Origin of the sequence: Amycolatopsis roodepoortensis, from assembly GCF_024628825.1 — a bacterium.
GTDB lineage: Bacteria > Actinomycetota > Actinomycetes > Mycobacteriales > Pseudonocardiaceae > Amycolatopsis > Amycolatopsis roodepoortensis.
The window spans coordinates 5,937,901-5,993,450 of sequence record NZ_CP102415.1 but is presented as its reverse complement, the minus strand read 5'-3'; the positions used below and the strand labels follow the sequence as shown (position 1 = coordinate 5,993,450).

The 55,550-nt window shown below is 67.5% G+C and carries 60 protein-coding genes and 3 pseudogenes (2 of these 63 only partly in view); 26 read left to right on the top strand and 37 right to left on the bottom strand.

Going from position 1 to position 55,550, the window contains the following annotated elements; genetic code table 11:
• Positions 1-653 carry the 3' portion of a maleylpyruvate isomerase family mycothiol-dependent enzyme gene (locus tag NQK81_RS28650; RefSeq protein ID WP_257483996.1) on the top strand. Its footprint begins 199 nt before the window's first position, so the window shows 653 of its 852 coding nt (coding positions 200-852); its start codon lies beyond the left edge, outside the window; it ends in the stop codon at positions 651-653.
• On the opposite strand, the gene NQK81_RS28645 is transcribed toward NQK81_RS28650, so the two are convergent.
• On the bottom strand, positions 634-1,032 hold the full coding sequence (locus tag NQK81_RS28645; RefSeq protein WP_257483995.1) for a pyridoxamine 5'-phosphate oxidase family protein: 399 nt from the start codon (positions 1,030-1,032) through the stop codon (positions 634-636). The two genes, NQK81_RS28650 and NQK81_RS28645, sit on opposite strands and share 20 nt — an antisense overlap.
• An 82-nt stretch (positions 1,033-1,114) precedes the next feature.
• On the opposite strand from NQK81_RS28645, the gene NQK81_RS28640 reads away from it, so the two are divergent.
• Positions 1,115-2,044, top strand: coding sequence for an AraC family transcriptional regulator (locus NQK81_RS28640; protein WP_257483994.1), 930 nt, complete (start codon positions 1,115-1,117; stop codon positions 2,042-2,044).
• Here the strand turns inward: NQK81_RS28640 and NQK81_RS28635 are convergent.
• From NQK81_RS28635 to NQK81_RS28620, 4 genes are read right to left on the bottom strand one after another with little or no spacing between them, the layout of a single operon-like run.
• Entirely contained in the window at positions 2,032-2,388 is a 357-nt protein-coding gene (locus tag NQK81_RS28635; protein WP_126730297.1) for a LapA family protein, read from the bottom strand. The genes NQK81_RS28640 and NQK81_RS28635 overlap by 13 nt on opposite strands.
• 38 nt (positions 2,389-2,426) lie before the next feature.
• Positions 2,427-3,575 carry a dipeptidase gene (locus tag NQK81_RS28630; RefSeq protein ID WP_257483993.1) on the bottom strand — a complete coding sequence of 383 codons (1,149 nt, stop codon included), beginning with the start codon at positions 3,573-3,575 and terminating at the stop codon, positions 2,427-2,429.
• Positions 3,576-3,584: 9 nt separating this feature from the next.
• On the bottom strand, positions 3,585-4,217 hold the full coding sequence (locus NQK81_RS28625) for an alpha/beta hydrolase (protein WP_126730294.1): 633 nt from the start codon (positions 4,215-4,217) through the stop codon (positions 3,585-3,587).
• Positions 4,214-5,173: a ring-cleaving dioxygenase gene (locus NQK81_RS28620; protein ID WP_257483992.1), complete on the bottom strand. Its 960-nt coding sequence runs from the start codon at positions 5,171-5,173 to the stop codon at positions 4,214-4,216. Before NQK81_RS28620 ends, NQK81_RS28625 begins: the two co-directional genes overlap by 4 nt.
• Before the next feature lie 99 nt (positions 5,174-5,272).
• Here NQK81_RS28620 and NQK81_RS28615 point away from each other — a divergent pair, with 99 nt between their 5' ends.
• The gene (locus NQK81_RS28615; protein WP_185926966.1) at positions 5,273-5,734 is read left to right on the top strand and encodes a MarR family winged helix-turn-helix transcriptional regulator; all 462 of its coding nucleotides are present in this window, start codon (positions 5,273-5,275) and stop codon (positions 5,732-5,734) included.
• Between the two features lie 12 nt (positions 5,735-5,746).
• Here the strand turns inward: NQK81_RS28615 and NQK81_RS28610 are convergent, their stop codons facing one another.
• The 4 genes from NQK81_RS28610 to NQK81_RS28595 are packed head-to-tail and all read right to left on the bottom strand — an operon-like array spanning position 5,747 to position 10,854.
• Positions 5,747-7,345 carry a benzoate-CoA ligase family protein gene (locus tag NQK81_RS28610; RefSeq protein ID WP_257483991.1) on the bottom strand — a complete coding sequence of 533 codons (1,599 nt, stop codon included), beginning with the start codon at positions 7,343-7,345 and terminating at the stop codon, positions 5,747-5,749.
• A gap of 17 nt (positions 7,346-7,362) precedes the next feature.
• Positions 7,363-8,784: a benzoyl-CoA 2,3-epoxidase subunit BoxB gene (gene boxB / locus NQK81_RS28605; RefSeq protein ID WP_257483990.1), complete on the bottom strand. Its 1,422-nt coding sequence runs from the start codon at positions 8,782-8,784 to the stop codon at positions 7,363-7,365.
• Between the two features lie 7 nt (positions 8,785-8,791).
• The gene (gene boxC / locus NQK81_RS28600; protein WP_257483989.1) at positions 8,792-10,384 is read right to left on the bottom strand and encodes a 2,3-epoxybenzoyl-CoA dihydrolase; all 1,593 of its coding nucleotides are present in this window, start codon (positions 10,382-10,384) and stop codon (positions 8,792-8,794) included.
• Positions 10,385-10,416: 32 nt separating this feature from the next.
• Positions 10,417-10,854 carry a hypothetical protein gene (locus NQK81_RS28595; protein WP_257483988.1) on the bottom strand — a complete coding sequence of 146 codons (438 nt, stop codon included), beginning with the start codon at positions 10,852-10,854 and terminating at the stop codon, positions 10,417-10,419.
• 497 nt (positions 10,855-11,351) lie between these two features.
• Between NQK81_RS28595 and NQK81_RS28590 the strand changes: the two genes are divergently transcribed.
• From NQK81_RS28590 to NQK81_RS28580, 3 genes are read left to right on the top strand one after another with little or no spacing between them, the layout of a single operon-like run.
• Positions 11,352-13,253, top strand: a complete 1,902-nt coding sequence (locus NQK81_RS28590) for an ABC transporter ATP-binding protein (protein WP_257483987.1) — start codon at positions 11,352-11,354, stop codon at positions 13,251-13,253.
• Between the two features lie 47 nt (positions 13,254-13,300).
• On the top strand, positions 13,301-13,492 hold the full coding sequence (locus NQK81_RS28585; protein WP_257483986.1) for a hypothetical protein: 192 nt from the start codon (positions 13,301-13,303) through the stop codon (positions 13,490-13,492).
• A 32-nt stretch (positions 13,493-13,524) separates the two neighbouring features.
• A complete protein-coding gene (locus NQK81_RS28580; RefSeq protein ID WP_257483985.1) occupies positions 13,525-14,409 on the top strand; it encodes an alpha/beta fold hydrolase in 885 nt (294 codons plus the stop codon).
• On the opposite strand, the gene NQK81_RS28575 is transcribed toward NQK81_RS28580, so the two are convergent.
• The 3 genes from NQK81_RS28575 to NQK81_RS28565 all read right to left on the bottom strand — a co-directional run bounded on the left by NQK81_RS28575 (position 14,390) and on the right by NQK81_RS28565 (position 17,100).
• A complete protein-coding gene (locus NQK81_RS28575; RefSeq protein ID WP_257483984.1) occupies positions 14,390-15,151 on the bottom strand; it encodes a 2-keto-4-pentenoate hydratase in 762 nt (253 codons plus the stop codon). The two genes, NQK81_RS28580 and NQK81_RS28575, sit on opposite strands and share 20 nt — an antisense overlap.
• Positions 15,148-15,945, bottom strand: a complete 798-nt coding sequence (locus NQK81_RS28570; RefSeq protein ID WP_257483983.1) for a 2-keto-4-pentenoate hydratase — start codon at positions 15,943-15,945, stop codon at positions 15,148-15,150. The genes NQK81_RS28575 and NQK81_RS28570 overlap by 4 nt, the downstream gene beginning before the upstream one ends.
• Before the next feature lie 126 nt (positions 15,946-16,071).
• A complete protein-coding gene (locus NQK81_RS28565) occupies positions 16,072-17,100 on the bottom strand; it encodes an IS30 family transposase (RefSeq protein ID WP_443092901.1) in 1,029 nt (342 codons plus the stop codon).
• A gap of 210 nt (positions 17,101-17,310) precedes the next feature.
• On the opposite strand from NQK81_RS28565, the gene NQK81_RS28560 reads away from it, so the two are divergent.
• The 4 genes from NQK81_RS28560 to NQK81_RS28545 all read left to right on the top strand — a co-directional run bounded on the left by NQK81_RS28560 (position 17,311) and on the right by NQK81_RS28545 (position 21,082).
• Entirely contained in the window at positions 17,311-17,883 is a 573-nt protein-coding gene (locus NQK81_RS28560; RefSeq protein ID WP_257483981.1) for a hypothetical protein, read from the top strand.
• 34 nt (positions 17,884-17,917) lie between these two features.
• Positions 17,918-18,325, top strand: a complete 408-nt coding sequence (locus NQK81_RS28555; protein WP_126730277.1) for a CoA-binding protein — start codon at positions 17,918-17,920, stop codon at positions 18,323-18,325.
• A gap of 281 nt (positions 18,326-18,606) precedes the next feature.
• Entirely contained in the window at positions 18,607-19,389 is a 783-nt protein-coding gene (locus NQK81_RS28550) for an IclR family transcriptional regulator (protein WP_005165190.1), read from the top strand.
• Between the two features lies 1 nt (position 19,390).
• Positions 19,391-21,082 (top strand): L-lactate permease, encoded by a 1,692-nt coding sequence (locus NQK81_RS28545; RefSeq protein ID WP_257483980.1) that lies wholly within the window; start codon positions 19,391-19,393, stop codon positions 21,080-21,082.
• Here NQK81_RS28545 and NQK81_RS28540 read toward each other — a convergent pair.
• The gene (locus tag NQK81_RS28540; RefSeq protein WP_257483979.1) at positions 21,063-21,305 is read right to left on the bottom strand and encodes a hypothetical protein; all 243 of its coding nucleotides are present in this window, start codon (positions 21,303-21,305) and stop codon (positions 21,063-21,065) included. The genes NQK81_RS28545 and NQK81_RS28540 overlap by 20 nt on opposite strands.
• A gap of 170 nt (positions 21,306-21,475) precedes the next feature.
• Here NQK81_RS28540 and NQK81_RS28535 point away from each other — a divergent pair, with 170 nt between their 5' ends.
• Together NQK81_RS28535 and NQK81_RS28530 are read left to right on the top strand one after the other, a co-directional pair.
• The gene (locus NQK81_RS28535) at positions 21,476-22,348 is read left to right on the top strand and encodes a nuclease (RefSeq protein WP_257483978.1); all 873 of its coding nucleotides are present in this window, start codon (positions 21,476-21,478) and stop codon (positions 22,346-22,348) included.
• A 121-nt stretch (positions 22,349-22,469) separates the two neighbouring features.
• A complete protein-coding gene (locus tag NQK81_RS28530) occupies positions 22,470-22,865 on the top strand; it encodes a sigma factor-like helix-turn-helix DNA-binding protein (protein WP_257483977.1) in 396 nt (131 codons plus the stop codon).
• 165 nt (positions 22,866-23,030) lie between these two features.
• On the opposite strand, the gene NQK81_RS28525 is transcribed toward NQK81_RS28530, so the two are convergent.
• Complete coding sequence (locus tag NQK81_RS28525; RefSeq protein ID WP_126730270.1) at positions 23,031-24,305, bottom strand: RNA polymerase sigma factor; 1,275 nt, start codon at positions 24,303-24,305, stop codon at positions 23,031-23,033.
• A gap of 132 nt (positions 24,306-24,437) precedes the next feature.
• On the bottom strand, positions 24,438-24,854 hold the full coding sequence (locus NQK81_RS28520; RefSeq protein ID WP_257483976.1) for a YciI family protein: 417 nt from the start codon (positions 24,852-24,854) through the stop codon (positions 24,438-24,440).
• Between the two features lie 132 nt (positions 24,855-24,986).
• On the opposite strand from NQK81_RS28520, the gene NQK81_RS28515 reads away from it, so the two are divergent.
• On the top strand, positions 24,987-25,994 hold the full coding sequence (locus NQK81_RS28515) for a small ribosomal subunit Rsm22 family protein (RefSeq protein ID WP_257483975.1): 1,008 nt from the start codon (positions 24,987-24,989) through the stop codon (positions 25,992-25,994).
• Here the strand turns inward: NQK81_RS28515 and NQK81_RS28510 are convergent.
• The 4 genes from NQK81_RS28510 to NQK81_RS28495 all read right to left on the bottom strand — a co-directional run bounded on the left by NQK81_RS28510 (position 25,976) and on the right by NQK81_RS28495 (position 29,332).
• Positions 25,976-26,890, bottom strand: a complete 915-nt coding sequence (locus NQK81_RS28510) for a LysR family transcriptional regulator (protein WP_257483974.1) — start codon at positions 26,888-26,890, stop codon at positions 25,976-25,978. The two genes, NQK81_RS28515 and NQK81_RS28510, sit on opposite strands and share 19 nt — an antisense overlap.
• Before the next feature lie 52 nt (positions 26,891-26,942).
• Complete coding sequence (locus NQK81_RS28505; RefSeq protein ID WP_257483973.1) at positions 26,943-27,656, bottom strand: GAF and ANTAR domain-containing protein; 714 nt, start codon at positions 27,654-27,656, stop codon at positions 26,943-26,945.
• 30 nt (positions 27,657-27,686) lie between these two features.
• A complete protein-coding gene (locus NQK81_RS28500) occupies positions 27,687-28,532 on the bottom strand; it encodes a GAF and ANTAR domain-containing protein (RefSeq protein ID WP_257483972.1) in 846 nt (281 codons plus the stop codon).
• A gap of 179 nt (positions 28,533-28,711) precedes the next feature.
• Entirely contained in the window at positions 28,712-29,332 is a 621-nt protein-coding gene (locus NQK81_RS28495; RefSeq protein ID WP_257483971.1) for a sigma-70 family RNA polymerase sigma factor, read from the bottom strand.
• A gap of 305 nt (positions 29,333-29,637) precedes the next feature.
• Here NQK81_RS28495 and NQK81_RS28490 point away from each other — a divergent pair, with 305 nt between their 5' ends.
• Positions 29,638-30,825: a beta-1,3-glucanase family protein gene (locus tag NQK81_RS28490; RefSeq protein WP_257483970.1), complete on the top strand. Its 1,188-nt coding sequence runs from the start codon at positions 29,638-29,640 to the stop codon at positions 30,823-30,825.
• Positions 30,826-31,102: 277 nt separating this feature from the next.
• On the opposite strand, the gene NQK81_RS28485 is transcribed toward NQK81_RS28490, so the two are convergent.
• The 3 genes from NQK81_RS28485 to NQK81_RS28475 all read right to left on the bottom strand — a co-directional run bounded on the left by NQK81_RS28485 (position 31,103) and on the right by NQK81_RS28475 (position 34,959).
• The gene (locus NQK81_RS28485) at positions 31,103-33,250 is read right to left on the bottom strand and encodes a terpene synthase family protein (RefSeq protein WP_257483969.1); all 2,148 of its coding nucleotides are present in this window, start codon (positions 33,248-33,250) and stop codon (positions 31,103-31,105) included.
• Positions 33,251-33,355: 105 nt separating this feature from the next.
• Positions 33,356-34,135: a DUF3800 domain-containing protein gene (locus NQK81_RS28480; protein WP_257483968.1), complete on the bottom strand. Its 780-nt coding sequence runs from the start codon at positions 34,133-34,135 to the stop codon at positions 33,356-33,358.
• Positions 34,136-34,167: 32 nt separating this feature from the next.
• On the bottom strand, positions 34,168-34,959 hold the full coding sequence (locus NQK81_RS28475) for an ArsR/SmtB family transcription factor (RefSeq protein WP_257483967.1): 792 nt from the start codon (positions 34,957-34,959) through the stop codon (positions 34,168-34,170).
• Positions 34,960-35,090: 131 nt separating this feature from the next.
• Here NQK81_RS28475 and NQK81_RS28470 point away from each other — a divergent pair, with 131 nt between their 5' ends.
• Both NQK81_RS28470 and tcmP read left to right on the top strand, forming a co-directional pair.
• Positions 35,091-35,462, top strand: a complete 372-nt coding sequence (locus tag NQK81_RS28470; protein ID WP_257483966.1) for a hypothetical protein — start codon at positions 35,091-35,093, stop codon at positions 35,460-35,462.
• A gap of 994 nt (positions 35,463-36,456) precedes the next feature.
• Entirely contained in the window at positions 36,457-37,701 is a 1,245-nt protein-coding gene (gene tcmP / locus NQK81_RS28465) for a three-Cys-motif partner protein TcmP (RefSeq protein ID WP_257483965.1), read from the top strand.
• A gap of 4 nt (positions 37,702-37,705) precedes the next feature.
• Here tcmP and NQK81_RS28460 read toward each other — a convergent pair whose 3' ends face one another.
• A complete protein-coding gene (locus tag NQK81_RS28460) occupies positions 37,706-38,452 on the bottom strand; it encodes a DUF5131 family protein (RefSeq protein ID WP_257483964.1) in 747 nt (248 codons plus the stop codon).
• A gap of 73 nt (positions 38,453-38,525) precedes the next feature.
• Here NQK81_RS28460 and NQK81_RS28455 point away from each other — a divergent pair, with 73 nt between their 5' ends.
• Positions 38,526-38,873: a helix-turn-helix domain-containing protein gene (locus NQK81_RS28455; protein WP_257483963.1), complete on the top strand. Its 348-nt coding sequence runs from the start codon at positions 38,526-38,528 to the stop codon at positions 38,871-38,873.
• 255 nt (positions 38,874-39,128) lie between these two features.
• Here the strand turns inward: NQK81_RS28455 and NQK81_RS45545 are convergent, their stop codons facing one another.
• Entirely contained in the window at positions 39,129-39,521 is a 393-nt protein-coding gene (locus NQK81_RS45545; RefSeq protein ID WP_443092887.1) for a hypothetical protein, read from the bottom strand.
• A gap of 105 nt (positions 39,522-39,626) precedes the next feature.
• On the opposite strand from NQK81_RS45545, the pseudogene NQK81_RS45540 reads away from it, so the two are divergent.
• From NQK81_RS45540 to NQK81_RS28425, 7 genes and pseudogenes are all read left to right on the top strand, one after another.
• A pseudogene (locus NQK81_RS45540) lies at positions 39,627-39,761 on the top strand (DUF4396 domain-containing protein); the annotation flags it as partial.
• A 55-nt stretch (positions 39,762-39,816) separates the two neighbouring features.
• Complete coding sequence (locus tag NQK81_RS45460; RefSeq protein ID WP_371878918.1) at positions 39,817-40,260, top strand: alpha/beta fold hydrolase; 444 nt, start codon at positions 39,817-39,819, stop codon at positions 40,258-40,260.
• A complete protein-coding gene (locus NQK81_RS28445) occupies positions 40,257-40,607 on the top strand; it encodes a hypothetical protein (RefSeq protein WP_257483962.1) in 351 nt (116 codons plus the stop codon). Before NQK81_RS45460 ends, NQK81_RS28445 begins: the two co-directional genes overlap by 4 nt.
• Before the next feature lie 51 nt (positions 40,608-40,658).
• Positions 40,659-41,420: a class I SAM-dependent methyltransferase gene (locus NQK81_RS28440; protein ID WP_257483961.1), complete on the top strand. Its 762-nt coding sequence runs from the start codon at positions 40,659-40,661 to the stop codon at positions 41,418-41,420.
• Between the two features lie 723 nt (positions 41,421-42,143).
• Positions 42,144-43,202 (top strand): C40 family peptidase, encoded by a 1,059-nt coding sequence (locus NQK81_RS28435; RefSeq protein WP_257483960.1) that lies wholly within the window; start codon positions 42,144-42,146, stop codon positions 43,200-43,202.
• 36 nt (positions 43,203-43,238) lie between these two features.
• Complete coding sequence (locus NQK81_RS28430) at positions 43,239-43,601, top strand: BlaI/MecI/CopY family transcriptional regulator (protein WP_257483959.1); 363 nt, start codon at positions 43,239-43,241, stop codon at positions 43,599-43,601.
• Complete coding sequence (locus NQK81_RS28425; protein ID WP_257483958.1) at positions 43,598-44,539, top strand: M56 family metallopeptidase; 942 nt, start codon at positions 43,598-43,600, stop codon at positions 44,537-44,539. Before NQK81_RS28430 ends, NQK81_RS28425 begins: the two co-directional genes overlap by 4 nt.
• Before the next feature lie 12 nt (positions 44,540-44,551).
• On the opposite strand, the gene NQK81_RS28420 is transcribed toward NQK81_RS28425, so the two are convergent.
• Positions 44,552-45,004 carry a cation transporter gene (locus NQK81_RS28420; protein WP_257489871.1) on the bottom strand — a complete coding sequence of 151 codons (453 nt, stop codon included), beginning with the start codon at positions 45,002-45,004 and terminating at the stop codon, positions 44,552-44,554.
• Between the two features lie 198 nt (positions 45,005-45,202).
• Between NQK81_RS28420 and NQK81_RS28415 the strand changes: the two genes are divergently transcribed.
• Positions 45,203-45,547: a WD40/YVTN/BNR-like repeat-containing protein gene (locus tag NQK81_RS28415; protein ID WP_257483957.1), complete on the top strand. Its 345-nt coding sequence runs from the start codon at positions 45,203-45,205 to the stop codon at positions 45,545-45,547.
• Between the two features lie 12 nt (positions 45,548-45,559).
• On the opposite strand, the gene NQK81_RS28410 is transcribed toward NQK81_RS28415, so the two are convergent.
• Positions 45,560-46,072, bottom strand: a complete 513-nt coding sequence (locus tag NQK81_RS28410; protein WP_257483956.1) for a DUF2269 domain-containing protein — start codon at positions 46,070-46,072, stop codon at positions 45,560-45,562.
• Complete coding sequence (locus tag NQK81_RS28405) at positions 46,069-46,296, bottom strand: hypothetical protein (RefSeq protein ID WP_257483955.1); 228 nt, start codon at positions 46,294-46,296, stop codon at positions 46,069-46,071. The genes NQK81_RS28410 and NQK81_RS28405 overlap by 4 nt, the downstream gene beginning before the upstream one ends.
• A gap of 77 nt (positions 46,297-46,373) precedes the next feature.
• Between NQK81_RS28405 and NQK81_RS28400 the strand changes: the two genes are divergently transcribed.
• Positions 46,374-46,943 (top strand): TetR/AcrR family transcriptional regulator, encoded by a 570-nt coding sequence (locus NQK81_RS28400; protein WP_257483954.1) that lies wholly within the window; start codon positions 46,374-46,376, stop codon positions 46,941-46,943.
• 321 nt (positions 46,944-47,264) lie between these two features.
• On the opposite strand, the pseudogene NQK81_RS28395 reads toward NQK81_RS28400, so the two are convergent.
• The 10 genes and pseudogenes from NQK81_RS28395 to NQK81_RS28350 all read right to left on the bottom strand — a co-directional run.
• A pseudogene (locus NQK81_RS28395) lies at positions 47,265-47,761 on the bottom strand (MFS transporter); the annotation flags it as partial.
• A 468-nt stretch (positions 47,762-48,229) separates the two neighbouring features.
• A complete protein-coding gene (locus tag NQK81_RS28390) occupies positions 48,230-49,480 on the bottom strand; it encodes an MDR family MFS transporter (RefSeq protein ID WP_257483953.1) in 1,251 nt (416 codons plus the stop codon).
• Entirely contained in the window at positions 49,477-50,628 is a 1,152-nt protein-coding gene (locus tag NQK81_RS28385) for a PLP-dependent cysteine synthase family protein (RefSeq protein ID WP_257483952.1), read from the bottom strand. Before NQK81_RS28385 ends, NQK81_RS28390 begins: the two co-directional genes overlap by 4 nt.
• 137 nt (positions 50,629-50,765) lie before the next feature.
• Positions 50,766-51,194 (bottom strand): hypothetical protein, encoded by a 429-nt coding sequence (locus tag NQK81_RS28380; RefSeq protein ID WP_257483951.1) that lies wholly within the window; start codon positions 51,192-51,194, stop codon positions 50,766-50,768.
• 236 nt (positions 51,195-51,430) lie between these two features.
• A complete protein-coding gene (locus NQK81_RS28375; protein ID WP_257483950.1) occupies positions 51,431-51,565 on the bottom strand; it encodes a DUF305 domain-containing protein in 135 nt (44 codons plus the stop codon).
• Between the two features lie 184 nt (positions 51,566-51,749).
• Positions 51,750-52,373, bottom strand: a complete 624-nt coding sequence (locus NQK81_RS28370) for a methyltransferase family protein (RefSeq protein WP_257483949.1) — start codon at positions 52,371-52,373, stop codon at positions 51,750-51,752.
• A gap of 50 nt (positions 52,374-52,423) precedes the next feature.
• Positions 52,424-54,213 (bottom strand): annotated as a pseudogene (locus tag NQK81_RS28365) (heavy metal translocating P-type ATPase).
• 263 nt (positions 54,214-54,476) lie between these two features.
• Entirely contained in the window at positions 54,477-54,839 is a 363-nt protein-coding gene (locus NQK81_RS28360) for an ArsR/SmtB family transcription factor (RefSeq protein WP_257483948.1), read from the bottom strand.
• 76 nt (positions 54,840-54,915) lie between these two features.
• Positions 54,916-55,545 (bottom strand): vitamin K epoxide reductase family protein, encoded by a 630-nt coding sequence (locus NQK81_RS28355; RefSeq protein ID WP_257483947.1) that lies wholly within the window; start codon positions 55,543-55,545, stop codon positions 54,916-54,918.
• A protein-coding gene (locus NQK81_RS28350; protein WP_257483946.1) for a DsbA family protein crosses the window boundary here: on the bottom strand, positions 55,542-55,550 show its 3' portion. It continues 669 nt past the right edge of the window; 9 of the gene's 678 nt are visible here — the last part of the coding sequence; its start codon lies off the right edge, out of view; its stop codon occupies positions 55,542-55,544. The genes NQK81_RS28355 and NQK81_RS28350 overlap by 4 nt, the downstream gene beginning before the upstream one ends.

Here is a 55,550-nt window from a genome sequence, read left to right as displayed (position 1 = left end):
ACCGTGACGACTACCGGACGACGGCACCGCGCGAGGGCGAACGCTTCGGCGACTTCATCGACCGGATCAACGACGAATGGGTCGTCGCGTGCCGCCGGCTGTCCCCCGAGGTGCTGTTCGCGATGCTGGTGGACAGCACCTCGCAGATCGCCCAGATGTTCGGTCGCGCCGACCTCGACGCCCTCGGCGAACCGGTGAGCTGGGCCGGGGACGAACCCGCGCCGGTCTGGCTCGACGTCGCCCGCGAGTACACCGAGTTCTGGGTGCACCAGCAGCAGATCCGCGAGGCCGTGGGCGCGCGGATGCTGGACGAGGCGGAGTTCCGCGGCCCGGTGGTCGACACCTTCATGCGGGCGATGCCGCACACCCTGCGTGACATCGACGCCCGGGTCGGCAGGCAGGTCGCCTACACCGTCACCGGTCAGGGTGGCGGGAAGTGGACGGCGCGGCGGAGCGCCGACGGCTGGGAACTCGACCGGGCCGCGCCGACGTCACGCGCGCCGCTGGCCTCGGTGACGACGGACGCGGACACCTTCTGGCGGCTGTGCACCCGGAATCCGGCGGACCGCGGCCGGGTCACCGCCGAGGGTGACGAAAACGTTTGCGCCGCCCTGCTCGGGATGACGTCGATCATCACATCGAGTAACGGCTGACCTTCTCCGGCCGGATGACGAGCCGCACGAGATCGAGGCTCTGGATCCCGGCGAGCTCGCCCGCGTGGGCGGGGTCGTCGAGGTCCCAGTAACGCGCGCCGAGTCGTGCGGCCAGTTCGTGCGCCCCGTCGGGCTCGACCGTGGCGCCGCCGGAGACGGAGACCCAGCGCTCGCGTTCGCCCACCGGCGCGGCCACGATGATCGACGCGCGGGGGTCGTCCTTCAGCCGCCGCACTTTGGGTGACTCGCGAGGCGTGAAGAGCTGGATCGTGCCGTCGTCGGCGGCCTCGAACCACACCGGCCGGACCGGGCCGTCGGCCACGGCCAGGAACCCGTGCAGCGGCCTGCGGAGGAATTCGAGGTCGTCAGAAGTCAGCATGAGCTCGATTCAACACGGTGGATTCGGACGATCCCATAGGTGAAAGACCGGATCGCCTGTGTATTCGTCTAACCTCGGCCGGGTGGACGTGTTCAGTGACCTGATCCGCGGGGTGCGCTCCCACGGTTCGTTGTTCGGCAGTTCGACCCTGTCCCCGCCATGGAATCTGCACTTCGTGGACGGCGCGCCGCTGACCCTGTGCGCGGTGCTCACCGGCGCGGGCTGGATCGTCCCGGAGGACGGCCCGCCCGAGCCGCTTCGCGCGGGCGAGTCGGTCATCGTGCGCGGCCCCGCGACGTTCGCCTTCGTCGACGCGGTCGGCACCCCGGCCGAGCCGATCGCGTGCGGCGAGGACTGCGCGACGCCCGAGCAGGGCGGGACCCGGCACCGGCTGGGCTGGGTCGACGACCCGGGCGGCGAGACGACTCTGATCGTCGGCGCGTACCCGGTGCGCGGCGAGATCGGCCGCCCGCTGCTGGACGCGCTGCCCGTCGTGCTGCGCGTGGACTCCGGGGGCGCTGGCGACCCCGTGCTGGAGCACCTCGCCGCGGAGGTCGCCGTCGACGCGCCGGGGCAGCAGGTGGTTCTCGACCGGCTGCTGGACTGGCTGCTGGTCTGCTCCCTGCGCGAGTGGTTCGAGCGGCCGGGCGGCGAGCCCCCGGCTTGGTGGGCGGCGCAGCGGGATCCCGTGGTCGGCGACGCCCTGCGTTTGCTGCACGCGGAACCGGCGGCACCGTGGACCGTCGGCACGCTGGCCGGGCGGACCGGGGTGTCGCGGTCGACGCTGGCCAAACGGTTCGCCGACCTGGTCGGCGAACCGCCGCTGACCTACCTCACCCGCTGGCGGATGACCCTCGCGGCGGATCTACTCGCCGGTCCGGAGCCCGCGACCATCTCCGACATCGCCCGCACCGTCGGCTATTCCGACGCGTTCGGGTTCAGCGCTGCGTTCAAACGCGTGCGGGGCGTCAACCCGAGCGAGTTCCGGCGCGGGGTCCCTCAGCGCAGCTGATGCCGCGACTTCTTGGCCTGCTTGCGCAACTGCAGGATCCGGGCCCCGCCGACGAGCGCGACCAGCGCGCCACCGGCGATCACGGAGAACAGCATCGCGACCGCCAGCGGCATGCTTCCGGACATGCCCAGGAAGTGCACGGTGGCCGTGTCCTGGTTCTGCAGGATGAACACGAGCAGGAACACCAGCACGATCAACGCCACGATGACGGCGATCCAGGTGCCGCTCACCCGCGTCCGTTTGAGCTTCGGGCCGGCCTCGAATTTACCGCTGTGGCGTGCGCCGCCCGCGGTGTCGGACGGCGTGACGGGAACCTGGGCGGCGCCCTCCTCCGGCTGCGTCATGCTGGACAGTGTCCGCCGAAGCGGGCTTGATCGCGCTCTCAAGCGTCCGAACGGGTGACCTCGTCCGCCGCGCGCAGCACGCGCAAGGTGTTCTTCCCTGCCAGCTTCGCGCAGTCCTCTTCGCTCCAGCCGCGTTCCAGAAGGGCCGCGAAGAGCACCGGGTACTTGGAGACGTCTTCGAGGCCTTCGGGCAGCGTCGCGACTCCGTCGTAGTCGCCGCCGAGTCCGATGTGGTCGACTCCGGCCACTTCGCGCGCGTGCTCGATGTGCGCGACGACGTCGTCGATGCCCGCCTTCGGCTTCTCGGGGCCGCCTCGTTCGGCGGTGAACTTCGTGCGCTGGTCGATGTTGCGGTAGTCCTTGCCCGCGGCTTCCATGTCCTGGCGCAGCTGGTCGTCCCACTCGGCGACCTTCGGCGAGATGAAGCCCGGCACGAACGTCACCATCGCGACGCCGTCCTTGGCCGCCAACGTCTCCAGGACGTCGTCGGGGATGTTGCGGGGATGGTCGTTGACCGCGGTGCAGGAGGAGTGGCTGAAGATCACCGGCGCGGAGCTGACCTCCAGCGCGGCCCGCATCGTGCTCGGCGCGACGTGCGAGAGGTCGACGAGCATGCCGATCTTGTTCATCTCGCGGACGACGTCGCGGCCGAATTCGGTCAGCCCGCCGTGCTCGGGTTCGTCGGTGCCGGAGTCGGCCCAGGTGGTGTTGTAGTTGTGCGTCAGCGTCATGTAGCGGACGCCGAGGCGACGCAGGATCCTCAGCACGCCAAGGGATTCGGCGATGCTGTGGCCGCCCTCGGCGCCGAGCAGCGACGCGATCCTGCCGTCGCGGAAAGCGCTTTCCGCCTCGTCGGCCGTGTCCACGAGGGTCAGGCGATCGGGGTAGCGTTCGGCCATCTGGTGCACGATCTCGATCTGTTCGAGCACCGCCGTCACCGCGCTGTGGCCCTCGAACTGGCAGGGCACGTAGACGGACCAGAACTGCATCCCGAGCCTGCCTTCGGCGAGCTTCGGGAAGTCGGTGTGCAGGTGCGGCTGACGGATCGTGAGATCCGTGCCGGCCACGGCCTCGACCGGATCCGGCCCGGTCGTGACCCGCAGCTCCCATGGCAGATCGTTGTGCCCGTCCGCGAGGAGGACCCTGTCGAGCAGAGCCTGGGCGCGGACGAGGTCCCCGTTAGTCATCGGCCGATGCTACGTTCGCGTGCTTTGCTCTCCCCGCCATGGGTTGAGCCACCCCGCGGCCGCTACCAAACCGTTGCCGGTGACCTGGTGCCCGCCGGGATGCCGGTGGGCGACGACGTCCGCGCCGCGCTCGCGCAGGTCACGGACGAGCGTGTCCGCCGAAGCCAGCGGCGCCATCGGATCGTGCTCGCCGTTCGACAGGAAGACCCTGGTCCCGGACAGGTCATTCGGCGGCGGGCCGGGCACAGGAGACATCGCCGCGAACAGCGCCGCCTCCTTGACGGCGTCCGGGCGCAGCAGGGACACCGCGGCGGCGATGTTGGCGCCGTTGGAGAACCCGATGGCGACCAGCCGCCGGTCACCGAGGCCGTACTCCGCCCGCGAGGCGAGCACGAAATCGGCCAGCTGGTTCGCCCGGAAGACGACGTCCTCGTGGTCGAAGACGCCTTCCGCCAGCCTGCGGAACCACCGTGCCGCACCGTGTTCCGACACCGGCCCGGCGGGCGCGAGCAGCGCCGACGCGGGGCTCAGCTGCCTGGCGAGCGGCACGAGATCGTCCGGGCCGCCGCCGGTGCCGTGCAGGAGCAGCAGCACCGGCTCGTCGTCCGCCCCTTCGACGTACTTGTGCTCCAAGGTGCTCATCGCGGGTTGTTCTCGCTCGGCAGGTCCAGCTTCGGCAGCATGGCCTCGATGTCCTCGCGTTTGGGCTCCAGCCACGGCGGCAGCTTCAGCGCGCGGCCGAGCTCCAGCAGCGGCTCGTCGATCGCGAAACCGGGTTCGTCGGTGGCGACCTCGAGCAGCGTGCCGCCCGGCTCGCGGAAGTAGATCGAGCGGAAGTACTGACGGTCCAAAATGGACGTCACGTTCACGCCGTCGTCGATCAGCTCGTCGCGCCAGGCTGCCTGGGTGTCCTCGTCCGGCGCGCGCCAGGCGACGTGGTGCACGGTGCCCGCCGCCACCAGCCCGCGCGGGGCGTCCGGTGTGACGAGGACGTCGACGAGCGCACCGGGGCCGCCCTCACCGGCGGAGAACCGCAGGCGGTTGCCGTCCTGGTGGACGAAGGTCAGGCCGAGGCCGTCGGTCAGCATCCCGGCGGTCGCGTCCTCTTTGGACACCGAGAGCGTGACGGAGTGCAGCCCGCGGATCGCGTGCTCGGCGGGGACCAGCTTCGTGTCCCACGGGTCACGCGGGTCGCCCTGCGGATGCGCGACGAGCGCGAGTTCGAGGCCGTCCGGGTCGAGGAAGGTGAGCGTCTCCTCGCCGTCGGCGTTGCGGATCTGGCTGGTCTCGACGCGATTCTCGGCGAGGTGCTGCTTCCACCAGCCGAGGGAGGACTCCGGCACGGAGAACGACGTGGTGGTCGCCTGGCCCGTGCCGTGACGGCCCTTCGGCGCGTCCCGCCACGGGAAGAACGTCATGAGCGAGCCGGGCTTGCCGGACTCGTCGCCGTAGTAGAGGTGGTACGTGCCGGGGTCGTCGAAGTTCACGGTGGTCTTCACCAGCCGCAGGCCGAGTGCCCGGGTGTAGAAGTCCGCGTTGCGCTGGGGGTCGCCACCGATGGCGGTGACGTGGTGCAGGCCCGAAGTCTTGATCGACATGGTGCCCCTCCTCTGGGAGCCGGTGAACTCAAGCTAGCCCGATAACCTCTCGCGCGCAAGATATATTCCAGAAAGAGTTCTTGGTGTACCCTCGCTCGCGTGACAGTGGCGAAACCGGAGGAACCGGACGACGACGAAGTGGTCACGTGGTGGGGCCTGGTGATCGAGGGCTACCTGGCCACCCAGAACAAGCTGATGGGCGAGATCGCCGAACGGTTCGGCCTCGCGCCGGCGTCGTTCGACATCCTGCTGCGGCTCGTGCGGTCGCCGGAGCACCGGATGCCGATGACGCGGCTGGCCGTCGAGGCGGCGCTGTCGAGCGGCGGGTTCACCAAGGTCGCGGACCGGCTGGTCGCCGCGGACCTGATCTGCCGCGTGCCCAGCCCGGACGACCGCCGGGTCACGTTCGCGGCGCTCACCGACCACGGTCTCGACGTCGCCGAGAAGGCGAGGGAAGCGTGTGCCGAGATCCTGCGGCGCATCGTCCTGACCCCGCTCGGGGACGGCGCGCACGACCTGGCCGAGGCCATGCGGACGCTGCGCACCGTCAACGGCGCTTGACACCTACCGCGTTCAGAGGACCAAATGCGGCGGGGCGGGGGCCTGGACCTCGTACATGTCCCGCACCAGTTCCCGGATGACGTTGCGGCGGATCTTCCCGGTCGCCGTCTTCGGCAGTTCGCCCAGCTCGACGATGCTTCGCGGCCGTTTGAACGACGCCAGCCCGGCCCGGCAGAACTCGATCAGCTCGTCCGCGTCCAGCCTGCCGCCGGGCACGCCGACCACGCACGCGACCGGTTTCTCGATACCGTCGGCGTCGAAGGCGGCCACCACCGCGACCTCGGCGACCGCCGGATGTTGCAGCAGCCTGTCCTCGACCTCGGCGGGCGACACCCAGATCCCGCCCGGTTTCAGCATGTCGTTGAAGCGGCCGAGACAGGTGTAGCTCCCGTCGGCGTTGCGCACGAAGCTGTCGCCGGTCCGCAGCCATTCACCCTGGAAGACGTGCTTCGTCGTCTCGTACCGCGCCCAGTACCCCGTCGCGATCGACGGCCCGGCGACGAACAGTTCGCCGGGCTGCCCGTCCGGCACCGGCCCGCCCTGTTCGTCGCGCAGCGCGATCTCGTAGCCGGGCACCGGCACCCCGGTGCTGCCGGGACGGACCTGCCGCGGCCGGTTGGTCAGGAAGATGTGCAACGCCTCGGTCGAGCCGATCCCGTCCAGGATCTCGACGCCGAAGCGGTCGCGGAACCGTTCGTACAGCACCGCTGGCAGCGGCTCGCCCGCCGAAACCGCTTGGCGCACCGAGGAGAACGTGTCGTCGGGGATGTCGCTGGCGAGCAGCGCGGCGTAGAACGTCGGGACGGCGAAGAACAACGTCGGCCGCTCCGCGCGGACCCTGGCGGCGATCAGCCCCGGGGTCGGCCGCGCCGGTTCGAGCAGGGTCGTCCCGCCCGCCGCGAGCGGGAAGAACGCCGAATTCCCCAAGCCGTAAGCGAAGAACAGCTTCGGGACGGACAGGAACCGGTCGTTCGGCCCGATGTCCAGCACGCCGCGCGCATACGTTTCACAGACCGCGCGGATGCTCGCGTGCCGGTGCATCGCGCCCTTCGGCTTGCCCGTCGTTCCCGACGTGTACAGCCAGAGCGCGGGCGAATCCTCCCAGGTCTGCGCCGGCCGGAAACCGGCTTCGTCCACTGTGGACAGATCACCCCACTCGTGCGCGCGGACCCCGGGCGGCAGTTCGGCCACCTTGGCCCTGTCCAGCACGACGTCGGTGACCTCGGGCGCCAGCCCCAGCGCGACTGTCGCCTGCGCGGCGAACTCGCCCGAAACACACAGCACCCTCGCCCGCGAATCGGCGAGCAGCTTGCCGAGATCCAGGCCGGTGACCATGGTGGACACCGGCACCGCGACCGCTCCGGCCAGCATCGCGCCGAGGATCCCGGTGAGCAGCTCGACGTCGTCGACCATGCAGAACAGGACCCGTTCCTCCGGGCGGACGCCGATCGCCTTCAGCCCCGCCGCGACCCGGCGGCTTTCGGCCGTCAGCTCCGCGTACGTGAGGCTCCGCCGCGGGGAAACGACGGCGTCCTTCGCCCCGTGCCCTTCCGCCAGATGCCGGTCGAGCAGGTAGCTCGCCGCGTTGAACCCGGTAGCAGCAGCGGTCACGGGCGCACCTCTATCGCTCAGCTCAGGTAAACGTATTCGTAGTCGAACGGTTTCCCATTGATGCCCTGGCGTGGCGGCGCCACCCAGCTCGCGATCTTTCCTCGCTCGTACACCGGGTGCATCAGCGATCGGACGAAGGACAGGTCTTCGGGAGTGGGCAGCCACTTGCGTTTGCCGGCCAGCCAGGTCCGCTCGTCGACAACGGTGCCGTCGGGCGTCACATGGTGGCCGGAGTTTATGCCGACTTCGCGATTGAATCCAGGGTGCGGGAGGACGAATCGGAAGTCGACGCCCGCCTCCTCCAGGATCTTGTTCCAGCGGTTGACGCCGGTCTGGCAGTCGGCGCGGTACTCCTCGCGCAGGTCGAGGTTCAGCAGCAGGATGGCCGCGAGTTCCTCGGTCTCCCAGGTGCCGTCGGCCCTGGGGCGGGACAGCGATCCGGCGGCGTCGGTGAGCTTGTGGTCGTCCTTGCGGCGGGCCTCCTGCCAGCGGCCCTTCAGCCCGGCGGTGTAGTAGTTCGCCGCGTTGGTCGACGTCTCGCCGCCGAACAGGTCGAGCGAGACGGTGTAGTGGAAGTTGAGGTAACGCTGGATGACGTCCAGCGGGATCCCGCCGTGCCCGGCGATGTCGAAGGTGTCGTGCTCGCGGATCAGCTCGGCACTGCGGGTGACCACCCGGTCGACCCCCGTGGTGCCGACGAACATGTGGTGCGCCTCTTCCTTGAGCATGAATTCACAAGTGCGGGAAAGCGGGTCGAAGCCGCTTTCCTTGAGGGTGCCGAGCTGGTATTTGCCATCGCGATCGGTGAAATAGGTGAACATGTAGAACGCGAGCCAATCCGCGGTCTCCTCGTTGAAGGCACCGAGGATCCGGGGCGCGTCCGGGCTTCCGGAGTTCCGGAGCAGCAGTCCTTCCGCTTCGTCCCGGCCTTCGCGGCCGAAGTAGGCGTGCAGCAGATACACCATCGCCCACAGATGGCGGCCTTCTTCGACGTTGACCTGGAAGAGGTTCCGCAGGTCGTAGAGGCTCGGCGCGGTGAGGCCGAGCAGTTTCTGCTGTTCGACCGACGCCGGTTCGGTGTCGCCCTGGATCACGATGAGCCGTTGCAGGTCGGCGCGGTATTCGCCGGGCACCTGCTGCCAGGCGGGCTCACCCTTGTGCTCGCCGAAGCCGATCACCCGGTCCGGGTCCGGCTCCGCGAGGAAGATCCCCCACCGGTAGTCGGGCACGTCGACGTGGTCGAAATGCGCCCAGCCGTCCCGGCCGACGCTGACCGCGGTGCGCAGGTAGACCCCTTGCGTCCGCAGCGCGGGGCCCATTTCACCCCACCAGTCCAGGAATTTCGGCTGCCAGCCCTCCAGCGCCCGCTGGAGGCGCCGATCGCCGGAGAGGTCGACGTTGTTGGGGATCTTGGCGTCGTAATCGATCTTGGTGGGCATGAGCTGTTCAAACCCGCTTCCTGTCGAAGACGGCCTTCTGACCGGTACCGTAGCGACGCAGCGCCCCCTCGGGGCCCGATGCGTTCGGACGAGTGAAGATCCAGTTCTGCCAGGCGGCGAGCCTGCCGAAGATCTTGCTTTCCAGTGTCTCGGGGCCGACGAACCGGTGGTTCGCCTCCATTCCGGTCAAGGCGTCCGGGCTGAGCGAAGCCCGTCCTTCCAGCGCGATTCGGATCTCGTCCTCCCAGTCGAGGTCGTCCGGGGCGTCGGTGACCAAGCCGAGTCCGTTCGCCTCCGCCGGGCTCAGCGGCTTGCCGCGGACCTCCGCGAGCCTCGTGACGTGATCCGGGTCGCCGAAGAAGCGGGATTCTAGGCGGGTCAGGCCGTTGCCCATCGGGAAGCGGCCGAAATTGGCCTCGGACAACGTGATCGACGCACGTTCTTCACTGTCTTCGTCGTCGATCGGCGGACCGTCCAAGATGTACTGCCGGTCCGCGGCGAGCGCGAGTTCCAGCAGGAGCCCGGCATAGCAGCTGCCAGGCTCGATGAGCGCGATCAAGCTGCGGCTGGTGACGTCCAGCCGCTTCAGCGTCCGTTTGAAGTAGTGGACGATTTCGTTGCTCAGACAGTCTTTCGCGTCGAACACGGCGCGTTCGTGATCGAGGACCTTCGCCGGATCGCCTTCGGTGCGGAGCACCCACGTGCCGAGCTCGGGTTCGTTGGTGCGCAGGCGAAGGATCGCGTCGTCCAGTTCACGGGTGACGTCCAGCAGCCAGCCGTCGTCGTCCTCCGGCCCCTTGACGGTGATCGTCGCCTCGGACTTGCCGCGGGCGATGTCGACATAGCGATGCGTCAGTGGCTTCAGTTCGACGCCTTCGCCGTCGAGCCGCTCACTCGTCCGCGCGAACTCCTTCGCCCTGGCCAGCACCGCTTCGCGGAAACCCTGCCGCGGCACGAGTTCGTCGACGAGCCGCCAGTCGACCGCGGTCCGCCCCTTCACCCCGTCGGGGCGGGTGGCGAAGACGTCGGCGAGGTCCCGCCGCACGCCGCGTTTGTCCACCACCCTGGTGAGCCCGCCGGTGCCGGGGAGGACCCCGAGGAGCGGCACCTCCGGCAGCGCGACGGTCGAGGAGTTGTCGTCGACCAGCAGGATCTTTTCGCAGGCGAGCGCGATCTCGTAGCCGCCGCCGGCGCAGGTGCCGTTGACCGCCGCGACGTAGATCTGCCCGGAGTGCGCGGTGGCGTCCTCCATGGCGTTGCGGGTCTCATTGGTGAATTTGCAGAAGTTCACCTTCCACTCGTGCGACGACGAGGCCAGCATGCGGATGTTCGCGCCGGCACAGAAGACGTTGTCCTTCGCGCTGGTCATGACGACCACACGGACCTCGGGATGTTCGAACCGCAGCCGCTGCGTCGCGTCGTACAACTCGATGTCGACGCCGAGGTCGTACGAGTTGAGCTTGAGCTCGTAACCCGGCACGAGCCCGCCGTCCGCGTCGACGTCGAGTTCGAGCCACGCGATGTCGCCGTCGGTGGACAGGTTCCAGTGCCGGTAGCCGCTGGGATGACGTTCGAACGTCACCGATGTGGTCCGCGTCACTCTTTCGATTGTCTACACGGCACTGATCAGCGTCAATGTTGTGTAGAAAGTTGGTCAGCCGAGGTCACCCGGTTGAGCTTCGTCGCCGCCCAGACCACGAACGCCCACAGCAGGAGCGCGGCCGCCGTGTCGGTGTAGATCGTGGCGAACCAGAAGGCCGGGATCTGCGGCACGGCGACCAGGAAGTGGCCGAGGCTCGCGAGGCCGGACAGCGAATAGACCATCAGGAAGGCGAGCGCCCGCCAGTACCGTCCGCGCAGGTAGTCGCGGTAGCCGAGCACGCCGAAGACGGTGAAGAGGACGTACGCGACGACGACCAAGGTGGCGGCCATGCCCACCGAGACCCCTTCGACCTGCGGATAGTCCGCGGCCCGGATCACGTTGTGCGCGTAGTGCAGCGTGGTGGACAGCACCGTGAAGGCGAGGATCAGCCGTAACGCGGTGAGCCCCCGGTCTTGAAGAGTTTCCATGTTCGCCCCCTTGCGACTTGATAGATCGCTCTAGCGAGAGCGTAGCCCATCGTGGGCGAGAGATGAAGGGACCTTTGGTCCTGCTCGCGTCGGCCGACCGTGTGGATTTCAGTGCGTTGGACGACCTGAAACCCACACAGTCACCCGAGGGAGCAAGGGACCTTTGCTACCGCGGAGCGAGACAGGAGGGTGTGTGGAAATAGAGACATTGAGCATCCCTAATTCCACACACCCCTTACCCCGCGTAACCACCATGACCGACAGTGAGGACTTATGGACGTCAGACGTCCCGAAACCCACACAGTCACCCGAGGAGCAAGGGACCTTTGCTACCACCCGCGCCCGGCGTCGCCCGAGCACAGGTTGCGAAAGCCACTTTCGCAACGCTGAAGGTTGCGAAAGTGGCTTTCGCAACGCGCTCCGCGACCGAGGCGCGGTGACGCATCAGGAAGCACACCGCCTCAAAAATGTCGGTGGGTGCGCGTAGAGAAGGAGGAGTGCCCGAAGCGACCGTGCCCCTGATCGGGGTCGAGAACCTCAAGATGCCCGAATGGGCCACGGTCGACGAGACCGTGGCCTCGGCGGGGATGGTCAAGGCCATCCGCACGCTCCCGTCCGCCGTGGCCATCGTGCTGCGGCTGGCCTGGCGGACGTCGCCGCGGCTGACCCTGCTCGCCGGCGTCGTCCACCTCCTTTCCGGCTGTGTCACGGCGTTCGGCCTGCTGGCCACGGCGAACGTGTTCATCGCGCTGCTGGAGAACGGGCCGACGCCGGAGAGGGTGCTGCAATCGCTGCCCGCGCTGCTGATCGTCGTCGGCACGTACGCCTTGCGCGCGCTGCTCGACACGGCGGTGGCCGCGGTCGAGGGCGCGCTGCGGCCGCGGGTCGTGACGTCGGCGGGCGACGAGGTCACCGCCGCGATGGTCCGCGTCCGGCTGCTGGCCTTCGAGGACGCGGATTTCCGGGAGCTGGCGCGGCAGGGTGCTCGGTACGGGGTCCGGTCGATCGAGATGAGCCTCCGCTGGCTCGCGGATCTCACGTCGGCGCTGATCTCGCTGGTCGCCGCGCTGGTGGCGGCGGGCCTGCTCAACCCGTGGCTCGCGCCGGTACTGCTGCTCGCGGCGGTGGCCGACGGCTGGGCGGCGGCGAAGGTCGCGAAGCTGAACTACCGGCACTATCTCGACACCGTCGGCCGCAACATCCGGAAGGGGATCGTCGAGGAGGTCGCGACATGGCGGGAATTCGCCCTCGAACGGCACGCCCTGACGCTCCAAGAGCCGTTGCTCGCGGAGTACCGGCGGATCACCGACAGCCTGATGCGTGAAGAGGTCCGGCTCGCGCATCGCAGCAACATGGTCCGCCTCACCGGGCGCGCGGCGGCCGGGGTCGGCACCGCGATCGCGTATCTCGTGCTCGGTCTCCTGCTCTACACCGGCCAGATGGAGCTCGCCCTCGCCGGGACGGCCGCGCTCGCCATGCGAACGTCGTCGAATTCGCTGTCCATCACGATGCACGCGGTGAACTCCCTGTACGAGGAGTCGTTCTACATCGCCTTCTTCCACCGGCTGCTGGTGGAATCCGGGAAACGCGGCCCGGTGAAGGGCGGGGTCGCCGCCCCGCCGGATCCGGCGGAGATCCGGCTGGAGAACGTCGGCTTCACCTATCCCGGCCAGGAGAACCCCGCGCTGCGCGAGGTTTCGCTGACCATCCGGCGCGGCGAGGTGGTCGCCCTCGTCGGGGAGAACGGCTCGGGCAAGACCACGCTGGGCAAGCTGCTCACCGGGCTCTATCCGCCTTCGGAGGGAAAGGTGTACTGGGACGACGTCGATCTCGCGGGTGCCGATCACGAGTCGGTGCACGCCAACATCGCCGTCATCGCCCAGGATCCCGCCGAATGGCCGATGACCGCGGAGCACAACGTGACCGTCGGCAGGCTCGGCCGGGAAGACCCGGAGCGCGCCGCGTGGCACGACGCGATCACCTCCTCCGGCGCCGACGAAGTGATCGATTCCTTGCCCGCCAGGGAGAAGACCGTGCTGTCCAAGAAGTTCGACGACGGGCAGGACCTTTCGGGCGGGCAGTGGCAGCGGATGGGCATCGCCCGCGGGATCTACCGTGACGCCGCCGTCCTGGTCGCCGACGAGCCGACGGCCGCGCTCGACGCGAAGGCCGAGGCCCGGGTCTTCGCGGGGCTGAGGCACGCGAGCACTTCCGGGGCGGGCAGGCGCACGACGATCCTGGTGACCCATCGGCTGGCCAACATCCGCTCCGCGGACCGGATCCTCGTGCTGGACAAGGGACGGTTGATCGAGCAGGGCACGCACGCCGAGCTCATCGGGGAAGGAGGCCTCTACCACGAGCTTTACGAAATCCAGGCTCGCGCGTATCGCGGCGAATGAGCGGGTAACCGGTGGACGGGAACGACCCCGATCCACCGGAGGGAACCATGTCCGACCAGGAAGATCGCGAAGCGGCCGACGGCCCGAGCCCGGCCGACGCGTCCGAAGAGGCCGTCCAGCTCAGCAGGCCCGACGGCGGAGAACCGGGCGACACCGAGCAGGAAGAGATCGCCGAGGACGAGGGCACGCAGCGGACCGCCGGGCCGGAAAGCCAAGCCGTCCACATCGAGGACGCGTAGCTCTTTTCGACTTGGGCGGTCACACTGTCCTGATGCCGGAGAAGATCGCCGAAGTGAACGGCGTCCAGCTGTGCCACGAGACGTTCGGCTCGCCGGACGGCAGGCCGCTGCTGATGATCATGGGTTTGGCGTCGCAGATGATCTGGTGGGACGACGAACTCTGCGAGAACCTCGCGGCCGAGGGGTTCTATGTCATCCGCTACGACAACCGGGATGCCGGCCGGTCCAGCCGGATGTCCGGCCGGGCGAACCTGCCGCTCGCGTACGCCCTGCGCACGGCGCCGTACTCCTTGGCGGACATGGCGGGGGACGCCGCGGGACTGCTGACCGCGCTCGGTGTCGAGAGCGCGCACGTCGTGGGCGCGTCGATGGGCGGGATGGTCGCGCAGACGCTGGCCATCGAGTACCCGTCGCGCGTGCGGTCGCTGACGTCGATCATGTCGACCACCGGCAACCGGTTCGTCGGGCGGCCGAGCGCCAAGGCGATGGCGATGCTGCTGACGGCGCCCCCGCGCGGCCGCGAGGAGTATGTCGATTCGCTGGTGCGCACCTTCCGCGTCATCGGCTCGCCCGGTTACCCCTTCGACGAGGCGCGGATGCGTGAGCGCGCGGAGCGGTCCTTCGATCGCGGCGTCAACCCCGGCGGCACAGCGCGGCAGCTGGCGGCGATCGTTTCGAGCCGGGATCGCTTCCGCGCGTTGCGGAAACTCGAAGTACCCGCGCTGGTCGTACACGGTTCGAAGGATCCGCTCGTCCACGTGTCCGGCGGCCGGGCGACGGCCCGCGCGCTGCGGGAGTCCGAAGTGGACATCGTCCCCGGAATGGGGCACGACCTCCCGCGCGCGATCTGGCCACGGCTGACCCGCGGCCTGGTCCGGACGGCCGACCGCGCCGACGTCAAGACCCGGCGAGCGTGATCGAGCCCAGATGCGAGAAATGCGCCGCCACCCGTGAACCCGGGCGTACGTCGACGGCGTCGGTCATCCCTCCGGTGAGCACGATCCAGCCCGGCTCCAGCGCGAGTCCGCGAGCGCCGAGGATGTTGGCCGCCAGCGCCAGGGCCTCCGCCGGATGCCCCTGCACGGCCGCGCCGGTGGCGGTGTCGACGATCGCGCCGTCGACCTCGAGCAACGCCGCCTCCAGCGAAAGATCCACTGTGGACGGTTCGGCGCCGACCGGGCCGAGGGTGAAGTACGCCGAGAAACCGTTGTCCGCCACGACGTCCGGCAGTTTGCCCCGGTAGTCGCGGTAGCGGCTGTCGACGATCTCGATACCGCCGTGGACCCGGCTCACCGCCGCCATCGCGGTCGCCGCGGTCACGCCGGGGCCCGCGAGTCGTTCCCCCAGCACGAAAGCCAGCTCGGGTTCCGCACGCGGGTGGATCAGCGACGGCACCGGGACACCGGCGGGCAGCACCATCGCGTCGGTCAGCCACGCGAGCAACGGCGAGTCGATCCCCATGCGCCGCTGCATCGCCCGTGACGTCAGGCCCAGCTTGACGCCGACCACCGTCTCACCGCGCGCACGCCGAAGCCGCAGAGCCTCGTCCTGGATCGCATAGGCGGTATCGACGTCCAAATCGGGCCACGCGTCGGTCAGTGGTTCGCGTTCTTCCCCGGACAGCAGCGCTTCCGCCGCCTCCCGCACACCAAGGCTCACGGCCGTTCCTCCCCGGAGAACTTCGCGGTGACACTGCCGAGCCCCGCCATCGTCGCGACGACGGTGTCGCCGGGGCTCACCGGGATCGCGCGCGTCATCGAACCCGGCAGCACGACGTGCCCCGGTTCGAGCGCGACACCGAGCGGCCCGACCGTGTTCGCGAGCCAGACCAGCGCGTTCACCGGCGAGCCGAGCACCGCGCCGCCGGCCCCGGTCGCCGCGATCTCGCCGTTCTGGTGCAGGACACAGCCCACCAGCCGCAGGTCGATGTCGCCGATCGCGGTCGGCCTGCTGCCGAGGACGACACCGCCCGAAGACGCGTTGTCCGCGATCGTGTCGACGATGCTGATCTTCCAGTCCTGGATGCGGGAATCGACGATCTCCAGCGCCGGGACGACGAAGTCCACGGCCCGCAGCGCGTCCGCCACCGTGACGCCGGGGCCGCGCAGCCGCGAGCCGAGCACGAACGCGATCTCCGGCTCGATCCGCGGCTGCAGGAAGCCGCCGATCGGGATCGGCTGGTGTTCGAGGTGGAACATCGAGGCGGTCAGGTGGCCGTAGTCGGGCTGGTCGACGCCCATCTGCCGCTGCATGGCGGCGGACGCGAGCCCGACCTTGTGCCCGCGCACCTCGTCGCCGCGTTCGGCCCAGTGGCGGACGAGCCGCTGCTGGATGCGGTACGCGTCCTCCAGGGTCGCGCCGGGATAGGACTCGATGAGGGGCGCGATCGGTTTGCCGGTCTCGTACGCGCTGAGCAGCGCGGCCGCGGCCTCCTGCAGCGTGCTGGCGTCCATGGGCTCCTTCCGACAGCCGAACTCTGCCCCGTCACCGATGCCCGCACAAGACGCCCGTTCCACTGGCCGGTACGCACGGGTCAGGCCGGGTCTTGGCCGCCGCCGTGTCGCGAAAGCCAGGCGGTTTCAACTGGTTGTTGCAAGTAGTGCTTTGTCGAGTGCTTGTGCTGGTGTGAGGAGGTCGAGTGTAGGGCGTGGTCGGGTGTTGAGGCGTAGGGCGATGGCGTCGCAGTGGGTTTGGGTGAGGTGGCGTAGGTCTGAGCCTTTGGGCCAGTAGTGGCGTAGGAGGCCGTTGGTGTTTTCGTTGCTGCCGCGTTCCCAGGGGCTGTGGGGGTTGCAGAAGTAGACCTGTAGTCCGGTGTCCAGGGTGAATTGGGCGTGCTGGGCCATTTCGTTGCCTTGGTCCCAGGTCAGCGACCGTTTCAGTTCGGTGGGCAGGGTGGTGATCATGCTGGTGAGCAGTTCCCGGACTTCGACGGCCTTGTGGGTGTCGGGCAGGGGGGCCAGCAACACGAATCGGGAGTGGCGTTCGACCAGGGTGATGACCGCGCCCTGGCCGACCGCGCCGAGGATCAGGTCGCCTTCCCAGTGACCGGGCACGGCCCGGTCGGCGGCCTCGGCGGGGCGTTCACTGATCGGGGTCATCCCGGTGATCCGGCCCTTGCGGCGGCTGGAGGTGCTGGTGCGTGACCGGCGCTGGTCCCGGCCCGACCGCAGATGCTCGGTGAGTTCGTTGCGGAGTTCACCACGAGTCTGGATGAACAGTGACTGGTAGATCGTCTCGTGACTCACCCGCATAGCCTGATCGTCGGGGAACAACCTCGGCAACATCAGGGAGATCAGCCGGGGTGACCAGTCCGCTTGCAGCAGACCGGTCACCACCGCCGCCAACGTGCCGACCAGCAGATGGGCTTTCGGGCGCCGGCCGCGTTCGACGGCCAGGCGCTGGGCTCGGTCGGCCCGGTAGCGGCGGGGCCGGCCATCGACCTTGGTACCGGGCCTGGAACACCGCGGTCCACCACCACGGCGTACTTCTCGTGAAATCGTCGAGGGCGACTTACCCAAGACCTTCGCCACCGCGTCCTGGCTCAAACCTTGATCCAAACCGTTCTGGATCTTCTCCCGCTCCTCGCGCGTCAACCGGGCTCCTGGCATGCCGATCTCCCTATCAGCCACCACAACTTGCAACAACCGATTGAAACCGCCCCACTTTCGCGACGTCTGATGTCCCGAAAGTGGCTTTCGCGACACGCCGACGATCGGTTACCGCGCCTCAGGGGCCCGCGGTCGGCGGCCTCGTCTCGGGAACGACTGATTAGGCCGAAAGGGTCTCGCGGGACCCCGGTCATCACCTAGCCTGCTCCCATGTCCGATTGGGCGCTCTCACGGGCGAAGGCCAGGATCGACCGCCGCGAAGAGCTCGACGAGCTCACCGCGCGCATCCGCTACGAGGTGCGGGTGCACCTCAACGAGCCCACCGCGCACAACGCCTACGACGAGCTGACCGACATCTTCGCCATCGGGCACGCGGAGTGTTCGGCGCTGCTGAAGCACCGCCGCGTCCTGCCGCTGTGGGAGCGGCTGCTGCTCCAGCGCTACACCCGCCGTCTCTACGGCAAGGCGGTCTCGACGACCGTCGGTGACCTCCCTGCCGACGCGGGGCCCGCGCCCGCGGCCGCGTTCGGCCCGGAGATCGCTTCCCTGACACCGGATTCCGGTGACACCGGCGCGAAATTCGACCTGCAGGGCCGCGGCCTGGTCAACGTCTTCCGCATCGCCGCCGGGCGGCATGGCGAGATCTGGCCCGATCGCCACGACGTCGCGACGACGTCCGCGCGCAGCGTCCTCACCTGTTCCGCGGTCTTCCTGCGGCGCCGCGCCTGGCACGTCGTCTGGCCGGTGTACCGGGTGCGCGGCCTGCGGCTCTGGAAGCTCTAGGAATGCGCGGCCGTCCGCCGTCGTTGAACCCGGCATGACCGATCGCGCCACCGAAATCCTCGCCGGATCGAAGACGATCGCCGTCGTGGGGCTGAGCCGCGATCCGGCGAAGGCCTCGCACGGGGTCGCCGCCGTGCTGCAGGCACACGGGTTCCGGATCATCCCCGTCCATCCCTCGGCCGACGAGCTGCTGGGCGAGAAGGTCTACCGCTCGCTCACCGAAATCCCCGAGCCGGTCGACCTGGTCGACGTCTTCCGGCCGTCAGAGGACACCCCGCCGATCGCCGAACAGGCGGTCGCGATCGGCGCGAAAGCGCTCTGGCTCCAGCAGGGCATCGTCTCGGCCGAGTCCCGACGGATCGCCGAAGAAGGCGGGCTGGCCTACGTCGAAGACCGCTGCACCGCCGTCGTCCGAGCGGTCGCGAATCTGTCCGTACGTTAGAAACGCACTTCGCGCCGAACCCCCGCCACGATTTTCCGGCGGGGGTTCGTTCATATCCGTGAACAAAGAAATGACCTTTGAAGTCATACCCCGATTCGGATCCGCCGAACGGATTGGTCCAATCCGGTGATCTTGACCAGAAGCCTCCGAACTGGGAAAACTTGTCCGGTCGTCAGTTTGTTAAGAAACCTTCCCAAGGGTCGGGCGAACTGTTAACGTCCGAATCCGCTTAGCGGAAACCGGTGCCGATCATCGGCACCCCGGTCCAACGGAGGGGCGAAGTGGGCACACCACGGGGCCTGGATTCCAGTGGCACACTCGAGCGCGGGCTCGCGGTTCTCGAGCACGTCGGTCAGAACCAGGAGATTTCCACCAACGCGATCGCCCGGCAACTAGGTCTCTCCCGGAGCGCCGCGTACCGCATCGTCGGCACCCTCAAGAACCTCGAATACCTCGAAGCCGATCGCGCCACCGGCCGCGTGCGGCTTGGTACCCGGCTGGTCGAACTCGGCGCCCGCGCGATGGCGGCGACCGACCTTCACCGCTGTGCGCCGCGCTATCTCGCGTCGCTCGCCGAACGCAGCGGCGAAACGACGTATCTCGCCGTCCCGGACAACGACACGATGGTCTACGTCGCCACCGAACGCAGCGCCAACGCCGTCACCCTGGCCTGCCGCCTCGGCACCCGCCGCCCGCAGCACGCGACGTCGCTGGGCAAGGCGTGGCTGGCGGCACTGCCCGAACAGGACCGCGTCGAACGCATCCGCCGGATGAAACTCGACAGTCTCACGCTCAAGACGATCAACGATCCCGCCCGGCTCCTCGACGACCTGGCCAGGACCAGCCGCCGTGGCTGGGCCGTGGACGACGTCGAGAACGAGCCGGACGTGGGCTGTGTGGCCGCCGCCGTCCGCGACCACACCGGACGGCCGATCGCCGCGATCAGCATCGCGGGCCCCGCCGGCCGGGTGCTCCGCCGCACCGACGAACTGGGCGCGACGGTGGCGGGCACCGCGGCCGCGCTGTCGCTCCGGCTGGGTTACGTCCGCGCGCAAAGGGGCTGAGGTGGGCTGGGTCCAGGACTACCAGCCGGCGGGCGGGCTCTGGCTGTCCGCCGCGCTGGCGGCGCTGCCGATCATCGTGCTGCTGGTGACGCTGGGGGTCCTGCGCCGGTCGGCGCATCTCTCGGCGGCGCTGGCCCTGATCACCGCGCTGCTGGTCGCGGTACTGCTGTACCGCATGCCCGCCGGGCTCGCCCTCGATTCCGCGGCCATGGGTCTCGTGTTCGGGGTGTGGTCGGTGGCCTGGATCGCGTTCCACGCCGTGTACTTCCACAACGTCACCGTCGCGACGGGACGCTTCGACGACATCAAGGCGGTCCTCGCCGGATTCAGCGAGGACCGCCGCCTCCAGGCGCTGCTGATCGCGTTCGGCTTCGGCGCGCTCTTGGAAGGGATCGCGGGCGGCGGCTCGCCGATCGCGATCACCGCGGCGATGATGGCCGCGCTCGGTTTCCCGCCGGTGAAGGCGGTCGTGCTCGCGTTGCTGGCGAACACCGCGCCGGTCGCGTTCGGCGGCCTCGGCAATCCGCTGATCGTGCTGGGCAGGCTGACCGCGCCGATCCTCGGGATGCAACAGGAACAGGCGACGGAACTGTTCTCGTCGATGGTCGGCCGTCAGCTTCCGTTGCTGGCGTTGATCGTTCCCGGTTTCCTGATCGTGGTCCTCGCGGGCTGGAAACGGATGATCGAGGTCTGGCCCGCCGTGCTGACGGCCGGGCTGTCGTTCGCGGTCATGCAGTTCGTCACCTCGAACTTCATCAGCCCGAGCCTCGTCGACGTCGTCGCCGCGCTCGCCGCGATGGCGTCACTGTGGATCTTGACGCGGTTCTGGCAGCCGTCCGCGGTCTGGCGTTTCGACGGCGAAGAACCCGTGCGGACCGGGGCGAGCCTCGGCGCCGCGAAGGCCGGGCGCGGCGCGCTGTACGCCTGGGCGCCGTACATCGTCCTGATCGCGGCGATCTTCCTTTCGCGCATCGGCACGATCTTCAAGGACCTGCCCGAATGGCTGGACCTGACGAAGCTGCTGCACAAGGCCGATTGGGTGTTCGCGTGGCCGGGACTGCACAAGGAGGTCGTCCAGCACGCGCCGATCACGCCGAAGGACACCCCGTACGCGGCGACGCTGACCGTCGATTTCCTTTACTCGCCGGGAACCGTGGCCCTGATCGCGGCGATCGGCGCGGGATTCCTGATGGGCGCGAAACCGCGGCTGCTGCTGGCGACCTATCGCCGGACCCTGCACCAGATGCGCTGGGCGCTGGCGACGATCTTCATGATCCTCGCGATCGCGTTCGTCATGAACTACTCGGGTGCGACACAGACCCTCGGCCTCGCGCTGGCGACCACCGGCGTGCTGTTCCCGTTGTTCTCCGCCTACATCGGCTGGCTGGGCGTCTTCCTCACCGGATCGGACGCGTCGACGAACAGTCTCTTCGGGCCGATGCAGGTGATTTCGGCTCAGCAGCTGCACGTCGACCCGATCCTCGCCGGCGCGACCAACACCTCCGGCGGCGTGATGGGCAAGATGATCTCGCCGCAGAACCTGTCCATCGGCGCCACCGCGATCGGGCGCTCCGGGCAGGAGGGCGCGCTGCTGCGGCAGACCTTCCTGTGGTCGGTCGCACTGACCGCCGTGGTCGGGGTGATCTCGCTGCTTCAGGCGACGGTGCTGGACTTCATGATCCCTGGTCGTTGAGCCGGATCAGGCCCGCTTCGGTCGGCCGGAAACCGCAGGCGCCGAAGTAGAACGGACCGAGTTCCGGCACGAAGTCGACGTGCGGCCATTCGCAGCCCGCCGTGCCGATGCCCCGGTGCTGATGGGTCCCGCGGGTCTTCGTGTCGAGCAGGAAGGCGTGCGCGGCGCCGTCGAGGGCTGTGATCCAACGGGCTTCCCGTCGTGCGAACGGACGAGATCCCACATCACGTCGCCGGTGACCGGGTCGCCAGCATCCACGAAACGATCATTCCGTGCCAACCGCTCCGAAGATCTCCGAGAATGTCCACAATGGTCACCCGTTCTTAACCCGCGACTGCTCTGGATGGATGAACGCATGGTTCGTTCACCGGAATGAGAACTACCGTTGTCCTCATGCCCATGACGCTGATCAAAGGTACGTTCCAGCTCGTCGGAGCCTCACCGGACGGCGATTCGGTACGGTTCTATCCCGAGGATCCACAGGCGACCAAGAAAGCGGGCCTGAAGGTCCGGCTCAATTCGCGGGGCGGGATGCAGCTGCGGCTCGACGCGATCGACGCGCTCGAAACGCATTACCAGGCCAGGGGAACCGGCGGGATGTGGCATCAGCCCGCGGAGTTCGCGGACGCCGCCGCGGCGAACCTGCTGAAGGCGCTCGGTTTCAAGACCGTCGAACGCGACGAACGGGGAACGGTCACTTCCTCGACGCCGATCAAGGTAGCCGGTCACATACTGACGCGATTCGCCGACAAATACGGACGGGCGGTCGCGTTCGCCTTTCCCGGGCAACGGCCGGGACGGTCGGCGGACCTTTCCAAGGTCCATCTCGACGTCAAAACGCTGAAGAACTCCGCGAACTACCGGCAGGTCGCGGACGGGCTCGTCTACCCGACTTTCTATTCGATGCTTTACCCCGATCTGCGTGACGCCTTGGCCGAGGCGGCGGTCAAGGCGCGCGAGAACGGGCTCGGGCTGTGGCCCCGTGACGTCACGAACTCCGGGTTCAAGCTCTCGTCGCGGCGGCAACTGGCCGACGAACTGGTGATCCTGCCGAAACTGTTCCGCAGGCTCGTCGACTACCTCGCGCTCGACGAAAGCGGCGGGGTCTCGCTGAGCGGCTTCTCCGACTTCCTCGATTCCCGCAACGACCGGCTGTTCACCGTCCCGGACGGGCACGCGACGGAATTCGAGACCTTGGTGAGCGTGAAGCGGCAGACCGTGAACCTGACGATCGAGCCGGAGCGGATCGTCTTCATCGAGGCCTGAGCCGCCCGTGTCGGCAAAAAGACCGTACCTCCCTCCCTCTCCGGCGTGCTCATCTGAAAGGTGGGAGAGGGAGCCGATGGAAGGACACGGTTCGCGACGGCCGGAGGAGGCCGGCGGGCGGATGGAGACAGCCTCGAATCTCGTCGACACCGTCCGCGTCCTGGTCGTGCGCTACTGCCGGGCGCGGATCGGCCGCCGTGCGGGCACCTACGAAATCGCCGACGCCGTCGCGGGAGACAGCTGCCGCGAGATCATCGCCGGGGCGGCCGGCGCTCCCGCGCTCCTCACGTTCGCCTACGACGTCATGCGCGGCCTGGTGGACGACTTCCACCGGACCGCGGCCGAACTGCCGAACCCGCTTTCGGGACTGCCGGGCCAGCAGCGCGAGATCATGGTGCTGCGGTCGCTCGTCGGGCTCTCCGCCGCCGACACCGCGCTGGCGCTCGGCTGCTCCGTCCAGGCCGTCCGGCTGGGGCAGCACCGGGCGCTGAGCGCCCTGCGCCCCGCCCCCGCCTGACTAGGCCGTGTCCTGCAAGTCATGTTCGATGGGCTTCGTGATCCAGGTGGTTCCTGACGGTGCGGGCGGGTCGGCCTCGTACCGGGTCGTACTCGGCCGAGCCCGCCCGTGCCGTCAGGGAGCGCCTGGGCGCGGAGATCGCGAACATGACTTGCAGGACACGGCCTAAACGCGGGGGGTGCACTCCGCGGCCCGGTTCAGCAGCAGGGTGCGCTCCCGGTCGTTCCCGGTCATCTCGGCCGCGCGCTCGAACTCGGCGCGGGCCTCGTCGAGGCGGCCGAGCTTCGACAGGAAGTCGCCGCGCACACTCGGCAGCAGGTGGTACGACTTCAGCGCGGGCTCCGACAGCAGCTTGTCGACGACTTCGAGCCCCGCCTCCGGCCCGACGGCCATCGACAGCGCCACGGCCCGGTTCAGTTCGATCACCGGCGACGGGTTCAGCTTCCCGAGCCCTTCGTACAGCACGGCGATACGCGCCCAGTCGGTCTCGTCGCCCGTTCGCGCCCGCGCGTGACAGGCGGCGATGGCGGCCTGCGCCGCGTAGACGCCGAAAGCGCCATCCGCCAGCGACTCGGCGAGCTCCAGCGCGGCTAGACCACGGCCGATCAGGAGCCGGTTCCACTTCGTCCGGTCCTGATCCATCAGCAGTACGGGTTCGCCGTTCGGCCCGACGCGCGCGGCGGACCGCGAAGCCTGGATCTCCATCAGCGCGACGAGGCCGTGCACCTCGGGTTCCTTCGGCATCAGCCCGGCCAGGATCCGGCCGAGCCGCAGTGCCTCTTCGCACAACGCCGGGCGCATCCAGTCCTCGCCCGCCGTCGCCGAATAACCCTCGTTGAAGATCAGGTAGATGACCTCGAGCACCGAGGACAGGCGCGCGACCCTGTCCTGGCCTTCGGGTACCTCGAACGGCACCTTGGCGTCGCCGAGGGTCTTCTTCGCCCGGACGATCCGCTGCGCGATGGCGGTCTCCTTGGCGAGGAACGCCCGCGCGATCTCGTGCGTCTGGAGCCCGCCGATCATCTTCAGCGTCAACGCCACCCTGGCCTCGGTCGACAGCACGGGGTGGCAGGCGGTGAACACCAGCCGCAGCAGATCGTCCTCGATATGGTCGTCGAGACCCGCGGTGAAGTCGGGATCCTCCTCGAACTCCAGCTCGCGGCCGATCTCGCCGAGCTTCTTCTCGTACCGCTCGTTGCGCCGGAAGGTGTCGACGGCGCGTCGTTTCGCCGTGGTCATGAGCCAGGCGCCCGGATTCCTCGGGACGCCCGACTCAGGCCACTGTTCGAGCGCGGCGACCAGCGCGTCCTGCGCCAGTTCCTCCGCGAGTCCGACGTCGCGCGTCATCCGCGCGAGGCCGGCGATGAGGCGGGCCGATTCGATCCGCCACACCGCGTCGATCGCCGAACGGGGGTCTGCTGTTGCCGTCACGCCGACCAATCAACATCGTCGGCGCGACGACCGCAACCCTGGCGGTGTCCGGGCCGGGTGGGTCGTGAGTGGCGTTTCGGGTTCTAACCCGAAACGCCACTCACGACCCCCTGGACCGCGAACGGACTCACCGGACAGCGCCTAGTTCCCCTCGGCCTGCTCCCGCAGCTTGCGCTCGTGCTCGACGATCTCCGGCGTCGCGTTGTCGAAATCCTCCAGCTCGGCGATCCGGCGGATCTCGATCTCGCCCTCGCGGAACGGCGCGCGCTTCATCCATTCGACGACCTCCGCCCGGTCCTTCACCTGCAGGATCCAGAAACCCGCGATGAGTTCCTTGCTCTCCGCGAACGGCCCGTCGACGACCCTGGCCTCCGAGGTGCCGGAGTACTGGATGCGGAATCCCTCGGCGCTGGGCAGCAGGCCTTCACCCGCGAGCATGACGCCGGCCTTCACCAGTTCCTCGTTGAACTTCCCCATCTCCTGCAGCTCTTCGGCGCTCGGCTGCGCACCGGCCACGTCGGTCTTCTCGTCGCTCTTGACAATCACCATGAACCGCATCTGAGTCTCCGTTCCCGGCGGGGCTCGTCCCTGCCACATCTACGCGTCGATCGGGCACCCCAGGTTTCGACACGGTCCCCGAACTTTTTCCGCGGTCATTCGAGCAGCCGGAAAACCGCAGGTCAAGCGCTCATGCGAGAATGTCCCCCCGTGGCGTCCCTCCCCGAAACCCTCCGCTCCGCCCTCGACGAAGAGCTGGGCAAGTACCCGCAGAACAGGCTGACGCGGTCCGTCGAGCGGCTCAGCACGCGCTACCGCGAGAACAACCCCGCGAGCGCGCCCATCCTCTCTTCCGACGTCGACATCGCGGCGTACGCGGGCTACCGGATGCCGGCCACGTACGCGGCCGTACACGCCGTTCTCGCCGAAGCAGCCCTCCGCGCTCCTGGGTTCGCTCCGCGGACGCAGATGGACGTCGGCGGCGGGACGGGTGCCGCGATCTGGGCGGCGGCCGATGTGTGGCCGTCGCTGGAGGAGAGCACCGTCGTCGAGCAGGTCCCGGGCGCGATCGCGCTGGGGCGTCGGCTCGCCGGGAACGCCGGGGACAAGGCCGTCCGGGGCTCGACCTGGCGGCGTGGCCTGATCGACCCGGCCGCGCCCGCGCCGGAGGCCGACCTGGTGACCCTCTCCTATGTACTCGGCGAGCTGCCCGAAGCCCGCCGGGCCGACACCGTCCGCTGGCTGTCGGCGAAGGCCGGGATGCTCGTCCTGATCGAGCCCGGCACCCCCGCCGGCTACGAACGGATCGTCGAAGCGCGCGATCAGCTCGTCGAGCTCGGGCTCTCCCTGGTCGCGCCCTGTCCGCACGAGGGCGCGTGCCCGATCCCGCGTGGCAAGGACTGGTGCCATTTCGCCGCGCGGCTCCCGCGCACCGGCCTGCACCGCCAGCTCAAGTCCGGAACGCTCGGCTTCGAGGACGAGAAGTTCTCCTACGTCGTCGCGTCGCGCACGGCGCCGGAACGCGCCGAAGCCCGCATCCTGCGGCATCCGGCCAAACGCAAGGGCATGGTCGGCCTCTCCCTCTGCGCCGGGGCCGGGCTCACCGAAACGATCGTCACCAAACGGCACGGCGCTGCCTACCGAGCGGCCCGCGACGCCGAATGGGGCGACGCCTGGCCCGATCAGTCCACAGTGGACTGACGATTCCGCCGCACCTGATTGCCGACGGCGGCGAGCAACGCGCCCAGCGCCGGATTGTCGTTGCTCCGCCGCCACATCAGTTCGAGTTCGACCGGGCGGTTCTCGACCCCGTCCACCGGGCGGAACACCACCCCCTCGAAGCGCAGCGTGGCGGCCGCGGCCGGCACCAGCGCGACCCCGAGTTCCGCCTTCACCAGCGCGAGCACCGTATGCACCTGACAGGGATACTGCGTGTACTCCGGCACCACCCGGGCGGCGCGGAACACCGCCACGAGCAGGTCGTGGAAATAGCGGCCCTCCGACGGCGAATACATGATGAACGGCTCGCCGTCGAAGTCACGGACATCGGGGTTCTTCTTGCGCCGCGCCAACGGATGCGCCGACGGCAGCGCCGCCAGCAGCGGCTCCCGCCACAGCGGCAGGGTCACGACGTCGGCCCCCGTGACCGGCGGCCGGATCATGCCGAGGTCGATCCCACCCGCCAGCAGCTCCTCCACCTGCGCCGCCGTCACCATCTCCCGGAGCACGAGATCGACACCGGGCACCTCGGCGTTCGCCACGGCGATGACGCGTTCGAGATAGGAATACGCCGCCGTGGCGGTGAAACCGAGCGTGACGACCCCGGCCTCGCCCTTCTTCGCCCGCCGGGCGTACAGCGTCGCCTCCTGCGCCGAACGAAGGATCTTCCTTGCCTCGGCGAGAAAAACCCGTCCCGCTGGAGTCAGCCGGACGGCGCGATGCGTCCGGTCGAAAAGCTCGACCCCCAGTTCCCGCTCCAGCAACTGGATCCGCCTGCTCAACGGCGGCTGGGTCATCGAGAGCCGCTCCGCCGCCCGGCCGTAGTGCAGTTCCTCGGCCACCGCGACGAAACTCACCAGCTGCTCCAGGGAAAACACCCAGCCAGTCTAGGTATCGCCGAGGGGCGGACAAGCGCCGAATCGGTATCGTTCAATGCGGGATTTCCACTGTGCGGTCGACGATCCCGGCCGCCACGGAAAGGATCTTGCGATTGTTGCTCCGCGCGTAGGCGCGCAATACGCCGAACGCGTCGTCCACCGAAACCCGAAGGCGTTCGGCGAGAACGCCCTTCGCCTGCTCGATGATCACCCTGCTGTTCAACGCCGTCTGCAGCTGCGCGGTGACGATCTCCTGCCGCTGCAACATCCGGTGGTGCAGGATGCCGATCGTGGCGACGTCCGCGAGCGCCTGCCCCAAGCACAATCCGGCGGCGTCGAGCGACGCCGGGCTCGCGCCGAACAGGCTCAGTGCACCGATCACTTCCTCACGAAGCCGCATCGGCACGGCGTATACGGAACGGAATCCGGCCTTTTCGGCTTCTTTGGAGAACTTCGGCCAGCTTTCGCCCACCTTCGCCAGATCCGGGCAGTCCACCGGCTCGGCGTGCCGGTGGCAGTCCAGGCTCGGCCCCTCGGAGTTCCGGAGCTGGAACAGTTCGAGCAGGCGGGTCTTTTCATCGGACGCGGCGACCATGGTGAGCGTGCCGCGCGCGTCGGCGAGTACCAGCCCGGCCGCACCGACCCCGAGCAGCTCGACACATCTGCAGGCGAACAGATCGAGGAACTCGACGAGGTCGAAGTCCTCGACGAGGGTGTCCGCCAGCTGGACGAAGGTCTCGCGCAAGCCGGCCGTCAGGTCGGTCATCGTCTCCGCTGTCTCCTCGCGTTCAGATCGTCATGGTCCGGACCGGAACGTGACCCGGCGAAGCACCACGTCCGTGGCCACCTCGTCGAGCTTCCGGTCGTTGGCGTAGGCGAAGGCGCGCAAGCGCGCGAGCGCGTCCGCCGGCCCGATGCCGAGCTGGACCGACACCATGCCCGCGGCCTGATGCACCCGGTCGCGATGGCCGGTGAATCCGCGATCGATCAATCCGGCCAGCCCCGGCCCGCCGGCGTCGGCCTCGGCGATGGCGAGGGTGATCACCGCTTCGGCGCAGACGAGCGCCTGCGCCCGCCGTTCCCTCGACGGGGCACCGGCGAATTCGCGATAACAGTCGACGACGCCCACTTTGACCGCACCGGCCCGGATCGGCACCGCGATGATCGATTTCACGCTCCGGTCGACCGCCTCCGGCGCGAATATCGGCCATCGGAGTGACGCCTCCGAACTCGTCACATCGGTTACGACGACGAGCATACCGCCGCGCACCACTTCCACCGCCGGACCTTCACCCAAGGTGGACTGCAGATCCTCCAATTCGCGACTGCGTTCATCGGTGGCGAATACCGGCTCGGTGAGACCTCCGGCGGCGGTGAGCGTGAGCCCAACTCCCACCGCGTCGAGAACCTGTCCGCAAATGACGCAGGCGTGCTCGATCGAGACCGGTGAATCGGTTTCCGAAGCGAGAAAACACATCTTCGCCCAGATCGAAGCGGCGCGATCATGCTGTCGAATCCCCATGGCGTGCCTCCCGGCGTTGCCCCGAATCGAACGGGCTCGCCGGGAGCAGGGGCGAAACAGGTACGGCTTGTCCGCACTACGACCATCCTCCCACGTTTTCCGTGGCGAATCGCCCGGCACCAATGGTCCGTTCGGCCGGTTCCGGCTCACCGGTCCGCGCATAGGGTGGAACCCGAGACCGCTCGTCCCGGCCCCCGGCGGCGGCACTCGACGGCGAGCTCTGGAGGGGCCATGTGCGTTCGCATTCTCGAAACCCGTGCCAAACGGGAGAATCCTTTTGTCCGGCTGCTGATCCGTATTCAGCTCAAGGCGTCCTGGCGCTGAGCGCAGGCGCGCAGTCTGCTGATCGCGCGGTGTTTGGTCACCCGCACGCGTGACGACGTCGTCCCGAGCGCCGCCGCGGTCTCGTTCGACGTCAGTTCGCCGATCACCTGCATGCCGAGCACCTCCCGGTGGGAGGTCGGCAGCGTCCGCATCAGCCTGCCGAGCCGGAGACCGAGATCGGTCCGCAGGGCTCGCTGCTCGGGTTCCTCCGCGGCCCCGGCCGGCCGTTCGGGGAGCTCGCCGGTCAGCACCTGCTTGCTCCGCGCGGCCTTCCGGAAGACGTCGGCGACCTTGTTCGCCGCGATGGCGCGCAGGAGGAACAGGAAGGAGCCGCCGCGGCGGCCGTAGCCGGGGACCGCGACGAAGACCGCGAGGCAGATCTCCTGCGCCACGTCGGCCGGTTCGAGATAGGTCAGCTCATGACCGCCGAGGCGGGTCCTGGCGTACTGCCGCGCCCAGCTCGCGACGGCGGCCATCAGCTCGTCCATCCCGTCTGGCTCGCCGTCCACCGCGGCCTTGGCGAGGCCGTCCCAGCAGGCGGGGGAAATCCACGTCTCACCGCCGCCGGTTCTTCGCATCGGAAACTCGTCACGCATGTCCCGCTCCCCACGGATGAGAAAACCCGGCCGCCGGGGTCCAGGACGGAACCCGGCCAACGGTAGTCGAGGAATCCGGCCACCTCAATCGCCGAACGGCCCGCGACGAATTGTCCGACCCGGCGGAAAACCGGACAGATTCCCACCAGTGGTCTGGACATCTCCGCGTCAGGCGACGTAACTTCCCGTGCTGAGACCCCTCGCCAAGGTCACGCCCAGGCCGGGAACGCGCCCCCGGCCGACATCCGCAAGCACCGCCGCGGCGCGTCCACGCTCCGCGGCGGGATTCCGCCGAGGAGTGAACTGTGCGCATCCGCAAGAAGATCCGGCGCGTCTTGACCGCGTTGGCGGTCGCCCTCCCCCTGGTCACCGGAGTTTCGGCGCTTTCGGCACCCACCGCGGTCGCCGCGGGCCCCGATCCGCTGCCGCTGACCGTCACCAACAACTCGAACCGCTCGGACGCGGTCCACCTCTACGTGCTCGGCACGAACCTCAACACCGGCAAACTCGGCTACGTCAACGCCGGCGGCGCCTTCACCCCGTGGCCGCCGGGTGCGAACCCGCCGAGCCCCGCGCCGGACGTCTCGATCGCCGGCCCCGGCAACGGCGGCTCGACCACGCTGCGGATCCCGCGGATGCTCTCGGGCCGCGTCTACATGTCGTTCGGGCAGAAGATCAAGTTCTTCCTGACCCCGGACGGGCTGGTGCAGCCCGCGCCGTGGGCCGACGGCGACCCGAACCGCGACATCCTGTTCGACTGGAGCGAATTCACCTACGACAACGGCGGGCTGTTCATCAACAGCTCGCAGGTCGACATGTTCAGCGTGCCGCACGCCGTCGGGCTCACCAACGGGGCGGGCGCGAACAAGGAGGCCGGACGGCTCAAGGCGGGTGGCCGCGAAGCCATCTTCAACGCCGTCCAAGGACAGTCCGGTTTCTCGAACCTGGTGTACAACCGGTTGCGGGTGCTCGCTCCCGGCAAGGGGCTCGACACCGGCAAGTTCAGCGGGACCTACCTCGACGGCTACGTCACGAGCGCCTGGAACGCCTACAAGTCGACACCGCTGACCGTGGTCCCGTTCGAGGCCGAACCCGGCAAGAAGTTCACCGGCCGGACCGGCGGGGACGACGTCCTGCGCTTCACCGACACCTCGGGCGCGACGGTGGCGTCGTTCAGCAAGCCGAGCACCCGTGACGTCTTCAACTGCGACGGACGGCTGCACGCGCCGAACGACCAGGTCGTCGGCCCGATCGCGCGGACGCTGTGCGCGGCGCTGCACCGCTCGACCCTCGGCACCCTGCACACGCAGCCGACCTACGACGCGGGCCAGTTCTACAAGCAGGCCGTGACCGACCACTACTCGCGGATCGTGCACGAGCAGATGGTCGACGGGAAGGCGTACGGGTTCGCTTTCGACGACGTCGGGCACTTCGAGTCGCTGGTGCACGACGGGGATCCGCGGACCGCGCGGATCATTCTGACGGCTTTCTAGGCGCTGGGGCCGAAGGGGCTTTTCCCGCTGTGGGGAAGGGCCCCTTCACCGCGGGGGGCTGGGTCCGCTTCCGCCGTTGCTGTCGCGAAAGCCACTTTCGGGACACCTGACGTCGCGAAAGTGGCTTTCGCGACACGTCCGGGGTGGCAGCGTGGCAGCCCACACGCCGGGCCCCATGTTGCGAAAGTGGCTTTCACAACCCTCAACGTTGCGAAAGTGGCTTTCGCAACACGCCCGCCGCCAGCGGCCCGCGACACGCCCCACCACCAGCGACCACTCAGCGCACCCCGCTCCCGATCCGCCAGGCCGACATCCCGATCCCGCTCGGCACGAGCGAGAACGACGGCGGCTCCGTGGCGCGGACACGTTCCAGCTCCACCGGCGTGTACCGCACGCATTTCCGGTGCCATTCCAGGATTCCGGCCATCCAGTCCTTGAGGTGGTCCGCGTAGCCGGTCAGGGCCGCACGGACGTCGTCGCCGAGCCCGAGGTCGTCGCACATCCGCGGCAGGCCCTCGCCGTCGAGCTGCTCGAACTGCTCCAGCCGCGCGTTCATCAGCCGGGCGGCGATGTCGCGGGCCTCGATCCGGTCCACCTCCAGGAACCGTTCGACGACGTACACGAGGTTGTGCACCTCGCCCTCGTACTCGATCTCCTTCTGGTACGAGAACAGGTCGTTGGCGAACGCCGCGTAGTCCTGCGCGGCGGTGTCGAGTTCGGACAGCACCCGGTTCTGGAAGAGTTCCGGCGGCAGGACGTCGCCGAGTTCGAGGAGCGCGAGGCTCTTCGTCAGGTCGGATCCGAACGTCCGCCGCCGCATCTCCACGTAGTCGACCGGGTCGGGGACCCGGTTCTGCGCCTGGTTCCCCACCTCCCACACCCAGCTCGCGGTCATGCTCTCGACCGCCCGCCGGAACCCCGCCCGCCCACGCGGGGTCAGCGGCCCGGCGGTGCGATCCCACAGGTCCGCGAGGCCTCGCTCGATCGGGTTCGACGGTTTCGGCACCGGCTCGCCGTCGAGGGGCATGAACAAGGAAAGCCGGTCACTGCACAGTTTTGCGGCGATCGCGTCCCGTTTCGCGCCGAAGACCAGCGGGAAGTAGTCGTCACCGTAGGTACCCCAGGTGAGCCAGTCGGTCGACAGCTTCAGCCGTTCGAAGTCCGCGTCCGCGTCGATCATCGCGGCGCAGTGCGCCAGGTCGATGCCGAGATACCGGCGCTCGTCCCACACCACGTCGTCGAACATCCCCATCTCGCGCGCCCAGCCCGGCCCGTACTCGCGGGCGGCGGCGAGGTGAGGGCTGATGCGCACGGGGTACGGCATACGGAATTCCGGCAGGGGCAGCTGCCCGACCTTCGCGAACGGCGGCGGCGCCTGCTGCCGCACCCGCTGAACGAGGCCAAGCCCATTGCCACCGGAGGCCGCCCCTTCGTTCATGTACCGGCTCGACCGCACGTGCCATTCGTGCCCGCCCGACTGCCAGTCCTGCAGGCCCTTGACGTAAAGGCCGACCGCGATTTGCTCGGACAGCGAGACGTCGCGTTCGGCCAGCAGCGCGGGGACCTCGACGAGCGCGGTGTTCTCGAACTGCTGCAGGCGCGAGGTCAGCAGGTCGTTGGTGAGATCGGCCGCCTCCTGCGTCGGAAGATCGAGGAACTTCTCGAAGACCAGGACCGCGTTGGAGTTCTCTCCCTCTTCACGTACTTCGCGTTGGTAGGAAAAGAGATCGTTGCGAAGGTGGACGGCGTCGGCGAACGTGTCGCGCAGGACCTCCATCGGCCTGGTCGCCGCGATCCCGTCCGGCACTTCGGCGCCGACGGCGTACTCGATGAGGTTCGCCGACCACGGCGCCCCGCCGACCCGGCGCCGCATCTGGACGTATTCGATGGGGTTCGCGATCCGGCCGCGGTCGATGTTGTCCAGTTCCCAGAGCGATTCGACCATCAGGTTGTGCGTACTGGTGACGAAACGACGGCGCCACGCCTCCGACATCGAGGGAATGGTGCGCGCCCAAAGGTCTTCGAGTCCGGCTTCGGCGGGATTCCCCGGCTCCGGCGACGTTTCCCCCGGCCCGGTCATGAACAGTTCCAGGCGGTCCAGATAAGCCTTCGCACCCTCGATGTCCCGGGTGTACTTGAATTGCGCGAGGAAATCGTCGTCGAAGAAGAACACCCACACGTACCAGTCCGTGACCAGATCGAGGGACGGCCCGTCACAGTCCGGATGGGTGTGCGCGCAAAGCAGCGCGTAGTCCATTTTCGCCAGTGCCTGTTCCGTCCAGACGACGTCACCGGACGGCGATGGGGAATCGAGCATCCCCATTTCCCTGGCCCAGGCCATACTGTGCGCTCGCGCCGCTTCGAGGTGCGGATTCATCCTGGCCGGATGCGGCACGTAGAACTCGGGCAAGGTGAAAGCCTGCATCTGCGACTGCCTCCCGGGCCGGTGTCGGATCCTTTCCGACGTTTCCAGCCCGCCGCCGCGCCGGGCAACCGTCCAGCCGAGCGATTCGGTGTGCCATGGAGTGAATCAGTCCCAGAGGGACGCCGGATCGACATAGGGCGCGAGCATTCCGGCCAATTCCTCGTCGCCGTTCCCGTTCAATTCGTCCTCGGCGATCCGGCGGGCGACACCGGCCAGGAAATCGGCGGCCTGCACCCGGGGATCCGTCCGTGAATCCACGAACTTCACCCCGGCCAATCCCGGTGTGGACTCGATCCGGGCGAGCCGGTCCCCTTTGAGCGACGGTTGTTCGTCGTGGACGAGAAAGACCTGCTCCCCGCCCTCGCTCCAGTACTCGACGGCGCGGAGGATCGCGGGCACCAGCGGATCGAGGATCTTGGCGTCCCGTGCCGCGGCGACCTTCGCCCTCAATTCCGCGGTGTCCCCGGCCATCGCGAAGAACGACCCCGCCGCCGGATCCCGGCGGTTCCTGGTCCGCAGCACGTCGTTGAACGCGGCGAGGAGTTCGTCGTCCGGCTGCATCTCCGGGCCGGCGAGGGCGCGGAGTTCGTTCGCCAGCAGCCGTTTCTTGTCCACGAGGTACACGTGGGCTCGCCCGTGGACCGGGCCGAGCGGCCCGAGGAACCATTCGAGGACACGCCGGTGCTTCGTGCGAAGCAGATGGTTCGCCTTGTACTCGACCGCCGGCGAACGGATCCTCCGCCGCAGTTCGACCAGGCAGGCGGCAGCTTCTTCGGGACTCAGCCGGACCCCGGCGTGCGCGAACACGTCGGTCTCCCCGCCGATCAGTTTCTCGCCCTCGGACCCGGACTCGTCGCAGGCGATCTCCAGGGGCACGCTGCGCATCGTGCCCGATCACCCCGGCGACGTCGACCGGGTTACGCGGGGTCGGGCAGCGGCTCACCGGTCTCGAGCAGCGTCTTGAGGCTCGACAGGATGGACGGCCAGCCGCCCTTGACCATCTCCAGCGCGGTGCTGCCCGGGTCGAAACCGTCGTGCACCACGGTCAGTTTCACCGTGTCACCGACAGGCTCGAGATCGAAGGTGACCTTCGACCGCGATTCCGCCTGGAGCTTCGCCAACACGTCGTCGTCGAGCCCCACCGACTTGGCGAATTCCGGCGTGAAGGTGTGCCACGTGTAGGACAGCCGCCGGTACGGATCGGCTTCGAGGACGACCTGTTCGGGGTCCTCCAGTTTCACGCCGAGCTGCTCCCAGGCCATCGTCGACCCGGGCTTCCAGTCCGAAGTGAACTCGCAGCCCCAGTACCGCTTGGTGAAGGCCGGATCGGTGAGCGCCCGCCACAGCCGCTCCGGCGTCGTCCTGATGTAGCTGGTGTACACGAATTCGTCGGTGCTCATGGGTTCCTGCTCCAATGCCTTCTTGAGGTCGGCGAGCGCGTCGACGCGGCCCTGGTGGTAGCGGTCGATCCAGCGCTCGGCGATCGCGTTGATCGGCTCCGCGTTCACGTAGTGCAACTTCTCGCGGCCACGACGCACCGTGGTCACCAGATTCGCCGCTTCCAGCACGGCCAGATGCTTGCTGACCGACTGCCGCGCCATGTCCAGCCCCGCGCACAGCTCACGCAGGGTCTGCCCGTTGCGGGCGTTCAGGTCGTCGAGCAACCGGCGACGACTGGGGTCCGCCAATGCCTTGAAGACCTCGTCCATGCCGCTCTCCCTGATATGCAGCCTCTTGGCTGCCTTTGCAGATTAGGCAGCCACCCGGCTGCATGTCAAGCGGTCACGTTTCCGACGGCTCACTCGTCCAGGTGGTGACACGACCATTCGAAGGAGCTCACATGCCGACCCCGTTGCGCGTCGCGATCGCCGTGCAGACCCTGGCCGTCTTCCTCACCCCGATCTCGGCCGGCATCCTGCTGACCGTGCCGAGTGGCCACACTCTGCACAGCGCCACGGCCTACACGCTGTTCGTCGTCTCGACGCTGCATGTGCTCATCGCGATCCTCGTGTGGCGACCGGGCGGCGGCTCCGCCAAGCCGATCCTGCCCGCGGCCGTGTTCCTCGGCCTCACGCTGGCGCAGGTGTTCCTCGGGATCGCACACGTGACGGCGGTCCACGTCCCGCTCGGCGTCCTGCTGTTCGGCTTCAGCCTCGTGCAGCTGAGCCGGATCCGCCCCGCACGGGAAGCGGCGGTCACCGCGGCGCCTTGAGAACGGCGGTGAAAGGGAGCCGCCAAGGGGGCTCGAACCCCTGACCTTCTGTTTACAAGTCCACAACTTGGCTATGTCGGCATGTGCCGCGCGGTGCCAGATTCTGTCGATTCGTGCAGGTCAGCGCAACCTTAGACCGGCGTCGAGTGTCGCGCCGTGCTAAGCCGTATCAGGCTCTACTTCGGCAACGGAGCCCAATCGGAGACGGCGTGGGCCATGCGACGCATCCGACCCACGGCCGCGCCCATGTTGTTGATATCCGTCAACGTTGGCGGTGCGTGACGAACCAGATCGAGCTGAACAGGACCGGGCTCACCGTCAGGCCGGCACCGGCGGCATGGTTGCGCTGGTGTTCCGGGGCGCCGGCAGCGGTCTACCGAGCACGATGTCTTCGAGCGACGTCTCACCCAGTTCTCCGTCAAGCACCGTCGAGCAACCCGGCTCCGACATACCCACAATCCGCCACGGAACCTCTGCACGCTCGCCCGACGCAGTCAAGTTGGGGTGACAATCTGGCCCCTCTCTACTCGTCGGTTGCGAGCCCTCGGGCCCGCCAGTCGGATGTTGAGCACGAAATCTGGTCAGCGAGCCGCCACCGGGCCGTTCGCGCAGCCAACCACAACGGGTGGTTCGTCGGTGAATTCGCTGCCGCGGGGTTGGCGCCGCCCGGGTCGTCCACCGACAGGCTGTAACGAAGCGTGCTTCCCGCCCGGCTCGGCCACCGAGTCAGGTTGCAGAGAGCTTCAACAAGCTTCGGGAGGGCGGAACAGCAGCCCGCGAGGCGCGCCTCGGCGGCCGTCGGCGAGCGGGCTGAGGATCTGGGCGATCGCTCCGTCGTTAGTGCGGCACAGGAGATGGCCAAGCTGACCGGAGGCCAGTCACCCCCGGCTCGTAACCCTGAATGCGCTACGCGCGACTTTCACCCAGTCAGAGGTAAGTGATCACCGTCACCCTCTGTCAACGTTGAACTACAGCGACAAAGAGGGGCTCTCCTGTGACGGCGAATGACTTATTTTTCCAGCGTAAGCAAGCTGCTGCTGTACTGAAGCACGGTGTGCTGATGCGGTACCCGCCGGTCTTCGCCACGATGACCGGGTCCACCAGTGACGGAGGGCGCGTGGTCTACCTTGATGGCTACGCGGGCCCTGGACGGTACGAACCCGAGGGTGACGAGACAATCGGAGCACCAGGGTCTCCTCTGTTAGCTGTGCGCAGTGCGACAACGATCGCGCAGTGGTCTCGCGACCTTCATTGCATTTTTATCGAGCGAAATCCTCAATACGCGGAGAACCTGCGGCGAGTTCTTAACGAAGAAGCCAACGCGGGCCTAAACTTCGACGTTCTAAAGGGAGATGTCCAGGATCAACTCAACGAAGCACTTGCCCTAGTCGGGAAATCTCCTCTGCTCACATTTCTTGACCCGTTCGGAACCGCGCTCCCTTACGAGGCGATGACCGAACAACTGATGGGGCGAGACAGCGACCTCAAGACTGAAGTACTGCTGAACCTCAACCTTGAGATGGTGTGGCGTATCGGCGGACTTCTCACCGGCAAGGAGAGCGACCCTGAACGAACCAAGTCCGGCAGTTCGGCAACACTCGAACGCATCGACGCGTTCCTTGGCGGCGACTGGTGGAGAGAGACCTTCACGGCAGCCAGGGAATCAAAAGAACCTGGGTCCGCAGCTCGAGCCGCACACACCGTTGCGACCGAGTTCTGCCGCCGCGTCCTGGCCGCGACGGGATTCCAGTCGTTCTCTGTGCCGATTCGAAGGCGACCGCATCACCCTCCGCTTTTCCTCTTGATTCTCTTCTACCGGCACCAAGCAGCTCCATACCAGTTCAACGAAGCCGTCTCAGGGGCAAATGCCGAATGGCGTGAGCATTTTCGCCAGGCGGATCTCTCCGAAGACCTGGAACGGCGTCGCAACGAGGAGGACCCAGACCTCTTCGGCGAAGATCTCATCGTCACGATGTCCGAGCAAGAAGCAAACAGCATCGAAGCCAAGCTTGAGGATCAGTGGGTGGCCACAATCACCACGAACATCACGACCTTGCTCGATAAGACCTCGGCGCTACGGATAGAAGCGTCCTTCGCCGACATTTACGGCAAAACGCTCGGACTCGCTCGCGAGAAGCATCTTCGACGCGCTTGGGACCAGTTGTATGACGCAGGACTTGTCCTCAAGCGAGACAAGGCTCAGAAGATAAGGCGGCTGACGATCAACCGGGTGATCTAGCAAATCAGGCCGAAGCCGCGACTGGCATTTCGTCCCAGAGGCGCCCGTCGAGCTCACGGCCACCAGCCTTCGGCGTCCGCCCACCCCACTGCTTGTGAAAGAACGGGACGCCCGAGATCTGGCAGCTGTCTCGGATGTCTCGAACCCAGTTGCGGTCGAGTTCGCGCGCGTTCGGTCCTGACTCTCCACCAGTGATGACCCAGCCGATGCCGTCGAGGTTGAGGTTCGGGAGTGGGCCGAGCAAGGGCTCACAGGAGAGGAAACGAACCGATGCGGGGACACCGCGAAGATCATCAATGCGGGACACCTGCGTGTCGTCTTCGACACTTACTCCCATCCATAGGTTCGGAGGCCAGTCAAGCTGGTCTGCGAGCTTGCGCAGTCGCACCGAACGTTTCGTCAACACCTGATAGGTGTGCTGTGGTGTTTCGGCGATGACCTCGAAGACCCTCCGCACAAACGCCAGCGGCACGCGGGCATGAAAGAGATCACTCATCGAGTTGACGAAGACGACGCGCGGGTTCCGCCAGCGGTAAGGCTGTCGCAACGTGCCCTCGTGCAGCGCCACCCCGAAGCCTGGTCCGGATGTACGAGGATCACCATCGGTCTGATACTTGTCGGCTCCCATCGCTTTGAGCCGCTTGGCAAGTGCTAGCGCGTAGCAGTTGTCGCAACCAGCCGAAACCCGGTCACAGCCTGTGGTCGGGTTCCACGTTGCTTCCGTCCACTCGATCGACGAACGGTCACTCATGCTGGTCTCCAACCCTGTCTACTGGCGTCCACTTTACGGGATACCCGTAACGGATACCACGTATCCTGACAGCATGTCGGAAGATCGTTTGGGGAACCTGCGTGCGCTGTCGCAGGCAGCGTTCGGACAGCGGTATCGGCTCGAGTTGATGCTCGCCGTTGCGGATTCCCCAGATGGCATCGTGTGCCTCACGGACCTCGCGCGTTCGCTCGACATCTCGATCAGCAACCTCCAACAACCGCTCAAAGCCCTGGTGACGACCGGCCTGCTGTCACCTCTTCCGGTTACCGAGTCACGGAGAAAGTTCTACATACGGAATCCCAGTTCAGCCTGGGCTTGGGCCAGCGAACTGGCGAACGATGTGTCACCAGTCGACAGAACCGCCCATCGCGAGGAAGGCGAGATAACCCGAACAGACTGAGCAGATCAGGCCCGCAAGGCCGCGCCTAGCTTCCACATTGGGTAATTCGCGTCCTCACCCCGCAGGTTCGCACGCCAGGTGAACGCTTGGCCGCCTCGCCGCCGATACGCCTCCAACGAGATGCGTGGACTGCTTCAAGTGGCTAACCACGGCCAAGGCCAAGCCTTAGACTGCAAGTAAGAGACCAATGCGTGCCTACGGCTCTCGACCTGGTTGGGTACGACTTCGGATGGCGGCGTGTCCTCAGCTGTCCGCTCAGAACTGACTATCGCGCGATTTCTCGGCGGAAAGAGCTCGGTCCAGGAGATCGAAGCGCAATGCTTCCTGGGGAACGGCTTCGCCATCAGTCAGCAAGCTGAACGCTCGCTCCCGTGCACGGTCCGGAAGCCAGTTGGTCAGCTCGCCTGCCCGTTGCGGTTCGACCTTCACTCCCGGCCGCGCCGGCTGTTCCACCAGCAAGGTCCAGAGCGCTGCCGCAGGCCCCGCGGGAATCCCGAGCCGATTCGCGATCCCGCACGCGGTCGCCGCGATCTCCAGGCCAGCGGCGTCGAGGTCACCGAGGTAGTCCAGCCGGGTTATCTGGAACGGAAGAGTCGGCAAAGACTCCAGCGGCGCGGTGTTACGCCCTTGGATCCACGCGACCGCCACCCAGGGCGGTGCCGGATGCGCACGGAGGACCCGGAGCAGGCCCCGGAAAGGTGCGTGGTTCTCGACGCAGACCACCGCCCCAGGCGCGCCGACGGAAGCCGTGGCGGGCTCCCAAGTGAGCTGTTCTCGGACGCGCTCGCGTTCGCGCTGGCCGTGGCGTTCGTGCTCACCACGCCGGTGAACAAGTGGCTCATCGGTCGAGGAGCCGGACACGCCGTGGTGCACGCCTACCACCACTGACCCGCCACGATGGAAGCCTTCACCTTCCACGGAGCCGACGGCTGCCCACTTCACGCTGCTGCCGTCGGCCACGGGCCGGTCTGCGTGCTTCTGCACGGGGGCGGCCCGGACCACGAGAGTCTCCTCCCGCTCACCCGGCGGCTCGCGGATCGCCACACCGTCGCGCTTCCCGACGTCCGCGGCTACGGCTGCAGCGTGTTGCACCGGTCCCAACCAGCACACCTGGGCTCAGTACGCCGACGACGTCGTCTCCCTCCTCGACCACCTGGGTGCCGGGCAAGCCATCGTCGGCGGCACCGGACTCGGGGCCACGATCACCTTGCGCGCCTGCGTGCAGCATCCCAGCCGGATCCGTGCCACCATCCTGATCAGCGTCGAGGACATCGAAGGCGACGCTAAGCAGGCGGAGATCGAATTCATGGACGCGGTCGCCGAGGGGTCCGCACCGAGGGCATCGAGGCGGCCTGGTTACCGATCCGGCCCTCCCTCGCGCCCGTGATCGGCGCCCTGGCCCAGGACGCGATCCCGCGATCCGACCCGGCCAGTGTCGCCGCCGCGGCGGCCATCGGCAGCGACCGATCGTTCTACTCCGTTGACGAGCTCGCCGCGATCACCGTCCCCACGCTCAACTTCCCCGGCATGGACGAGCGGCATCCCACCGCGCTCGCCGAGGAGGCGGCCAACATCACCCCGGACGGCCACCTCGCTCCCCTGTCGATGCCCACAGGTCTGCGCGACGCGGGAGGACCTCGCCACGGCCGTCGCGCCCGCGATACGCCGGGTTTCTGGCCGAACACGTCCGCGTCTAGGGGTTTCCCGACCTGCTCCACTACCCTCTATAGTTGAACCCTGCGGCTGGATCACCACGGATCCACCTCAGGGTAGGAGCAGGCCAGCATGATCGTGCATCGCCTGAAGCGAACCGTCCGGCCCCTCGAAACCACGTTGCAGCGCGCGCTCGCGACAGCGGGCGCCGGGCACTCTGAGTCGAAAATGGTCGCCGACGCCGATGCCTACTGTTCGGCTCCGACCGCGAAGCGGTGGACGGGAAACTCGCACTGGCGCGGCTCCGACACATTCGACGGCAACGACCTGTGGCACCGCATCGGAACCGAGCACTACGCGAGGTTCGAACGCGCCGCGCGCACTGCCGAATTCACCCGGCCCTGGAACCGGATTGTCGAGTGGGGCTGCGGCGGAGGCACCAACGCCACGGTCTTCGCCCCGCGGTTCCAGGAGTTCGTCGGCGTGGACATCACCGCCGAAACCCTGGCCGAATGCGCGAACCAAGTCACGGAGGTGTGCGACACACCGTTCAGCCCAGTGCGGATCAGCGTTGCCGAGCCGGAATCGGCCCTCCAGTCCATCTACCTGGAGTCGTGCGATGCGTTCGTGTCCTTCTACGTGTTCGAGCTGATTCCAACCCCGTCGTACGGAGCGCGCCTGTTGCGCATCGCCCACCAACTACTGGCGCCGGGCGGACTGGCGTTGATCCAAATCAAGTACGACGACGGACGATGGACGTCACGCTCCCGGATGCGCGGCTACCGGGAGCAACATCGCGGGAACCACCTACCCGATCCACCGCTTCTGGGAGCTTTCCGCCCGTTGGGGATTCACACCGCACACGGTGGAGTTGGTTCCCCGCAACGAACTTGACGAACGATATGCCTACTTCACCTTGATTCGATGACCACCTGGTCTCAGAATCGCGCCCGGAACCCTGCCGTGAGCCCTGAACGCGGGCCGCGTACGAACAGGTGGCCACTGACAGTATGAAGCGCCTACTACGCCCAGAAAGTCCAGTTAGCTAGTCCGCTGGCCACAATATCCGTCGAGGTCACATCCAGCACAATACTACTATGACTCTTCGTAGGCATACGAGGCCGACCTGTCGAGCGAAGGCGCCGTGGCGCGCACCTGCCCCTACTTGGCCAGAGCCTCGGCATACCTGCTGGGGAGCCTCGAACCGCACGAGGAGAGCTCTTTGCGGCGCCACATCAGCTCTGCATACCGTGCCGCCGCGAGGTAGACGAGCCGACTTCGGTAGTGCAACTTCTCAGGCCGACCCCGCCGAAGGCGCCACGGGCGGCTGACATCGACATAGACCAGGGCCCGGCGGTCGTTAGTACTATTCGCGATAGCAGCAAGGTGCAGGGTCAGATCATCGCTCCAGGGCTTTCGCGATCACTGTAACCCAAGTCACCGACCCAGGCCTTTTCGCGGCCACTTGCAGGTCCGGGCTCACCGAACACTCATCACTACCCCGCTAGTACTAAGGGTAATAGTGGACAGGGCGGGCTCGTGACCCTACTGTGACCGCCGGGCCTTCGGGGCGGTCCACCATGACGCACGTTTCGCACGACAGGAGATCCAGTACCCGTGACACCGCACCGGCGTCGCTCCATCCGGCATCCTCTCGCCGCCACCGCCGCACTCATGGTCATCGCTCTCGGCACCATCCCCGCGAGCGCGCAACCAGCACCTCCACCCGCCGGTAGCCAGGATCCGATGCAGCGCTACCAGGAACTCGGCGCCCAGGCCTCGAACGCGGACGAGGACCTGCTCGAGTCACAGGACCGGCTGAGGACTCGCGAGGCCGACCGCGACAAGGCGAAGGCCGCTTTGGATCAGGCCAACAGCAACACCGCCAAGGCGGAGGCGGACGTCGCGGCCTTCCGTCCCCAGGTTGACGCGATCGTCCGTTCCGCGCTCAGCGGACAGCAGCTCAGTGGCGCGGTCGCGTTGCTGGACAGCGGTAACAGGCAGGAGTACCTCGACCGCACCGCCGCGCTGTCGGTGCTGGCCGACAACCGGGGCAAAGCTCTGAACGGCTTGCGCGAGGCGCTCACGAAGGCCGAATCGTCGCGAACCGCCGCCGCGGACGCACAGGAGATGGCGCAACTGGCGGCGAACGACGCGGCCTGGGCGGTGGAGCAGGTCAGCACTCGTAAGAAGGACCTCAACGTCCAGATCGCGAAGGTCCGGGAGGCGCTGAACGATCTGCCGTCGTCGGACAAGGCGAAGCTCGGCAAGGTGCAGGACAACGGGTCCTACCTCGGGCCACCCGGAGCGGCGAACAACGCCCTGCAGGCCGCCCTGTCCAAACGGGGCTCCGAGTACGAATGGGGCGCGACGGGACCGGGCGAGTTCGACTGTTCCGGGCTGACCTCCTGGGCCTACAAGCAGGCCGGCGTCAACATCCCCCGCACCAGCCGCCAGCAGTACACGGCGGGCAAGGCCGTGGCGCTCGACCAGCTCATCCCCGGCGACCTGGTCTTCTACGACGACGGAACCGACAACCCGGGTGCGATTCACCACGTCGGTATGTACGTCGGCGGTGGCAAGATGGTCGACGCGCCGACGGAAGGGCAGCTGGTCGACGTTCGATCCGTCAAGGGAGACGGGCACCTCATGGGAGCACGGCGCATCGTCGGCTGATCCCGGCGCAGGCAGTATCCTGCTCACGGAGGTGCCATGCAGGGATTGGGCGAGCTTGAAGCGTCGGTGATGGACGTGCTCTGGAACTCATCCGAACCGATGCGGGTCCGTCAGGTACTCGACGAGCTCAACAAGCGACGCGACCTGGCGTACACCACGGTGATGACCGTGCTGGACAACCTGCACCGCAAGGAGCGGGTCGTCCGCGATATGGAGAACCGCGCCTACTACTACCGGCCTGTGACATCCCGTGAGGAAGCCGCCGCGCAAAGTCTTCGCGACCTGCTCGACTCCGTCGAGGACAGGGAATCGGTGTTGCTGCATTTCGCCCGCTCGGCGACGGAGGAGGAGACCGACATCCTTCGCCGGGGGTTGCGCCGGAAGTCCCGCAAACGATGATCCTCGCAGCGGCGCTCCTGCTCGGGGCCGTGGTGATCGGCTGGTGGTCGCCACGGGCGCTGAGCAGGCTGACCGCCGCGGGGATCAGCCCCGGCACGGCCATCGCCTGGTGGCTGATGACCGCCATGGGGGTGCTCGCTGGAACCCTCGCCGGGGTGCTGCTCCTCGTGCTGCCAGGCCACGGGCCAGCCGAAGCCATCACTGAGGCACTCCACGACTGCTGGGCCGCGGTCAGCCATGACGGTCTGCCCGCCCTCGATCCCATCGTCGGAACGGTCGCGAGCGTCGTGCTGCTGGCCGCCGCGGGCCGCTTGGCCATGGCGTCGGCCGGACGCCGTCGGCGTAGCAATCTCCTACACCAGCGTCATCTGGACGCGCTCCGGCTGGTCGGTGTCCGTGATCCCCGGCCGATCCCGACGCTGTGGCTTCCCGACGACCAGCCGATCGCGTACAGCCTCGGCGGCCGCCGGGCCCTGATCGTCGCGAGCAGGGGCCTGGCGGGCCGTCTGTCGGAGCAGGAACTGGCTGCTGTACTGGCCCACGAACGCGCCCATGTCCACGGTTGTCACCATCTGCTGACCGGCTGCGCCGAGGTCGTCGGCCGGACTTTGCGGTTCATTCCGCTCATGCGCACGCTACCCGCGGCCGTCCAGCTGCTCGTCGAACTCGCCGCCGACCGGACCGCCGCCAGCCAGTGGGGGCCGGAGCCGGTCCGTTCGGCGCTGGTGTCCATACGGTCCGCGGACGGGCCGCGTCGCGCGCTGGCCATGGCCGGCGGCGACACCGCCATCCGGCTGCAGCACCTCGCCGAACATAGGAACGGCGAGCGGTTTTCTGCCCGGCTCACGGCTGTCGTAGGCGGTGCGACGGCACTGCTGGCGCCTGCCTTGTTCGCTGTCGGCCTGTTGGCCGCGGCGAGCCTGATCTCCTGCGCGTGACGTCGCGCCGAATCACAGGGACGACGCGCGGTAGCCGAGTTCGTCGATAGCGCCGATCACCTCGTCGGCGGTACACTGACTCGGATCCAGTTCGACGATGCTGCGCCCCTTTTTCACAGTGGTCTGGGCACTGTGGACTCCGGGGAGATCCTCGAGTGCGTCGTCGATGAGCAGCGCGCAGCTGCCACAGTCCATGCCCTCGACGCGGAAGACGTGAGTCGTGGTGGCCATGTGGACTCCCCTGCCCATGCCGCAGGAATAGCCGATCCGGCCGGGGCGCAGCACTCCCAGGTCGATCTTCGTCTCCCCCTTGGCCGGCAAGATCTTCTCGACGTCCCGATCGGGAATGATGAACGACCGCACGCAGCCCTGCGCGTTTTCGGACTTCACGACCAGCATGGTGGGCACTCCTGCGCTGGCCTTGACATTTTCTGGACTGCAGGAGCCAGTGCGGGCCGTGATCACCACGGTCTGCTATCCGTCCACAGTGGATGCTGCGGAGGTGTCGGACGGTCCTTCGGATGCTCCGACGGCTTGAGCTACCCGGCTGGCGGCGCCGGCCAGAGCGGACCCGGAGGTCAGGGCGAGCGCCTCCACCGACTGGCGGACACTCTCCCCCGAGGGCATGGTGGTTTCCACGCGCTCGAGGCGAAGCACGGCGAGGTGTACGGCTACGACAGCCAGTCCGGCCAGGTCCTGGTATCCACCGACCACACGACTTGGGACCGGCGTGCCCGGGTCGCACTCGCCGACTTCGCCATTTCACCGGCCGATCCGAATCTGATGCTCGCGACCACACAGCAGAACCTTGCCCGAAGCGCCGACGGCGGCCGCACCTTCACTCCGGCCGCCGCTGCGCCCCTTGTTCAGCTACTGGACTGGCCGAAGGCGACGACACTCGTCGGCCTCGCGACCGGATCCGGGGAGATTCATGTCGCGACCGACAACGGCATCCACACCTCGCGCGACGGCGGCCGAACCTTCACGATGCGCGTTCCGATGAGCTGACCGGTACGAAGGTCATGGTGCCTGAGCAGCGCGGCGGTCCTGCTGCCTGCGCCAGCCATAGCGCGTCAGACCTCGGGGTTTGAACACCGACAGGATCGTGGCTGCGATCAACACCACCAGGCCACCGAGGGAATGGGGCAGCGAACCGGGCAGCAGGCGAGGATCGGCGCCAGTGGCCGCGATTTCCGCCAGTGCGTCGATTGTCCTCAACTCCATCAGCAGCACGATCGTGGCGACGACGGTGAGGATGAGCTTCACCAGCACCCAGTAGTGGCGGAACAAACCCCATGACGTGCCCAGCGCGTTGAGAATCCCGACCAGCACCGACGCGAGCGCCAACGGAAGAATCACGCTCCATGCGATCACTTTCATCGCGAGGAACGCAGCGCGCACGGTCGGGATATCTTGGCTGATCACCGCCGTGAGATCGAGGGCGAGGTAAGCGACGACCGCGCCGAGCCAGCCGACCGACGTCATGACATGAGCGGTGAGCACGACCTTGCGGGCAGGCGGCGACAGGGTCATCCGCGGTTCTCTATGCCAGGCGAGGGATGAACGTTCGCGACTCCGGCGGACACCGAGCCGCCTCCACGCAGATGGCGTCCGGGGCCGTGCTCGCCACCGAAGCCGGTGATCTGCAAGATCAGAAAAACCACAATCAAGATTCCGATGATGATCGCCGGCACCTTCACCCAGCGAGGCATGCGCGGCCGTTCATCGTGGCCGGGCCGGCGAGGCGGTTCGGTCATGTCCGCATCCTTTATCAATACACTATGTCTATGACGCCACATAGTGTCACAGCAAGGCCATGACGTATAGTCGCGAGGTGCCGAAGCTGTGGAATGAGACGATCGAGGCGCACCGTCGCGAGGTACGCGAAGCGATCCTGGACGCCACCCGGGCTTTGACCACCGAGCGAGGGCTGCTGTCGGTGACGATGTCCCAGATCGCCGAGCACGCAGGCATCGGGCGAGCGACGCTGTACAAATACTTCCCGGACGTTAAGGCGATCCTGCACGCATGGCATCACCAACATGTGGTGGCCCACCTGGAACATCTTTCGGCCCTGCGCGCCGAGTCCAGCGACCCCGGGGAGCAGCTGCGGGCGATCCTCAGCGCCTACGCGCTCATATGCCACCAACGAGCGCGCCACGCCGCCGAACTCTCGGCCCTCCTGCATCAAAGCCAAGACGTCGACCAGGCACAGCACCAGGTGCACGACTTGATCAGCGAAGTGCTGGCCGAGGTCGCTCAAACCGGCGCCCTTCGGGATGACGTCCCCGTCGACGAACTCGCCACCTATTGCCTGCACGCCCTCGCCGCGGCGGCCGACTTGACTTCAGAGTCCGCCGCCCACCGGCTCGTCACGGTCACCCTGGCCGGACTTCACTACTAGACGCCCGAGCGGAAAGCCCTTCACACCAAGACATCACGCCGGACGAGGTCCTATTTGAACACTGCACCACACCCAGCCCCGCTCCGGCAGGATATCTGGACCGGTTCCGGCACCGCCGATCGCAATGTGGCCCATGCGACCCGATATCAGCCAAGGCTCTCACGGTGGACTGCGTCGTCCCACAGCGAAGTACACGATGAACATCCTTGCGGTGCGCGTGGCGAAGGCGACGGTGTCGGCGTTTGCGCCAACTGCGTACGCCGTCTCCCGCGCTGCCCGCGCGTTCAAGCCTGCGAGCTCTGGCGAACGGGCTTGCCGGGCCTACTGTCTTCTCTGGGGCTCACCGCACTGCCGCCGTGTCCTGCCCGTTCCCTTCTCTACCGGCGCCATGGCCGGCTGCCGAAGAGTGACCAGGGCAAGCAGGGCATTGACCACGGCGATACCCGCGGCACCGAGGAAAGCCGCCGAAAACCCGTCGGTCAGCGCGATCGGGTTACCGAGCCCTCCTGCGCCGAAGGACACGCCGACCGCGCTCATCGCCGCCAGCCCAAGCGCCGAGCCGACCTGGTACGACGGTGTTGACGATGCCGGCCGCCAGACCGCCTTCCTCGGGCCGCGCACTGGAGATCGCCGTGCCGAGCGACGGGATAGGCCAATGCCCGTCCGAGCGCGGCGACCAGCGACGCGGGCAGCACGTCGACGATGAAGTTCCCAGCGGGGCTGACGAACGAGAGCCACACCAGGCCCGCGGCCAGTGCGAGCAGACCGCCGAAGATCATCGCCTTGAACCCGAACCGCGCGATCAACCGCGGCGCGACCGGCCCCTTCGGCCGGGGGAACGGTGCGCTCCTATCGTCCTTTATACCTATTGGAGGTACCCTTGTTTACCCGCCAGGGATATCCGAGCAAGTGTCGCCACTCCCAGATCGATACCCTGACAAGGTACCCTCGCAGGGTATATGACATGGCGACTTAGTCACATACTCAGAGCAGAGACGTGACACGGCGACCGCCATCGCCCCAGAGATCGCCGGGTCCGTCGAACTCGCCGCTCACCACTCCGAGCCCACCGACATAGCCGCCTTGCCTACTACCATAGATAGTAGGCATGGCTTCGAGCGCCCTCACCTTCCGGCTCAGATCGGAATTTCGGCGTCCGCGTGCCGCCGACTACGACGACGTATAGTATTGCGCCCGGCACCGTGTGCCGTGTCCCGCGCCGGCCCCTCCCCCTCGTCCGGTGCGGGATGGGTGGGCGCGGGTTCAGCCCGCGCCCACCACTTTCCCTATGCGGGAACCAGATCGCCGCTGAGTCGTCGGCTCCGGTCGAGTCGGCGTAGTCCGACCGCGCAGACAACGCCGAGCACGGTCAAGCCCAGCCACGGAATCTCCGGCCAGCCCGCTCGGCGGGCCAGGTCGAAAACACTTCCGGTGAAGAAGTTGCCGAGCAGAATTCCCACGCCGACGATCGTGTTGTAGAAGCCGTAGTGCGTGGCGACCAGCCTAGTGCCAGACAACCGAACAACGGTGTCCATCTCGAAGGGGAAGATGACGACAGTACCCACCGCCAGCAAGCCTGCCGAAACGAGCAGCCCGATCCCCGCCGTGACGGGCCCGAAACGAGCGACGATCAGCGGCGCGATGAACGCCGCCGCCATGAGTGACATCCCGATGGCCAGGCAGGTGCCTGGTGACCACCGACCGCGAAACCATGCGGTGATCTTCAGCTGACCGGCGATCGCCAGCCCACCGGATACCACGAACAGGCCCGCGATCAGGGCCGTGCTCGCAGTCTCGGAGCCCGCGATCCGGCGCGCCTCCATCGGCAGGGCCAAGTACGTCTGGAAGGACAGCACGTAGGAGCCGATCATCACGAGGGCGAACAGCACGAAGGTGCGATTCGCCGCGACGGTACGCCACTCGGCCAGCACCGATGGCCTTTCCTCCGACTGAGGGTCCGCGGACTCGTGCTTCGGCAGCGCGCGCACCTGGATCACGGTCAGGACACCGAAAACCGCAGCGGCGACCAGGCAGGTCAGCCTGAAGTCCACCGCTGTCAACGCCAGCCCGACCACCGGCCCGGCGAGAATTCCGCCTTGGTAGAACACGTTGAACACGGAGAAGGCTTCCAGCCTGCGTTCGCCGGAGTCCGCCGCCAGGTACGCGCGTACCGCTGGGTTGAAGAGGGCGCCGGCGAAGCCGGTGGCCGCGGAGGCGATGATCAGCGTCGGCAGGGACGACGTCACGCTCAGCAGGGCGAATCCCACCGTCCGCAGTACACAGCCCGCCACGATCAACGGCTTGTACCCGAACCGGTCCGCCAGTGTTCCCCCGAGCAGGAACATGCCCTGCTGGGAGAAGTTGCGAACACCCAGCACCAGGCCGACCGCCCAGCCCGCGAGTCCGAGCGGTCCCGACAGGTACCCGGCGAGGTACGGCATCAGCATGTAGAAGCCGACGTTGATAGTGAACTGGTTGACCATCAACAACTTGCTCGGCCGATCGAAGGACCGGAACTTCTGGAGAAGCTGAGTCACCGCGCAGACCCTGCCAGGGCAGAGGAAGCAAGCGCTTCCGTGGTGGGATCGGCCACGGCGCGGCACCGGGTCCAACGCTCCACGATTTTCTCACCGGGATGGGAAATGACCTCCGGCTCGGCCGGGGGCGGGACGTCGAGCAGTCCGTGATCCAGGCAGTATTCGTCGTTGTAGACGGTGTCGAAGTAGCGCTGCGGGCCGTCCGGGAAGATCGCCGCGATGCGGACATCGGGGTCCTGCGTGCGAGCCAGCCAGGCGGCGACAAGCGCGACCGCACCCACGCTCCACCCTCCGGTGGCGTATTGGGCGGCGGCCAACCGGCGGCAGGTCCAGACGGCCTCGGCCGGAGCGACCCAATGGACCTCGTCGAACGCGTCGTAGTCGACATTGCGCGGATGGATGCTGGACCCGAGCCCGCGCATCAGGCGCGAGGTGGCCGGCTGCCCGAAGATCGTGGAGCCGATCGTGTCCACTCCGACCAGCCGCAGATGCGGGAAGTAGCGCTGGAGACTCCGGAAGGTCCCCGCGGAATGCCCTCCGGTACCGACCGAGCACACGAGAATGTCGATGCGGCCGAGTTGCGCGGCGAGTTCGTCGGCCAGCGAGGCGTAGGCGGCGACGTTGTCAGGGTTGTTGTACTGATCCGGGCACCAAGCACCGGCATCCTCGTCGAGCAACTGCTGGACGCGATCACGGCGTGCCTGCTGCCAGCCGCCTGTCGGATGCGGTTCGGTGACGAGCTCGACCCGGGTGCCATGAGCGGTGAGCATGCGCCGGACGATGGGCTCCATCCCCGGATCCGTGACGAGGGTGACCGGGTGACTGTGGACGATACCGGCCAGGGCGAGCCCCAGCCCCAGCGTGCCGCTGGTCGATTCGACGATCGTGGCACCCTCCTCGAGGTCGCCGCGAGCCTTGGCCTCACCCACCATGTGCAGCGCGGGCCGGTCCTTCATCCCACCAGGGTTGAACCCTTCGAGCTTGGCCCAGAACCCTTTCCCTGAACCGGAGAGCTGCTCGTCGATCCACAACACCGGGGTGTTGCCGACCGCGAGAGCGGGAGACACGCAGCGAGCAGCCGTGCTGAGCAGTCGGGACGGCGAGATCGACGCGTTGAGCGACCGATCAGGCGGAAGCAATACGTTCATCAACGGTGGTCTTTCTATGGTGTGTACGCGAAAGGAAAGGTGCGGTCCGGTCTTCCGGGCGCGACAGCCACCCCCTGGACCACCCTTCTCAGGTGGTCCGGGCTGTCAGTGGTCGCGATACGGAGATACGGACGCGATCAGGTGCGTGACACACACAATTCGACGAGAATCCGTTGTCCACGCCGGTCAAGCTCGACGTGTCGTTGATTACCGTGAACGGCAGCCGAACTGCCGAGATAGGGGAACGCCGAATTCAGCGTCCCCGCCGGCGAATGCTCCTGTGGGGCCGGCGCTCCGTCGCCGCCGCGCGCCGCGACGGCGAACAGGGAGCGGGAATGCTCGTGCCCTCCGTCGTCAGGGCACGGCTCATCATGCGATCCCGGCAGCACGGGCACCGATTCCGAATGAGATTCATGTGAGGCGAAATGGTCCTCACCGCACGTCTCGATCTGCATACCCGCCACAACCAGTGCGCCCAGCAGCAGGACAACAAATGGTTGACGAAGAGTAGCGAGAAAGACACTCACAGTGCGCCACTGTAGCAAAAAATAGTCGTTGAGGGCCACGAGATCGCAAGGGAAAAACCACCCGAATCACCAAAGGGGCGATCAGGCGCCTTCCTTCCACTGATCGGGACATCGCCCGAACGTCGAATTCATCTCTTGTCCACGGTGACGCCACCGCACGTCAGTCCTACTAGGCGGCGTCGTAGCATGGCTGGCTTTGGAGGGTCAGCAGTGAACACCGAGGGCGCCGTCCACCAGGTGGGGGTGGCGAACGTTCGCCACCCCCACCTGGTGGATCAGGACTGGCCGAGCAAGCCCTTCATCTCGTCGATCTCCGTCTGCTGGACATCGGTGATCTTCTGAGCGAGCGCTTTGACCTCGACGTTGCCGCCCTGGCTGATTTCGGACTTGGCCATGTCGTCGGCGCTCATCATTCCGATCATCGACGCGCCACTACTGGCACTCGGCATCGTGTGGCCGCTGGGCATGCCCGGCATGGAGGTGGTCGGCGCAGTTGGGGCGCCCAGACGGTCAACGCCTGATTGATCGTCACCACGTTGGCCGTGCCTTCCCTTACAGGTGCAGAAACCCGACCTCGGCCGGCTTCATGCCTCCTTATCCCACAGTGCGCCCCGGCCGGAGACGACCCAGGGTGGGAAGAAATCGGCCGGTACGGGCCGCGTAGTCGCGGTATTCCTGCCCCTGAGAGATAAGGAGGTAGGGCTCTTCGACCGCGCGGACCTGGATTTCGATCGCGGTGATCAGGCAGACCACGCCGGCGAGTGCCACGAGGTTGGGAGCCAGCAAGGCGAGACCGAGGGCGGTGGCGATCATCGCGGTGAAGATGGGGTTGCGGGCGAAGGCGAACGCGCCGGTGGTGACGAGGCCGGTGACTTCGGCACGGTCTACGCCGATACGCCAGGAGGTGCCCATGCTGTGCTGCGCGGCGAGGGTGCCGACGATACCGGCTCCGGCCAGTACCAGTCCGGCGATCCGCGGCGGAAGGGTGTCCAGAACCGGGATCGGGGCGAGCACGCCGATCAGTTGGAGAATCGGCGCGAGGAGCCCCAGAAGCAGGGCGACCACGAACAGTGCGCCTCCCCACCATTCCAGCGAACCCGGCCGTCCGGACACGCCGCGGAAGCCGGTCTCCCCCGTGCTCCGGTAATGCTGCAGGGTCCGCAATCCGAACGCGGCCAGCAGGTACAGCAGCGACAAGCCCAGTGCGATCGCGGCCATCACGATTTCTCCCGTCAGGTCAGGCAAGGTGTCCCAGGCAGCGGCACGGTCTACGTGCGTCTGGCTGGCGGCCTCAAGTCGAGAAGATTGGTACGAGACTCGGCGGCCGCGGGTGACGCACAACAGGCGCAGCCGTCTTGGCCGACTTGCGGCGCTGCCGGAATCTTTTGAGTGGCAACGGGTTCGGGTGTGGGCACGCCGCGAACTGTGCGGAGGCGCCCGGCGCGAACGCCGTTGCCGATGACGAAGACTTCGGCGACTTCGTGGATGAACACGACCGTGGCCAGGCCGAGGATTCCGAACGCCGCGAGCGGCACCAGGGTGAGGACGATCAGCGCGGAGAGCCCGATGTTCTGCAGCATGATCGTCCGCGCGCGCCGGGCGTGCCGAAGGGCTTGTGGCAGGTGCCGAAGATCGGTGCCCATCAGGGCGACGTCGGCGGTTTCGATGGCGACATCGCTGCCCATGGCACCCATCGCGATGCCGACGTCAGCGGTGGCGAGCGCGGGCGCGTCGTTCACACCGTCGCCGATCATCGCGACCGCCCCGCGCTTCCCGGCTTGGAGGCGGGTGATGAGGGCGGCTTTGTCGGTGGGCCGGAGTTCGGCGTGGACGTCGGTGATCCCGGCTTGGGCGGCGAGAGCGGCGGCCGTCCGGCTGTTGTCTCCAGTGAGCATCGCGACCTCGAGCCCGCTTCGCGGAGTTCGGCGACGATCTCGGCGGCTTCGGGACGGAGTTCGTCGCGGATGCCGATCAAGCCGAGAACCGTGCCGCCCTGTTCGATGACCGCGGCGGTGGTGCCGCTTTCCTGCAGGCGCGCGATCTCATCCTCGAGCCCGGTGGCTGTGATCCAGCCGGGTTTGCCCAGTCGAGCCAGGGCACCGTCGACAGTTCCTTCCACGCCGGCGCCGGGGACCGTGGTGACCGAGTCGGCCGGGACGTGGTCCGGGGCGGCAGCGAGGACTGCGGCCGCGAGCGGGTGTTCACTGCGTGCTTCCAAGGCGGCCGCGATCCGCAGCACCCGCTCGGCGGTGACACCGGCGGCGGGGATGATCTCCGTGACGGCGGGGTTGTTGCGAGTGAGAGTGCCCGTCTTGTCGAGCGCGACGATCCGGACCGCGCCGAGGGTTTCCAGCGCGGCGCCGCCCTTGACCAAAACTCCGAGCCGGCTCGCGGCTCCGACCGCGGAAATCACCGTCACCGGCACGGAGATAGCGAGCGCGCACGGCGCGGCGGCGACGAGCACCACCAGCGCGCGTTCGATCCAGGTCGCCGGATCATCGAGCAGCGCGCCCAGCCCGGCGACCAAAACCGCCAGCACCATCACGGCCGGCACCAGTGGCCGGGCGATCCGGTCGGCGAGCCGCTGCCGGTCGCCCTTGCGCTGCTGCGCGTCCTCGACGACCCGCACGACCTTGGCCAGTGAGTTGTCGGCGACCGCGGCAGTGGCCTCGATGGTGAGGACGCCGGTGCCATTGATCGCTCCCGCGAACACCTCGCCACCAGGACCGGCTTCGACCGGCACGGATTCACCGGTGATGGCCGAGGTGTCCACACTGGACCAGCCGTCTCGGATGACGCCGTCGCTGGGAATCCGGTCCCCGGCCCGCACCAGCATCCGGTCCCCGACCCGCAGCTGATCCGGGCTGATGACGCTCTGGATGCCGACCCGCACGACGGTGACCGTCTCCGGCACAAGGGCCAGCAACGCTCGCAGACCGCGGCGGGTGCGGGCCAGCGAGTAATCCTCCAGCGCCTCGCTGAGGGAGAACAGGAACGCCAGCATCGCCGCCTCGGCGAACTGTCCCAAGATCAGCGACCCGGCCAGGGCGATGGTCATCAGGGTTCCGACGCCGATCCGACGACGGCGCAACGCTTTCAGCGTTCCCGGCACGAACGTCCAGCCACCGGCCGCCGCGGCGGCCAGATGCAGCGCGATTCCGACCGGCGTGAAGCCCAGCCAGGTGGCGAGGAACCCGGCCACCAGGAACACCGCGGCAAGACCGGCGAGCTGAATCTCCCGGACCTGCCAGAGCCGCTGCGACGCTTCGCGATCGCCGGTGTCGTGGCCGTGATCGTCGTCAGGACCGCAGCAGATGTCGCTCATACCGGATCCACCCCTGCCTCCAAACCGGCGATCGTCGCCAGCAGCCCGTGTCCGGTGACACTGAGCCGGTACATGACGAGCTTTCCGTCGCGGCGGGACGCGACCAGCCCGGCGGCCCGCAACTGCCGGAGGTGATGGGAAACCAGGCCTTGCGACGAGCCGACGATCCAGGCCAGGTCGCATACGCACAGCTCGTCACCGACGTGCAGTGCGTGCGCGATCCGCAGCCGGGTCGGCTCTCCCAGCGCTCGCAGCCGCTCGGCACGGCGCAGCAGCACATCCTCGTCCGGTAACGCGGTCCGGAGCGACTCCGCGTGGTCGAAGTCGATACAGAGCAGTTCGCAGGCTTCATCACTCACCCACTCAATCTAACGCCCGTTGATATGTTCGGACAAGCGGGTGGGCATGATCCCGCAGATCCTCAACTCGCCAGGATCAGAGCAAGGTCATCCAGTAGTCCCAGAAGGCTTGAAGGACCGCCACGGCGACGGCCAGGTACCAGATCGTCAGAACCACGGTGTGATAACGGGCCAGATGCCGCCCCGCGGCTCGCAGCGATGCGGGGACGGGCAGGTATCCGTGCTGGACGTTGCACAAAGTCGTGTACCAGAAGATCGGGATGGTGACGGCCCACACGACCATGCAATACGGGCACAGCGCGCTGATCTTGTACAGGCTTTGATAGATCAGCCAATGCACGAACACGACGCCGAACGTGGCGCCGGCCTGGAGGCCGAGCCAGAACCATCGGGCGAAGCGTGCGCCGGACAAGGTCCCGACGCCGATGGTGGTGACGACGGCGAACCCGGCGATACCCAGCAGCGGATTCGGGAATCCGAACGCCTCGGCCTGAGGTGTGCTCATGATCGAGCCACAGCTGAGCACAGGGTTGATGCTGCATGTGGGGATGTAGGCGGGATCGCGCAGCAGTGCGAACTTTTCGATGGTGAGGATCATTGCCGCGACGAGGCCGATGATTCCTCCCCCGGTCAGCAACCAGGGCAGCAGGCGGCTGGTGTACGGCGTCGCCAGGTCTTCGGTGGTCGCGTCGGCGGGACGGCTCATTTCGC

Bases quoted from the DNA above. Each gene is read 5' to 3' on its own strand.
- NQK81_RS28645 (WP_257483995.1), bottom strand. From the start codon at position 1,032: ATGCTGACTTCTGACGACCTCGAATTCCTCCGCAGGCCGCTGCACGGG.
- NQK81_RS28635 (WP_126730297.1), bottom strand. From the start codon at position 2,388: ATGACGCAGCCGGAGGAGGGCGCCGCCCAGGTTCCCGTCACGCCGTCC.
- NQK81_RS28630 (WP_257483993.1), bottom strand. From the start codon at position 3,575: ATGACTAACGGGGACCTCGTCCGCGCCCAGGCTCTGCTCGACAGGGTC.
- NQK81_RS28625 (WP_126730294.1), bottom strand. From the start codon at position 4,217: ATGAGCACCTTGGAGCACAAGTACGTCGAAGGGGCGGACGACGAGCCG.
- NQK81_RS28620 (WP_257483992.1), bottom strand. From the start codon at position 5,173: ATGTCGATCAAGACTTCGGGCCTGCACCACGTCACCGCCATCGGTGGC.
- boxB (WP_257483990.1), bottom strand. From the start codon at position 8,784: ATGCCCACCAAGATCGATTACGACGCCAAGATCCCCAACAACGTCGAC.
- NQK81_RS28595 (WP_257483988.1), bottom strand. From the start codon at position 10,854: ATGGAAACTCTTCAAGACCGGGGGCTCACCGCGTTACGGCTGATCCTC.
- NQK81_RS28585 (WP_257483986.1), top strand. From the start codon at position 13,301: ATGTCCGACCAGGAAGATCGCGAAGCGGCCGACGGCCCGAGCCCGGCC.
- NQK81_RS28580 (WP_257483985.1), top strand. From the start codon at position 13,525: ATGCCGGAGAAGATCGCCGAAGTGAACGGCGTCCAGCTGTGCCACGAG.
- NQK81_RS28570 (WP_257483983.1), bottom strand. From the start codon at position 15,945: ATGGACGCCAGCACGCTGCAGGAGGCCGCGGCCGCGCTGCTCAGCGCG.
- NQK81_RS28565 (WP_443092901.1), bottom strand. From the start codon at position 17,100: ATGCCAGGAGCCCGGTTGACGCGCGAGGAGCGGGAGAAGATCCAGAAC.
- NQK81_RS28560 (WP_257483981.1), top strand. From the start codon at position 17,311: ATGTCCGATTGGGCGCTCTCACGGGCGAAGGCCAGGATCGACCGCCGC.
- NQK81_RS28555 (WP_126730277.1), top strand. From the start codon at position 17,918: ATGACCGATCGCGCCACCGAAATCCTCGCCGGATCGAAGACGATCGCC.
- NQK81_RS28535 (WP_257483978.1), top strand. From the start codon at position 21,476: ATGCCCATGACGCTGATCAAAGGTACGTTCCAGCTCGTCGGAGCCTCA.
- NQK81_RS28530 (WP_257483977.1), top strand. From the start codon at position 22,470: ATGGAGACAGCCTCGAATCTCGTCGACACCGTCCGCGTCCTGGTCGTG.
- NQK81_RS28520 (WP_257483976.1), bottom strand. From the start codon at position 24,854: ATGCGGTTCATGGTGATTGTCAAGAGCGACGAGAAGACCGACGTGGCC.
- NQK81_RS28515 (WP_257483975.1), top strand. From the start codon at position 24,987: ATGCGAGAATGTCCCCCCGTGGCGTCCCTCCCCGAAACCCTCCGCTCC.
- NQK81_RS28505 (WP_257483973.1), bottom strand. From the start codon at position 27,656: ATGACCGACCTGACGGCCGGCTTGCGCGAGACCTTCGTCCAGCTGGCG.
- NQK81_RS28495 (WP_257483971.1), bottom strand. From the start codon at position 29,332: ATGCGTGACGAGTTTCCGATGCGAAGAACCGGCGGCGGTGAGACGTGG.
- NQK81_RS28485 (WP_257483969.1), bottom strand. From the start codon at position 33,250: ATGCAGGCTTTCACCTTGCCCGAGTTCTACGTGCCGCATCCGGCCAGG.
- NQK81_RS28480 (WP_257483968.1), bottom strand. From the start codon at position 34,135: ATGCGCAGCGTGCCCCTGGAGATCGCCTGCGACGAGTCCGGGTCCGAG.
- NQK81_RS28475 (WP_257483967.1), bottom strand. From the start codon at position 34,959: ATGGACGAGGTCTTCAAGGCATTGGCGGACCCCAGTCGTCGCCGGTTG.
- NQK81_RS28470 (WP_257483966.1), top strand. From the start codon at position 35,091: ATGCCGACCCCGTTGCGCGTCGCGATCGCCGTGCAGACCCTGGCCGTC.
- NQK81_RS28460 (WP_257483964.1), bottom strand. From the start codon at position 38,452: ATGAGTGACCGTTCGTCGATCGAGTGGACGGAAGCAACGTGGAACCCG.
- NQK81_RS28455 (WP_257483963.1), top strand. From the start codon at position 38,526: ATGTCGGAAGATCGTTTGGGGAACCTGCGTGCGCTGTCGCAGGCAGCG.
- NQK81_RS28440 (WP_257483961.1), top strand. From the start codon at position 40,659: ATGATCGTGCATCGCCTGAAGCGAACCGTCCGGCCCCTCGAAACCACG.
- NQK81_RS28430 (WP_257483959.1), top strand. From the start codon at position 43,239: ATGCAGGGATTGGGCGAGCTTGAAGCGTCGGTGATGGACGTGCTCTGG.
- NQK81_RS28425 (WP_257483958.1), top strand. From the start codon at position 43,598: ATGATCCTCGCAGCGGCGCTCCTGCTCGGGGCCGTGGTGATCGGCTGG.
- NQK81_RS28410 (WP_257483956.1), bottom strand. From the start codon at position 46,072: ATGACCCTGTCGCCGCCTGCCCGCAAGGTCGTGCTCACCGCTCATGTC.
- NQK81_RS28405 (WP_257483955.1), bottom strand. From the start codon at position 46,296: ATGACCGAACCGCCTCGCCGGCCCGGCCACGATGAACGGCCGCGCATG.
- NQK81_RS28385 (WP_257483952.1), bottom strand. From the start codon at position 50,628: ATGAACGTATTGCTTCCGCCTGATCGGTCGCTCAACGCGTCGATCTCG.
- NQK81_RS28375 (WP_257483950.1), bottom strand. From the start codon at position 51,565: ATGAGCGCCGACGACATGGCCAAGTCCGAAATCAGCCAGGGCGGCAAC.
- NQK81_RS28370 (WP_257483949.1), bottom strand. From the start codon at position 52,373: ATGGCCGCGATCGCACTGGGCTTGTCGCTGCTGTACCTGCTGGCCGCG.
- NQK81_RS28355 (WP_257483947.1), bottom strand. From the start codon at position 55,545: ATGAGCCGTCCCGCCGACGCGACCACCGAAGACCTGGCGACGCCGTAC.